At 65.8% G+C, this 57,671-nt stretch carries 54 protein-coding genes and 1 pseudogene (1 of these 55 running past the window's edge); 24 read left to right on the top strand and 31 right to left on the bottom strand.

Annotated features, from left to right (window positions below; all coding sequences use genetic code 11):
• Positions 1–195 carry the 5' portion of a saccharopine dehydrogenase family protein gene (locus tag EV191_RS22575; RefSeq protein ID WP_132879202.1) on the bottom strand. The gene continues 915 nt to the left of window position 1, outside the view, so 195 of the gene's 1,110 nt are visible here — the first part of the coding sequence; its start codon is at positions 193–195; the stop codon falls past the left edge of the window.
• Positions 196–626: 431 nt separating this feature from the next.
• On the opposite strand from EV191_RS22575, the pseudogene EV191_RS30995 reads away from it, so the two are divergent.
• Positions 627–1,073, top strand: a pseudogene (locus EV191_RS30995) (AraC-like ligand-binding domain-containing protein); the annotation flags it as partial.
• Between the two features lie 21 nt (positions 1,074–1,094).
• Entirely contained in the window at positions 1,095–1,487 is a 393-nt protein-coding gene (locus EV191_RS30990; RefSeq protein ID WP_243659151.1) for a helix-turn-helix transcriptional regulator, read from the top strand.
• A gap of 47 nt (positions 1,488–1,534) precedes the next feature.
• Here EV191_RS30990 and EV191_RS22565 read toward each other — a convergent pair whose 3' ends face one another.
• A complete protein-coding gene (locus EV191_RS22565; RefSeq protein WP_243659150.1) occupies positions 1,535–2,350 on the bottom strand; it encodes an SAM-dependent methyltransferase in 816 nt (271 codons plus the stop codon).
• A 214-nt stretch (positions 2,351–2,564) separates the two neighbouring features.
• On the opposite strand from EV191_RS22565, the gene EV191_RS22560 reads away from it, so the two are divergent.
• The 3 genes from EV191_RS22560 to EV191_RS22550 are packed head-to-tail and all read left to right on the top strand — an operon-like array spanning position 2,565 to position 3,974.
• A complete protein-coding gene (locus EV191_RS22560; protein WP_424565495.1) occupies positions 2,565–2,921 on the top strand; it encodes an ArsR/SmtB family transcription factor in 357 nt (118 codons plus the stop codon).
• Positions 2,918–3,397 (top strand): SRPBCC family protein, encoded by a 480-nt coding sequence (locus tag EV191_RS22555; RefSeq protein WP_132879199.1) that lies wholly within the window; start codon positions 2,918–2,920, stop codon positions 3,395–3,397. Before EV191_RS22560 ends, EV191_RS22555 begins: the two co-directional genes overlap by 4 nt.
• A 1-nt stretch (position 3,398) precedes the next feature.
• Positions 3,399–3,974 (top strand): TIGR03086 family metal-binding protein, encoded by a 576-nt coding sequence (locus tag EV191_RS22550; protein ID WP_243659149.1) that lies wholly within the window; start codon positions 3,399–3,401, stop codon positions 3,972–3,974.
• Here the strand turns inward: EV191_RS22550 and EV191_RS22545 are convergent.
• From EV191_RS22545 to EV191_RS22520, 6 genes are read right to left on the bottom strand one after another with little or no spacing between them, the layout of a single operon-like run.
• On the bottom strand, positions 3,971–5,230 hold the full coding sequence (locus EV191_RS22545; protein ID WP_132879198.1) for a lyase family protein: 1,260 nt from the start codon (positions 5,228–5,230) through the stop codon (positions 3,971–3,973). The genes EV191_RS22550 and EV191_RS22545 overlap by 4 nt on opposite strands.
• A 17-nt stretch (positions 5,231–5,247) precedes the next feature.
• Entirely contained in the window at positions 5,248–6,519 is a 1,272-nt protein-coding gene (locus EV191_RS22540) for a cytochrome P450 (RefSeq protein ID WP_132879196.1), read from the bottom strand.
• On the bottom strand, positions 6,516–7,205 hold the full coding sequence (locus tag EV191_RS22535; protein ID WP_132879195.1) for a hypothetical protein: 690 nt from the start codon (positions 7,203–7,205) through the stop codon (positions 6,516–6,518). Before EV191_RS22535 ends, EV191_RS22540 begins: the two co-directional genes overlap by 4 nt.
• Positions 7,206–7,231: 26 nt before the next feature.
• Positions 7,232–7,561: a DMT family transporter gene (locus EV191_RS22530; protein WP_132879193.1), complete on the bottom strand. Its 330-nt coding sequence runs from the start codon at positions 7,559–7,561 to the stop codon at positions 7,232–7,234.
• A 2-nt stretch (positions 7,562–7,563) separates the two neighbouring features.
• Entirely contained in the window at positions 7,564–7,947 is a 384-nt protein-coding gene (locus tag EV191_RS22525) for a DMT family transporter (protein ID WP_132879191.1), read from the bottom strand.
• Positions 7,944–8,504, bottom strand: a complete 561-nt coding sequence (locus EV191_RS22520; RefSeq protein ID WP_132879190.1) for a TetR/AcrR family transcriptional regulator — start codon at positions 8,502–8,504, stop codon at positions 7,944–7,946. The genes EV191_RS22525 and EV191_RS22520 overlap by 4 nt, the downstream gene beginning before the upstream one ends.
• 137 nt (positions 8,505–8,641) lie before the next feature.
• Between EV191_RS22520 and EV191_RS22515 the strand changes: the two genes are divergently transcribed.
• The 4 genes from EV191_RS22515 to argS all read left to right on the top strand — a co-directional run bounded on the left by EV191_RS22515 (position 8,642) and on the right by argS (position 13,028).
• Positions 8,642–9,805 (top strand): pyridoxal phosphate-dependent aminotransferase, encoded by a 1,164-nt coding sequence (locus tag EV191_RS22515; RefSeq protein ID WP_132879188.1) that lies wholly within the window; start codon positions 8,642–8,644, stop codon positions 9,803–9,805.
• A gap of 165 nt (positions 9,806–9,970) precedes the next feature.
• Positions 9,971–10,375 (top strand): hypothetical protein, encoded by a 405-nt coding sequence (locus EV191_RS22510; RefSeq protein WP_207894620.1) that lies wholly within the window; start codon positions 9,971–9,973, stop codon positions 10,373–10,375.
• Between the two features lie 44 nt (positions 10,376–10,419).
• Entirely contained in the window at positions 10,420–11,157 is a 738-nt protein-coding gene (locus EV191_RS22505; RefSeq protein WP_132879187.1) for an enoyl-CoA hydratase/isomerase family protein, read from the top strand.
• A 128-nt stretch (positions 11,158–11,285) separates the two neighbouring features.
• A complete protein-coding gene (argS, locus tag EV191_RS22500) occupies positions 11,286–13,028 on the top strand; it encodes an arginine--tRNA ligase (RefSeq protein ID WP_132879186.1) in 1,743 nt (580 codons plus the stop codon).
• Positions 13,029–13,041: 13 nt separating this feature from the next.
• Here argS and EV191_RS22495 read toward each other — a convergent pair whose 3' ends face one another.
• Both EV191_RS22495 and EV191_RS22490 read right to left on the bottom strand, forming a co-directional pair.
• Positions 13,042–14,790 carry a hydantoinase B/oxoprolinase family protein gene (locus tag EV191_RS22495; RefSeq protein WP_132879184.1) on the bottom strand — a complete coding sequence of 583 codons (1,749 nt, stop codon included), beginning with the start codon at positions 14,788–14,790 and terminating at the stop codon, positions 13,042–13,044.
• Positions 14,787–16,901 (bottom strand): hydantoinase/oxoprolinase family protein, encoded by a 2,115-nt coding sequence (locus EV191_RS22490; protein WP_132879182.1) that lies wholly within the window; start codon positions 16,899–16,901, stop codon positions 14,787–14,789. Before EV191_RS22490 ends, EV191_RS22495 begins: the two co-directional genes overlap by 4 nt.
• Positions 16,902–17,063: 162 nt before the next feature.
• On the opposite strand from EV191_RS22490, the gene EV191_RS22485 reads away from it, so the two are divergent.
• On the top strand, positions 17,064–17,723 hold the full coding sequence (locus tag EV191_RS22485; protein WP_132879181.1) for a GntR family transcriptional regulator: 660 nt from the start codon (positions 17,064–17,066) through the stop codon (positions 17,721–17,723).
• Positions 17,724–17,836: 113 nt separating this feature from the next.
• On the top strand, positions 17,837–19,156 hold the full coding sequence (locus tag EV191_RS22480) for an MFS transporter (protein WP_207894619.1): 1,320 nt from the start codon (positions 17,837–17,839) through the stop codon (positions 19,154–19,156).
• Here the strand turns inward: EV191_RS22480 and EV191_RS22475 are convergent.
• Positions 19,153–20,025 carry a class I SAM-dependent methyltransferase gene (locus tag EV191_RS22475; protein WP_132879178.1) on the bottom strand — a complete coding sequence of 291 codons (873 nt, stop codon included), beginning with the start codon at positions 20,023–20,025 and terminating at the stop codon, positions 19,153–19,155. The two genes, EV191_RS22480 and EV191_RS22475, sit on opposite strands and share 4 nt — an antisense overlap.
• An 88-nt stretch (positions 20,026–20,113) precedes the next feature.
• Here EV191_RS22475 and EV191_RS22470 point away from each other — a divergent pair, with 88 nt between their 5' ends.
• Positions 20,114–21,601, top strand: coding sequence for a PucR family transcriptional regulator (locus EV191_RS22470; protein ID WP_132879177.1), 1,488 nt, complete (start codon positions 20,114–20,116; stop codon positions 21,599–21,601).
• On the opposite strand, the gene EV191_RS22465 is transcribed toward EV191_RS22470, so the two are convergent.
• The 4 genes from EV191_RS22465 to EV191_RS22450 form a co-directional block, all read right to left on the bottom strand.
• Positions 21,590–22,777, bottom strand: a complete 1,188-nt coding sequence (locus EV191_RS22465; RefSeq protein ID WP_207894618.1) for a hypothetical protein — start codon at positions 22,775–22,777, stop codon at positions 21,590–21,592. The two genes, EV191_RS22470 and EV191_RS22465, sit on opposite strands and share 12 nt — an antisense overlap.
• 132 nt (positions 22,778–22,909) lie before the next feature.
• A complete protein-coding gene (locus EV191_RS22460; RefSeq protein ID WP_132879176.1) occupies positions 22,910–24,325 on the bottom strand; it encodes a sodium:solute symporter family protein in 1,416 nt (471 codons plus the stop codon).
• Positions 24,326–24,382: 57 nt separating this feature from the next.
• Positions 24,383–25,270 (bottom strand): arginase family protein, encoded by an 888-nt coding sequence (locus tag EV191_RS22455; RefSeq protein WP_207894617.1) that lies wholly within the window; start codon positions 25,268–25,270, stop codon positions 24,383–24,385.
• 128 nt (positions 25,271–25,398) lie between these two features.
• Positions 25,399–26,337, bottom strand: coding sequence for a LysR family transcriptional regulator (locus EV191_RS22450; protein ID WP_279388449.1), 939 nt, complete (start codon positions 26,335–26,337; stop codon positions 25,399–25,401).
• Between the two features lie 113 nt (positions 26,338–26,450).
• Here EV191_RS22450 and EV191_RS22445 point away from each other — a divergent pair, with 113 nt between their 5' ends.
• Together EV191_RS22445 and EV191_RS22440 are read left to right on the top strand one after the other, a co-directional pair.
• Positions 26,451–27,830 carry an MFS transporter gene (locus tag EV191_RS22445; RefSeq protein ID WP_132879171.1) on the top strand — a complete coding sequence of 460 codons (1,380 nt, stop codon included), beginning with the start codon at positions 26,451–26,453 and terminating at the stop codon, positions 27,828–27,830.
• Complete coding sequence (locus tag EV191_RS22440) at positions 27,827–29,284, top strand: AMP-binding protein (RefSeq protein ID WP_132879170.1); 1,458 nt, start codon at positions 27,827–27,829, stop codon at positions 29,282–29,284. The genes EV191_RS22445 and EV191_RS22440 overlap by 4 nt, the downstream gene beginning before the upstream one ends.
• 38 nt (positions 29,285–29,322) lie before the next feature.
• Here EV191_RS22440 and EV191_RS22435 read toward each other — a convergent pair whose 3' ends face one another.
• From EV191_RS22435 to EV191_RS22400, 8 genes are read right to left on the bottom strand one after another with little or no spacing between them, the layout of a single operon-like run.
• Positions 29,323–30,324, bottom strand: a complete 1,002-nt coding sequence (locus EV191_RS22435; RefSeq protein ID WP_132879168.1) for an ABC transporter ATP-binding protein — start codon at positions 30,322–30,324, stop codon at positions 29,323–29,325.
• The gene (locus EV191_RS22430; protein WP_132879167.1) at positions 30,284–31,309 is read right to left on the bottom strand and encodes an ABC transporter ATP-binding protein; all 1,026 of its coding nucleotides are present in this window, start codon (positions 31,307–31,309) and stop codon (positions 30,284–30,286) included. The genes EV191_RS22435 and EV191_RS22430 overlap by 41 nt, the downstream gene beginning before the upstream one ends.
• Positions 31,306–32,169, bottom strand: coding sequence for an ABC transporter permease (locus tag EV191_RS22425; RefSeq protein WP_243659148.1), 864 nt, complete (start codon positions 32,167–32,169; stop codon positions 31,306–31,308). Before EV191_RS22425 ends, EV191_RS22430 begins: the two co-directional genes overlap by 4 nt.
• Entirely contained in the window at positions 32,169–33,095 is a 927-nt protein-coding gene (locus EV191_RS22420; protein ID WP_132879165.1) for an ABC transporter permease, read from the bottom strand. The genes EV191_RS22425 and EV191_RS22420 overlap by 1 nt, the downstream gene beginning before the upstream one ends.
• A 15-nt stretch (positions 33,096–33,110) precedes the next feature.
• Positions 33,111–34,193: a LacI family DNA-binding transcriptional regulator gene (locus EV191_RS22415; RefSeq protein WP_132879164.1), complete on the bottom strand. Its 1,083-nt coding sequence runs from the start codon at positions 34,191–34,193 to the stop codon at positions 33,111–33,113.
• 21 nt (positions 34,194–34,214) lie between these two features.
• Complete coding sequence (locus EV191_RS22410; protein WP_243659147.1) at positions 34,215–35,729, bottom strand: ABC transporter substrate-binding protein; 1,515 nt, start codon at positions 35,727–35,729, stop codon at positions 34,215–34,217.
• Positions 35,730–35,743: 14 nt separating this feature from the next.
• On the bottom strand, positions 35,744–36,079 hold the full coding sequence (locus tag EV191_RS22405) for a hypothetical protein (protein ID WP_132879161.1): 336 nt from the start codon (positions 36,077–36,079) through the stop codon (positions 35,744–35,746).
• Between the two features lie 7 nt (positions 36,080–36,086).
• Positions 36,087–37,052 carry a DUF6772 family protein gene (locus EV191_RS22400; RefSeq protein ID WP_243659146.1) on the bottom strand — a complete coding sequence of 322 codons (966 nt, stop codon included), beginning with the start codon at positions 37,050–37,052 and terminating at the stop codon, positions 36,087–36,089.
• A gap of 322 nt (positions 37,053–37,374) precedes the next feature.
• On the opposite strand from EV191_RS22400, the gene EV191_RS22395 reads away from it, so the two are divergent.
• Positions 37,375–39,735, top strand: coding sequence for an arylsulfatase (locus tag EV191_RS22395; protein ID WP_132879160.1), 2,361 nt, complete (start codon positions 37,375–37,377; stop codon positions 39,733–39,735).
• On the top strand, positions 39,728–40,657 hold the full coding sequence (locus EV191_RS22390; RefSeq protein WP_481557250.1) for a formylglycine-generating enzyme family protein: 930 nt from the start codon (positions 39,728–39,730) through the stop codon (positions 40,655–40,657). The genes EV191_RS22395 and EV191_RS22390 overlap by 8 nt, the downstream gene beginning before the upstream one ends.
• Here the strand turns inward: EV191_RS22390 and EV191_RS22385 are convergent.
• Positions 40,640–41,791 carry a helix-turn-helix domain-containing protein gene (locus EV191_RS22385; RefSeq protein ID WP_132879158.1) on the bottom strand — a complete coding sequence of 384 codons (1,152 nt, stop codon included), beginning with the start codon at positions 41,789–41,791 and terminating at the stop codon, positions 40,640–40,642. The genes EV191_RS22390 and EV191_RS22385 overlap by 18 nt on opposite strands.
• A 101-nt stretch (positions 41,792–41,892) precedes the next feature.
• Here EV191_RS22385 and EV191_RS22380 point away from each other — a divergent pair, with 101 nt between their 5' ends.
• The 4 genes from EV191_RS22380 to EV191_RS22365 all read left to right on the top strand — a co-directional run bounded on the left by EV191_RS22380 (position 41,893) and on the right by EV191_RS22365 (position 46,961).
• Positions 41,893–42,471, top strand: coding sequence for an urease subunit gamma (locus EV191_RS22380; RefSeq protein ID WP_132879157.1), 579 nt, complete (start codon positions 41,893–41,895; stop codon positions 42,469–42,471).
• The gene (locus tag EV191_RS22375; protein ID WP_132879155.1) at positions 42,468–44,159 is read left to right on the top strand and encodes an urease subunit alpha; all 1,692 of its coding nucleotides are present in this window, start codon (positions 42,468–42,470) and stop codon (positions 44,157–44,159) included. The genes EV191_RS22380 and EV191_RS22375 overlap by 4 nt, the downstream gene beginning before the upstream one ends.
• A gap of 10 nt (positions 44,160–44,169) precedes the next feature.
• Complete coding sequence (locus EV191_RS22370) at positions 44,170–45,501, top strand: MFS transporter (protein ID WP_132879154.1); 1,332 nt, start codon at positions 44,170–44,172, stop codon at positions 45,499–45,501.
• Positions 45,502–45,566: 65 nt separating this feature from the next.
• Positions 45,567–46,961 carry an FAD-binding oxidoreductase gene (locus EV191_RS22365; RefSeq protein ID WP_243659145.1) on the top strand — a complete coding sequence of 465 codons (1,395 nt, stop codon included), beginning with the start codon at positions 45,567–45,569 and terminating at the stop codon, positions 46,959–46,961.
• Here EV191_RS22365 and EV191_RS22360 read toward each other — a convergent pair.
• From EV191_RS22360 to EV191_RS22350, 3 genes are all read right to left on the bottom strand, one after another.
• Positions 46,948–47,397 carry a GNAT family N-acetyltransferase gene (locus EV191_RS22360; RefSeq protein ID WP_243659144.1) on the bottom strand — a complete coding sequence of 150 codons (450 nt, stop codon included), beginning with the start codon at positions 47,395–47,397 and terminating at the stop codon, positions 46,948–46,950. The genes EV191_RS22365 and EV191_RS22360 overlap by 14 nt on opposite strands.
• Positions 47,398–47,407: 10 nt before the next feature.
• A complete protein-coding gene (locus tag EV191_RS22355; protein WP_132879149.1) occupies positions 47,408–48,529 on the bottom strand; it encodes a serine hydrolase domain-containing protein in 1,122 nt (373 codons plus the stop codon).
• A 118-nt stretch (positions 48,530–48,647) separates the two neighbouring features.
• On the bottom strand, positions 48,648–49,769 hold the full coding sequence (locus EV191_RS22350; RefSeq protein WP_132879147.1) for a serine hydrolase domain-containing protein: 1,122 nt from the start codon (positions 49,767–49,769) through the stop codon (positions 48,648–48,650).
• A 146-nt stretch (positions 49,770–49,915) separates the two neighbouring features.
• On the opposite strand from EV191_RS22350, the gene EV191_RS22345 reads away from it, so the two are divergent.
• Positions 49,916–50,560, top strand: a complete 645-nt coding sequence (locus EV191_RS22345) for an alpha-ketoglutarate-dependent dioxygenase AlkB (RefSeq protein WP_132879145.1) — start codon at positions 49,916–49,918, stop codon at positions 50,558–50,560.
• A gap of 16 nt (positions 50,561–50,576) precedes the next feature.
• On the opposite strand, the gene EV191_RS22340 is transcribed toward EV191_RS22345, so the two are convergent.
• From EV191_RS22340 to EV191_RS22330, 3 genes are all read right to left on the bottom strand, one after another.
• On the bottom strand, positions 50,577–52,571 hold the full coding sequence (locus EV191_RS22340; RefSeq protein WP_132879144.1) for an ABC1 kinase family protein: 1,995 nt from the start codon (positions 52,569–52,571) through the stop codon (positions 50,577–50,579).
• A gap of 62 nt (positions 52,572–52,633) precedes the next feature.
• Positions 52,634–54,370: an ABC-ATPase domain-containing protein gene (locus EV191_RS22335; protein ID WP_132879142.1), complete on the bottom strand. Its 1,737-nt coding sequence runs from the start codon at positions 54,368–54,370 to the stop codon at positions 52,634–52,636.
• A gap of 31 nt (positions 54,371–54,401) precedes the next feature.
• Positions 54,402–54,674 carry a PASTA domain-containing protein gene (locus tag EV191_RS22330; protein WP_132879141.1) on the bottom strand — a complete coding sequence of 91 codons (273 nt, stop codon included), beginning with the start codon at positions 54,672–54,674 and terminating at the stop codon, positions 54,402–54,404.
• A 162-nt stretch (positions 54,675–54,836) separates the two neighbouring features.
• Here EV191_RS22330 and EV191_RS22325 point away from each other — a divergent pair, with 162 nt between their 5' ends.
• The 3 genes from EV191_RS22325 (at position 54,837) to EV191_RS22315 (ending at position 57,046) form a co-directional block, all read left to right on the top strand.
• On the top strand, positions 54,837–56,189 hold the full coding sequence (locus EV191_RS22325; protein WP_132879139.1) for a YjiH family protein: 1,353 nt from the start codon (positions 54,837–54,839) through the stop codon (positions 56,187–56,189).
• A 102-nt stretch (positions 56,190–56,291) separates the two neighbouring features.
• On the top strand, positions 56,292–56,594 hold the full coding sequence (locus tag EV191_RS22320; protein ID WP_132879137.1) for a hypothetical protein: 303 nt from the start codon (positions 56,292–56,294) through the stop codon (positions 56,592–56,594).
• A gap of 5 nt (positions 56,595–56,599) precedes the next feature.
• Complete coding sequence (locus tag EV191_RS22315; protein WP_132879136.1) at positions 56,600–57,046, top strand: hypothetical protein; 447 nt, start codon at positions 56,600–56,602, stop codon at positions 57,044–57,046.
• Here EV191_RS22315 and EV191_RS22310 read toward each other — a convergent pair.
• Positions 57,019–57,671 (bottom strand): IS256 family transposase (locus EV191_RS22310; RefSeq protein WP_132879135.1); only part of this gene is annotated, 653 nt, incomplete at its 5' end. The two genes, EV191_RS22315 and EV191_RS22310, sit on opposite strands and share 28 nt — an antisense overlap.

Genomic DNA, 57,671 nt, shown 5'->3' with positions numbered 1-57,671 from the left:
CGCGGTACGCAGCCCCTCTGGGTCGGACAAACTTGCCGGACGCAATTCGGGCTTGGGAATCCGCAGATCATTGGCCGCCGCACGCAATCGCGTTTCGTTACGTCCGAGCATGACGAGATCGAAACCGCGTCGATCCACTTCGGCCGCTACCAGCTTTCCTGTGTATCCGCTGGCCCCATATACGGCGATCTTCATGTAGTCTCTCCTAGATTGGACTCGCCAGATTTGGACTCGCCGCTGTTCTACGCGCACTAGATGGAGCTAGTTGTGACTTCTCCTTATCTTTTGCAGCCAAATCGCGACCAACATTGCAGTACGTCTCGAGTCGACTCACCGACGCCTATGTGTGCTGGACGCGGCGGAAACAGAGGTTACCGGCGCAACGACGAGCCCGATTTCTTCCGCGCGCAAGGAATCTTGTTGTGATACGCAGAGCATCCGTCCTGACGAGGGGCGTTACTAGCGATCACTTTTCGAGCGGGCTAGGATGACGGTTCGCTTGTCAAGGGTGCTGGCGGTCACGCGAAAGGAGTCGAGGTTTGGCGGAGCGCTCCTCAGTCATCGTCGAGTCATTCAGCACCATCGGGCTGGAGCCTCGCGATCGAGCGGAATTCTGGATCGACTTGGTGAGCGCCGTTCACGGTGTGACAGGCTGGACTGGGCCCGGGTACAATAGCTTCGAAGGAACCTTGCGGAAAGCAAGTACTAGCAGGTATCAACTCATTGGATGGCGCTCTAATCGGGTCGGCTACCACCGGACGGCGTCTCACGTCCGTGCCAGCACTGAGGAAGACTACCGCGTCGTGATCCCAACCAGCGGACACGCAATGCTGCGGCAGGGTCACCGTACGAGTACCTTGTCGCGAGGATACGCGGGCCTGATGACAGTATGCGAGCCATACACTCTGACGCAGAGTTCCGCTAGTGGATTCGCTCTCGTCGTCCCTCGCCAAGCTATCGACGACCGGCTGGACGTCTCAGCACCGCTGACGAGAAGACTAAACCTGGGCACGGGTCTGGGACGGATCGTCGGTGACCTGGTCGCCACACTGTTCCAAGAACGGGAGAAGCTAACTTCTGCTCAGTTTGACTCCGTGAACGAACGGATGATCGACCTACTCTGCCTGCTCGCGGTTGGAGACTCGAGTCCGAACGTAAACCGGCACTTGGCAGATGTCGAGCACATGGTACGTGAGCATGTACGTCACCACGTCGCCGATCCGAGCCTTTCTGGCCACACCATTGCTCGCGACCTCGGCTGGTCTCTCCGACAGATCCAACTGGCCCTTCAACATGCAGGAACGACACCGAGTGAATTAATTAAAGACGAACGACTTAAACTCGCCCGTTACCGGCTGGAAAGCCCCACCTATCAACACATGTCCATTACGGAAATCGGATACGGCCTCGGATTCTGTTCGCCAAGTGCTTTCAGCACCGCGTTCAAGCAGCATTTCGGTGTACGCCCCAGCTCTATTCGACAGTGAAGCCGACCGGCAGGGACGATAACGCAGCCAAAAGCGATGGACATAAATCACTCGGGTTTACGGCCCAAGCCGCCGAGGGACAGTTGATCCCACGGCTCCACCAGCTCCTGCGGCCCCGCTGGCCACCAGTCGACCAGCCGCACCACACCCGGCTCCATAACCTCCAGTCCCGCGAACAGCGCCTCGATCTCCGCGCGGCTGCGGAACCACACGTGAAGGCCACCTTCGCGGGCGCGTTCGTGAATGCGATCCACCAGGTTCGCGTGTTCCGCGGAGCCGTCGGGGCGGTGCACATGCGACAGCACCACGAAGGACCCCGGCGGTAGCGCGGCAACCAGCGTCGCCATCACGTCGACCGGATTGTCGATGTGGTGCAAGGTAAAACCGTGCACCAGGCAGATCGGCTTGGACCAGTCCAGTTCGGTGCGCACGGTCGGATTCGCGAGCAGCGCTTCGGGCTCGCGGAAATCGGCCTGGACGAAGTGCGTCCGGTCGTTCTCGCTGAGGATCGCCCTGCCGTGCGCGGCCACGATGGGATCGTGATCGACGTACACGACCTTCGCTTCACCCTGATACCGCGCGGCGACCTGGTGGACGTTCTGCGCGGTCGGTAGCCCGGAGCCGCAGTCGAGGAACTGGGTGACGCCGCCGGTAGTGGCACACCACCGCACCGCGCGCATCATGAACTGCCGGTTCACCCGCGCGAACTGTTCGATGTTCGGCACCATCTGCTCGACGGCCTTCACCAGCTGGCGATCGGCCTCGTAGTGATCTTTCCCGCCAAGCAGGTAGTCGTACATGCGCGCCACCGACGGTTTGGTCTCGTCGATCCACGTGGACGCACGCGGAGTTTCATCCTCCACCGATTCCCCTTTTCCGTGCCGTCCGCCTTACCCGGTGCAAGGGTAGTGATGCTGCTCCATACGGTGACATATCTCGGCGCGGCGCGACACACCCGTCCGCCGACGCCGCCAACCGCACAGCTCCGCCGCGTTATCAACCAACTAGTTGACAAAGACGCGGACGCGTCTTACTTTGTATTCAACCGACTAGTTGAGGAAGCTGGTGAGTGACGGCATGGAGCAGCTCAACCTGGTGTTCGCGGCACTGGCCGATCCAACCCGGCGCGATCTGGTCGCCCGGCTGGCTTGCGCCGACGCGACCGTTGGCGAGCTGGCCGAGCCGTACGACATGAGCTTGCAGGCGGTCTCCAAGCACCTGAAGGTGCTCGAGGACGCCGGACTGGTGACCAGGGGCAAGGACGCGCAGCGCCGGCCGGTCCACCTGGAAGCGGAGGTGTTCGACCTGATGACGAAGTGGATCGAGCGCTATCGACAACGGGCTGAGGAGCGCTACCAGCGCCTCGACGCGGTGCTGGACGAACTGACGAACGAGCAGAACCAACAACGAACCGATCGGAAGGACGCATCATGAGCAAGCACGAGACCGAGATCATCGCGAACGAGAAGGTACCGACTATCGAGATGGTCCGGGAGTTCGACGCGGCGCCCGAGTTGGTGTTCCGCGCGCATACCGACCCGGAGCTCTACGCACGCTGGATCGGGCCGCGCTCGGTGACCACCAGGATCACCAAGTGGGACGCCACCACCGGCGGCGCGTGGGCCTTTGCCAACGACAGGGACGGAGCGGAGATCGCCAGCTTCTACGGCAGCTTCCACGAGGTACGCCCAGCCGAGCGGATCGTCTGGACCTTCACCTACGAAGGCGTACCGGACGGGGTCTCGCTGGAGACCCTGACGTTCACCGAACTGCCTGGCGGTCGCACCCGGCTCCGCACCCTCAGTGTGGTTGAGGACTTCGAGAGCCGCGACGGCATCCTGTCCAGCGGTATGGAAGTCGGCGTCAACGAGGGTTACGAGAAGCTCGACGAGCTACTGGCGGAGGCGTGACGTGGCGAAGCTGACCAACGCCGCCACGCGGCACGCGAGGGACGCGGCCCGGTTCACCGAGCTGGTGGAAAGCGCCACCGCCGGTGACTGGGCGCGGCCCAGCCCGGTCGCCGAATGGACGGCGGAAGACATCGTGCGACATCTCGTGGAATGGTCCCGCGGTTTTCTCGCCGGTGCCGGTATCGAGCTGCCCGCGCTGGATGTCTCTGCGGACCCGGCAGCGGCATGGCGGCAACATGCCGCGGATATTCAGGCTATTTTGGACGATCCAGCCGGGCGGGTACTCAGTAACCCACACACCGGGGACAAGCCGGTGGACGAAGCGATCGACCAGTTCTACACCGACGATATCTGGATGCACTCCTGGGATCTGGCCAAGGCATTTGGCAGGGAACCGGATCTCGACGCGGAGCGCTGTCATGCCGCGCTGGCCGCGGTTACGCCGATCGAGCAGATGCTGCGCGACAGTGGCCAGTTCGGTCCAGCCGTACCCGTAGCCGAGAACGCCTCGGCACAGGACAAGCTGATGGCCTTCATCGGCCGTGATCCGGCATGGCAGGCGGCAAGCAACCGCTAGCCACCTGACCGGTCCTCGCCTGGTTCGCTGGCATTCTTCGCGGTGACCTGCTGGTGTCCTTCGACTGCCGCCAACTCCACCAGGTTGTCCAACGCCCCGGCGAGGTTGCGTTCCCGATGCGCGCCGTCCCAGGCCAGCCCTGCCACGCAACGCCGCGCGAACGCTTCGGCCGCGGCGGTGAGGTCGGCGAAGATCGTTGTCAGCGCGTCGAGAATAACCGGTTCCATCACGTTGAGTTCCAGCTCGCCAGCCGCGACCGCACAGTCCACGGTGTAACTCTGCCCCCGGATCCGGTAGCTGAGTTGCATCACGTACTCGGGGATCACTGGATTGACCTTCCCCGGCATGATGGATGATCCGGCTTGCCGGGCGGGAATGGTGAGATCACCGAAACCACCGTGTGGCCCGGCGGAAAGCAATCGGATATCCGCGGCGATCTTGGCCATCGTGCTCGCCGCTCGGGAGCCGGCCGCGCCGATCTCGGCATAGGGGTCCAGATGAGCCAGACTGTCGTAGCGGTTCTCGGCAGTGGTGAGCGAGAACCCGGTCAGCTCCCGTAGCTCCTGGACACACCGCTGGGCAAACCCTTGCGGCGCACCGACGCCGGTGCCAACCGCCGTGGCGCCCATCGGCACCGCGTGTAGTTGATCGGCCGAGGCGGCCAGCCCGGCCGCGTTCCGGTCGATCGCTGCCGCCTGCGCCAGATGGGTATCCCCGGCGGTGAGCGTGACCGCGTCCTGCAGGCAGGTCCGACCAAGGTGCGGGGTCCCGGCGAACTCGGCGGCTTTGCGTTCGAAGGTGGCGGACAGCTCGCGCAGCGCGGCGACCGGCTGCTGGACGAGTTCCAGGACCGTCAGGGCCATCGCGGTTGGATAGCTGTCGTTCGTCGACTGTGCGGCGTTCACGTGGTCGTTCGGATGCACCGCGACGCCGGCAAGCGCGCTCGCGCGTGCCGCGAGCACCTCGTTCACGTTCATATTCGCGGTGGTCCCGCCACCACCGTGGACCAGCGGGATCGGGAACTGGTCATCGTGGTTGCCCGCGATGACCTCCTCGCCGGCGGCCACAATCGCGGCACATCTGGCCTCGTCCAGCACCCCACACGCTCGATTGGCTCGCGCGGCGGCAAGTTTGACCAGTACGTAGTTCCGGACGAACGGCGCAAGCTCGCCAAGGGTTCGGCCCCGCAATGGGAAGTTACCCAAGCCCAGCTCGGTTTGCGTTCCGTACAGCTGGTTGTCCCTCGGGACCGACATAGTCCAGATATCCTTTCCTAGCCAGCGCGGACCGGTAGCCTGGCGAGGCCCCGTAGTGCCATCATCGGCCGCCGCACCGCGGGACCGTCGCGGACCAACCGGGGAAGGCGCGCGGGCACCGCGGCGAAGAACACTTCACCCTCCAGACGCGCCAATGGCGCGCCAAGACAATAGTGCGGTCCGGCACCGAACGCGAGATGGTCCGCGCGGGCCGGTCTGCGGATGTCGAACCGGTCCGGGTCGGCGAAAACCGTGGCATCGCGGCCCGCAGCGCCAGTCAACACGTACATCGGTTCGGCGGCGCCGATCCGGCGTCCCGCGAGATGCACGGTTTCTCGTGGGTAGCGGATCGTTGCCTGTACCGGCGGGTCGTAGCGCAGCGTCTCCTCGGTGACCGCCGTCGCGAGCTCGGGTCGCGCATTCAGCGCCGCCCACTGCTCCGGATCGTTCAGCAGCGCGAGCATGCCGTTGCCAACGAGGTTGACCGTGGTTTCGAACCCGGCGATGAGCAGGATCCGGCACAGCGCAAGGACCTCGCGCGGCGAGATCCGATCGGCCGCGTGATCGGCGGCGATCTGGCTGAGAATATCGTTACCTGGTTCCCGAGCGCGCCGGGTGAGCAGTTCGGCGAACAACTCCTCGAGCGCCCTTGTCGCCGCGCCGAGTTCGGGCACGTTCATGGCGGAAGGGCTGCCATCGATCGATTTCGCCACGATGGCGCCATAATCCCGAAACGGCCCGGAGTACTCGTCGGGGACTCCGAGCAGTTCGGCGATCACCCTGATCGGCAATGGCGCGGCCAGCTCGGCCATCAGGTCGAAGCTACCGAGATCGGCCGCTCGATCAAGCAGCTCGTACGTTACCCGCTCGATCGCCGGGCGGTAACTCGCCATCGTCTTGGGGCGGAAGGCCGGCGCGGCGAGCTTTCGGACCCGCCCGTGATCTGGCGGGTCCAGCCCGAGAACGGAGAAATCCTCCTCGGCTCCCTGCTGGTACTCCAGCGGCCCCTGCGCATCGCGCTGATACGGCACGGTCCGCACCCCGAAGCGCGAATCCCGCAACACCTGACCGCACAACCGATGTCCGGTAATCGCCCATACCCCGGAGGAACTGAGCGCCAGCGGCCCAGCTTCGCGCAGCCGCCGGTAGTGCGGGCACGGATCACGCATCCCGGTAGTCAGCATGAGCCGGCTGAACTCATCACCACGAACCTTGGCGTGCGCCCAGCTGAGCCCGGTATACATCCTCGCCCGCGCGGCGCGTCGGGCACTCGTGATCGGCCCGCTCATGCCGGCACGTAGAAGATCGGCAGTGAAACCATCTCGTACTCCCGCAATCTGGCCCGTACAAAGGAACCGAAGGATGGTCTGGTGAACTGCCGGAGCAGGAACCGGCGCGGTCCTACCGGCAACCGAGCGAAGTTGACCAGCGCATAGGGGCCGGTGTCGACAGGAACGAGCGCCGTCGAGTTGTCGATCCCGGTTTTCCTGGTGAACCAACCGGTCAGCGTCTCCCAAACGGCCACCGCGGTATCCGAATCCGTCCCGATGAAGTGATTCAGCATGAAGGTGCTGCCCCGCCTACCCGGATCGGTCGATCCGATCTTCTTGATGTTTCGCGCCCGCAGCACCGTGCTCGCGCCCAACCGTTGGCATTCCTCGGTTTCCTGCACCTCGGCTAGATCCGCTGGCGAGCTCGTTTCGATCAGTACCGCGATATCCGTGTTCGGCCTGCCCGGAATCGGTGGCGCGAGCACCGCACGGTACACGCTGCTCGCCTCGACCTTCGGGTGCTCGTCCAGCTTCGCGGCCAGTTCGAAGACGCGACTCAATGCCGCGTCCCGGTCAGGGCTGCGGCCGACGAACGGTCCCTTCCCGAATGGACTCGCTTCGATGCCGAGATAGAGGAACCCGCGTGGCGAAGGCGTGCCGAAGTCGGCCTTCGGGAAGCGCGAGTCCACAGTGATCTGAACCATGCGGATACTCCTTTTCTGACAACGGGTCAGTGCGCAGCCTGCGCGCCGAGTTCAACGACGAGTACGCCACCGATGATCAGTGCGATACCCGCTGCCATGAACCAGGTCAGCGGATCGCGGAAGATGATCCGACCGAAGATCGCGGTCAGTGCGACACCGGAAGCCGCCCAGATGCCGTAGGCGACACCGACCGACATTCCTTGTGCCAGCACGATACCGAGCAGCGTGAACGCGGCGGCGTAGCCGAGAACCACCGGCGCCAACCACGCCTTCCTTGTGAACCCGGCCGAGGCCTTCATGGACAGTGTCGCGACGGTCTCCATCACGATCGCGCCGGTGAGCGTCAACCACAGCAAGGTCAGTCACCTCCCACGAAACTGAGTTTGCCGCCGGATTTCGCCACTCGGTTGGCCTCGGCGCGCTGCGAACCGATCTCCACCACCAGCACCCCAGCGGCGATGAGCGCGATACCCAAGCCAATCAGCCAGGTCAGCGCGTCGCCGAAGATGAAGGATCCGAGTATCGCGGTCAGCGCGACCCCGGAAGCCGCCCAGATGCCGTACGCGACGCCGACTGGCATTCCCTCCGCGAGCACCTTCGCCACCAGATAGAACGCGCCGGCATAGCCAAGGACGACCGAGGCCAGCCACCACGGGTAGGTAAACCCCTCCATCGCGCGCAGCGAAAGCGTGCCGACCACCTCGAGCACGATCGCCATCCCGAGCTTGCCCCACTTACTCATGCATCCCCTTCCACCCCGGCCGCGAGTTCGCCAATCCGCGCGCGAATCGCGGCCCGCATGGTCTCGTCGTAATCCCCCGTACTGCTGGCCGTGGCCAGCCACAGGCCGTCGGCAGCGAGCCGGGACACGGCCAGATCCACCGACCGTGCGTCCGGCATCGGCGCGCGAGTGTCCGATTCGGACAACCAGTTGCGCAGCAGCGCCCGCCACGGTTCGAGTAGTTCGTCCTCCTGCACGGAGTCGATCAGGATCGCCAGGTCTCCCCTGCTGGCGGACTCCCCCGCGATCACCCGGCCGTAAGCGGCGACACGTTCGGCGGCGCTGGCCGCTTCGAACGGTTTACCCAGCTCGACCAGCATCGCCTCCTCACAGTCCGCGGCGAGGTGCGCCACGACGGCGAGCATCAGCTGCTCCTTGCTGGCGAAGTGATAGATCAAGCCGCCCTTGCTCAAACCTGCCTCGCGGGCCGCGGCATCCAAGGTCAGGCTGCGGATCCCGCTGCGCTCGGCCAACTTCCTGGCTGCCGCGAGAATCGTCTGCTTCGAACTCGGCCTCATGCAAGTTACTATACCGACTGGTTGGTATAGTAACAAGCCAAGGATACCCGGTTATCGCGTTGAGCGCCGTGCACTCGAAGGCGATTGCTGATTAAAATAGTCATAATGACCATTCAACAGACCAGCCGGGGGCTGTGATGACCGTCGACCGAGTACGCGCCATTCCGGGTATCGGGGTGAATCTGGTTGGTGACCGCGCGGATGCCACTGACGACGCCGAACTCCTACGACTGGAGAACCTCGATACCGATCTGCGCCCACCAGCTGTCGCGCTGGCCGCAACGCACGCGGCGATCGACGCCGACCACGCGAACAGCTACCTACCGTTCCAGGGACATCGCGGCCTGCGCGCCGCGGCCGCCGCGCACGTCAGCCGGATCAGCGGAACCGAACTCGACCCGGAGACCCAGTGCGTCAGCGTGGCCGGCGGGCTGAACGGGGTACTCAACGCTTTGCTGGCCACGGTGTCCCCCGGCCAGGAGGTGGTACTGGCCGAGCCGATCTACGCTGGGCTGATCAACCGCGTGCATCTTGCCGGCGGTATCCCGCGCTACGTGCGGGTCGAACCATCGACGGCGGGCTGGCAGCTCGACCCTGACCAGCTGGCAGCGGCGGTCGGCCCGCAAACCGCGGCCGTGCTGCTGATGGGCCCGGCCATGCCAACCGGCGCGGTGCTGACGCGGGAACATCTCGACGCCCTCGCCAAGGCGGTGCGCGGGACCGACTGCTGGATCATCTACGACGCGGCGATGGAACGGCTGCGCTTCGACGGGCAGCCACCGCTGCATCCCGCCACGCACCCTGGGCTCGCGGGACGCACCATCACCGTTGGCTCGGCGTCGAAGGAACTCCGCATGATCGGCTGGCGGGTCGGCTGGATTACCGGTCCACAAGGGATCATGGCCGATATCGCCACCGTCGGAATGGCCAATGTGGTCTGTCAGGTGGGCATAGCCCAGGACGCGGTCGCCGCCGCGCTGGACGCACCGGACGCGGACGCCGATGTGCGTGCCGCGACGGAGATCTGGCGACAGCGCTGTGAAACGATCCTGCGGCAGCTGGCCAGCTATCCGGTGGTGCCGCCGGCCGGTGGCTGGTCGCTGCTGGTGGACACCACGGAGCTGGCACCTAGCGCGGCCGAAGCCGCCGAGCGACTGTTCGAGCTCGGCCGCGTGGCGGCTACCCCGATGGCGCACTGGGGCCCTTCGGCCGAGAAATACGTTCGACTGGTGTTCGCGAACGAACCCGAAGGCCGACTCACCGACCTTGGCGCCCGCTTCGACGCCGCCTTCGGCGGTTGACATTCCGTTGCGCTCCGCGCCTCCTCCGTAGCGGGGAGGGGCGGCTTCGGCCACGCTGATTCGGGCATGGCGTTGCCCGGAAAACCCGGTAGCGTTCGGTCCGATGTGCACGAACCGGTCGGCGCATCGCCGGCAGAGTGCACGAAACGGACAGGAGGCAACGGGATGCAGGCAAAGGCACTGGTCGCACTGGCCATTGGCCGCATCGTCTGGGGAGTGCTGGCGCTTGTCTCGCCCCGGCTGAACACGCGGCTTGCCGGGGTGGCCGAGCGAGCAACCCCGGAGGTTCACTACCTGATCCGGGTCTTCGGTTCCCGCGCGACCGTGCTCGGTATCGGCTACCTGACCAGCACTGGCGCTACCCGGCGGAAATGGCAGCGACTCGCGCTCGGCGTGGACATCTGCGATACCGTCGCCGGCCTCGGCCACCTGCGGCGCGGCGATGTGCCACGGCGCAGTGCGGGACTGCTCACCGCGATCACCGGAACCTACGCGCTGATTGGCGCCAAGGCGGTGCTCGCCGATCGCGCCGCCAGCAGCGCGGAGCCCGTGACGGAAGCCACCGACTGAACTACCGGCTTGGCAGCGCGCGAAATACCAGCAAAGATCACGGGATGATCGAGAAAGCCGAGCACGATGGGATCGCCGTCCTTACCCTGCGCCACGGACCGGTGAACGCGCTTGATCTGGAACTACTCCAGGCCATCCCGCAGGCTTTCGCCGAGGTCGCGGATTCCCGCGCGGTGGTGCTGACCGGCGGTGGTCGATCGTTTTCCGCCGGAGTCGACCTGAAACGAATCGCCGACGGGGGCGCGGCCTATGTCGAGGAGTTCCTGCCGGCGCTCAGCGAGGCCTTCCTCAGCGTGTTCGACCAGCCGAAACCGGTAATCGCGGCAATAAACGGGCATGCGCTCGCCGGTGGCTGCGTACTCGCGGCCGCGGCTGATGTTCGGCTGATGGCCGCCGGCACGATCGGCCTCACCGAGCTCGCCGTTGGGGTCCCGTTCCCCACCGTCGCCGTAGAGATAATGCGGCACGCCGTTGGCCCGGCCGCCGAGGCACTGGTACTCGGCGCAGGGCGACACACCGCCGAACAAGCCGGCGCGATCGGCCTGGTACACGAGATCGTGCCGGGCGATCAGCTGGTCGAGACCGCATTGCGCCGGGCGGAAACCCACTGCGCGGCGCCGACCGAGGTGTACGCGTTCAGCAAACAACAGTTGCGCCGCCCCGCACGCGAACGCATCAGCGCCGACCGGCCAATCGACGATCCCGAGGTTGCCCGCGTCTGGGGTTCGGCCGAGACCAAGCAGGCGCTGAACGCCTATCTTGCCGCGCTACGCAAAGACTGAGCGACGCTCTGTCCACTGTGCACGGATCGGGGCAACCACGACGCGCCTGGCACCGGCTGCGATACTGGTCGGGGCGGGTGTCGCGGTCGACACGCCGCTGAGGCGAGGCGAACGCGGAGGTTAGTGCGGTGCACAACGGGGATGTCAGTGTCGAATTGGCGCGCAGGGTCGTGGCGGCGCTGGACACGGCGCTGGACGTGCGCATCACCCCGGCCGAGGCACTGATCCGACCGTCCACCAGGGAAGGCGCGGACTACCAGTGCAACGTCGCGATGAGCCTCGGCAAGCGGCTGGGCCGGCCGCCACGGGAGGTGGCCACCGAGATCGTCGCCGCGCTGGATTCCGCCGACCTCGTCGCGCAGACCGAGATCGCCGGGCCCGGCTTCATCAACCTGACGCTGGACCGCGACTGGTTGCAGCACAGGGCAACCGCGCTGCTCGACGACGCGCGGGTAGGGGTGGCCGCTGTCGAGCAGCCGCGCCGGTTCGCCATCGACTACGGTTCGCCGAACGTCGCCAAGGAGATGCACGTTGGGCATCTGCGCTCGTCGATTATCGGCGACGCGATCGCCAGGCTGCTGCGCTTCGAGGGCCACGAGGTTATCGCGCACAACCATCTCGGCGACTGGGGTACGCCGTTCGGCATGCTGATCGAGCACCTGATTGACGAGGGCTGGACCAGCGACTCCGAGCACACCATCAGCGATCTGAACGGCTTCTACCAGGAAGCCCGCAAGAAGTTCGACGCCGACCCGGAGTTCGCCGACCGCTCCCGCACCAGGGTCGTGCAGCTGCAGGGCGGCGACGCGCGCACGCTCGAGCTGTGGCAGCAGCTGGTGGACGAGTCCACTCGACACTTCGAGAAGGTCTACCAGTTGCTCGGTGTGCAGCTCAGGCCGGAGGACATCTACGGGGAGAGCTTCTACAACCCGTATCTGAACGAAGTGGTCGAGGAGCTGGAGGCAAAGGGGCTCACCGAGCTCAGCGATGGCGCGGTCTGCATGTTCCCGCCCGGCTTTACCAATCGGGACGGTGACCGGCTGCCGCTGATCGTGCGCAAACGCGACGGTGGGTACGGCTACGCCACCACCGATCTGGCCACCGCGCGGTACTGGGCAGGCGAACGCGGCGCCACCGATCTGCTTTATGTGGTCGGTACGCCACAGGCACAGCATTTCGCGATGGTGTTCGCGGCAAGTAGGCAAGCTGGCTGGTTGACCGAGGAGCACAACGCCCAGCACGTCGGGTTCGGTTCGATTCTCGGCTCGGACGGCAAGACCATTCGCACCAGGGCCGGTGGGTCGATCAAGCTCGTCGAACTGCTGAACGAGGCGGTCGACCGGGCGGCCAGCGTGGTCGCCGAGCGCAGCGAGCTGGACGAGCAGGAACGCGCGGCGGTTGCCCGCGCGGTCGGCATCGGCGCGATCAAGTACGCGGATCTATCCGGCGATCGGGAGAAGGACTACACCTTCGACTGGAACCGCATGCTCGCGATGGACGGCAACACCGCCGTGTACCTGCAGTACGCGAACACCCGCATCCTGTCGATCCTGCGCAAAGCCGGCGAGGAGCCGGCGCAGGGGACACCGGTGCTGCTCGCCGAGCCCGCGGAACGCGCGCTGCTGCTGAAGCTGCTGCAACTGCCCTCGGCGATCAGTGCGACCACCGAGAGCTACGCCCCGCACAAGCTGTGCAACTACCTGTACGAGACGGCGACGGCGTTCTCCAGCTTCTACGAGAAGTGCCCGGTGCTCGCCGAAAGCACTCCGCCGGAGCTGCGCCGGTCCCGGTTGGTGCTGGCGAAGCTCACCTCGAACGTGCTCACCCTCGGGCTGTCGCTACTCGGCATCGACGCCCCCACCCGCCTCTAAAACCGCAAGATTCCTAAGGATTGCGGTCACTGCGAGTGCGGCTCCAGTCGACCTGGTAGGTATGCGGGGGCCGGACCAGCGCGTCCGGGGCACCGGTGTAGTCGATCGCCACCCCATAGGTGTCCCACGCCTCGGTGATCGACACGTACCCGTTCACCACGTCAGCCAGCACCGCATCCACCGGACGCGCGAGTGGATCTCCGTAACCACCGCCACCGGGGAAACTCAGCCGCACCGCGGACTCCCCGGCAAGTCGAACCAACTGCTTGCGCGGCAACGCCTCGCCGGTCGACACATCGACGAACTCACCCCGCGCGCCCGGTGCTCCGCCGAGCGCCCCTGGCGCGGGATGCACCACCCGGTCGATATTCGCGTTCACCGTCCACGGGGTATCGCCGCGCCGCCACACCTCGACCACCTGACCCAGCCCGCCACGCTGTTGGCCGGCGCCCGCCGAGTCTGGCCGGATCTCCCGCCGTCCCTGCACCAGCGGGGTCAGCGTCTCCAACACCTCGGTCGGCGCCGCCCGCACCCCGGTCGGGAAGCCCGTCGTGGTCAACCCATCCTTACCCGGACGCCCACCCGAGCCACCCGCGCCGAACACGGTCAGCGTGAACGGCGTGGCCTCAGCGGCCGAACCGCCGCGCCATACCGTCATCCACAACGCGTCCGCGCTCGCCGCCGGTAGCCCACCGGGCACCGCAGGGCGCAGGGCGTCAAACAACAGGCTGGGCAGGAAATGCCCGACCAGATGCCGCGAAGCGACCGGAGCTGGCTCAACGCAGTTGAGCACCGAACCTTCCGGCGCACTCACCAACACCGGTCGAAACGATCCCGCGTTATGTGGCACATCGGGCGCCAGCGCCGCCTTGATCGCGAACGAGGTGTACGCCCTGGTGTAGTTGAGCACCACATTGACGCCGTACGGGGACTGCGGCGAACTTCCCGCGTAGTTCACCTCCACCTGCTCGCCAGTGATCGTCACCGCGACCTCGAGCACCAGTTCCTGCTCGCCGAAGCCATCGGAGTGGGCGCGGGCCCGGTACGTACCGTCCGGAAGTTCCCGTAGCGCCGCCCGCAGTGCGTCCTCGGAACGCCGCATGATCTCCGCGGCGATCGCATCGATATCGCTGAGCTCGAACTCGTCCAGCAACCGGCACAGGCTGCGCGCCCCCACCTGGTTGGCCGCCACCTGGGCGTAGATATCACCCATCGTCTCGTCCGGGGTGCGCACATTGGCCCGGATAATCGCCTCGAGTACCTCGTTCGGTCCTTCGGCGGTGCGCAGTTTGAGGATCGGCAGGCGCAGCCCCTCCTCGTACACTTCGCTGGCCGCAGCGGACAGGATCCGCCCGCCGATATCCGGCGAATGGCAGCAGCTGGCGAACCAGGCGATCAGCCGCCCGTGCAGGAACACCGGGGTGGCCACGGTCAGATCGTTGATCTGGCCAGCTGTCATCCACGGGTCGTTGGTGATCAGCACATCGCCCTCGGCCAGCTCGACGGCCGGATACCGGGCGGCGATATGCGCCATCCCGGTGGCCATCGCGTTGATATGCCCCGGCGTGCCGTGCACCGACTGGCCGATCATCTCGCCACGAGAATCGAATACCGCGCAGGCGAGGTCCAGTGATTCCCGCACCACCGGGCTGAACGCGGTGTTCACCAGCGCGGTCTGCTGCTCGTCGAGTAGCGAGTGCAGGCGGTTGGCGACCAGCCCGACGACGATCGGGTCCGGCGCACTCGATGCCGTGTTGTTCACTGGTGCTCCTCTCCGCTCGCGCCCTGGCGAGTCGCGAACTCGACATGGATGCTGCCGTCCTCGGCCACTCTGCACTCCGCGCCGGGCGGCAACACCAGCGTCGATTCGCGTTCCTCGATCAGTGCCGGCCCGCGCAGCGTGCTGCCAGGGGCAAGCAGGTACCGATCGTGCACCGGCGTGGACAGATAGCCGCCGGACTGCGGGAAGTACGCCTGCCGGCTGCCGCGCACCGAATCGCTGCCGGCCTGCTGCGCCCGCTGGCGCAACCGCGACTTCGGATCGGGGCCGCGCGCGGTGAGCCGCCAGCTGAGGATCTCCACGGCGACCCCTGCCGGCGCGACGGTGCCGAACCGGTGCGCGTACTGCTCGGCGAAGACTTCGGTGACCCTCGCCCGCCAGTTCGTGTCCACTTCCGGAACTGGCACCTCGATTTCGTTGCCCTGGCCGACAAAGCGCATCTCCAGGCTGCGTTCGAACTGGATATCCGCCTCGGGAACCCCGGAATCGGCAAGCAGTTTGGCCCCTTCGCCGGCCATCGCGGCGAACAGTTCGCTGGCCACGTCCAAGCGGACCTCGTGCAGCTCGGCGTGTTTCGACCGCACCAGATCGATCGACATTGGCGCGGAAAGGAAACCGAGCGAGCTGAGCACGCCGGCTGCCGGTGGCGCGATCAGTCCGGGGCAGCCGAGTGCTTGCGCGACACCGGGACCGTGCAGTGGACCATTGCCACCGGAGACGAACATCGGCAGCTTCGCCGGGTCCTGGCCGCGCTCGATCGCGTGCACCCGCGCGGCATTGGCCATGTTCTCGTTCACCGTGGCATGCACGCCCCAGGCAGCCTCGGCCACCTCGATCCCCATCGGTTCGGCAAGCTGCTGGCGAATCGCCGCCGTGGCCGCGTCGATGTCCAGCCGCATCGCGCCGCCGAGAAACCGCTCCGGATCCAGGTAGCCGAGCACCAGGTCCGCGTCGGTCACCGTGCACTGGGTGCCGCCGCGCTGGTAGCTGACCGGGCCCGGCTCCGAACCAGCCGATTCCGGACCGACGGTGACCAGGCCGAGCGAGTTCAGCCGGGCGATCGAACCGCCGCCGGCGCCGATCTCGATCATGTCAATCACCGGGGCGCGCACCGGCAGCCCGGAGCCGGCGCGCAGCCGGTACACCCGGTCGACCTCGAAGGTATGCGTGATCAGCGGCCGGTCCCGCTCGACAATGCACAGCTTGGCCGTGGTGCCGCCCATATCGAAGGCAAGCTGGTCGGGTACGACGTTGGCCTTGCCGAACGCGACCGCGCCGAGTGCCCCGCCGGCAGGGCCGGACTCCAGCATCCGGATCGGGAATCGCCTGGCGACCTCGATCGCGGCTACCCCACCGTTCGACAGCATGATCAGCGGGTCGTGCCGCAGGCCGAGCTCCCTCAGCCGGACCCGCAGATCAGCGAGGTAGTCCTCGGCGAGCCCCTGCACGTAGACGTTGGCAAGGGTGGTCGACGCCCGCTCGTACTCCCTGATCTCCGGGTTCACATGGCTGGACAGCGCCACCCGCAACCCCGGCGCGACTTGCTGCAAGACCCGTTTGGCCGCTTGCTCGTGCGCGTCGTTCACGTGGCTGTGCAGGAAGCACACCGCGACGGCCTCGACGCCCTCCGCGGCCAGCTCACCGGCAAGCATCCGCAGGCGTTCCTCGTCCAGCGGCTGGGCCACGCTGCCATCGGCGAGGATGCGCTCGGGCACACCGAACCGGCGCCAGCGCGGCACCAGTGGGCGGGGAAGCTCGAGGTCGAGGTCGTAGAGCTCGTAGCGATGTTCGCGGGCCATCTCCACCACATCGCGAAAGCCCTCGGTGGTGATGAGTGCCGTGTGGGCGCCCCTGCGCTCGATCAGCGCGTTGGTCACCAGGGTCGTGCCGTGCACCACGGTGGCCACATCCGCGGCGTCCAGTCCGTGCTCGGCGAGGGTGTCCCGCAGCACCGCTTGTACCCCGGCTGCCGGTTCGGCGTGCGTGGTGAGCGCCTTGCCGACCGCGACGATGCCGTCGTGCTCCAGAATGCAGATATCCGTGAACGTGCCACCAATATCGATCCCGATACGCAACTCGCGAGAAGCGGACAAGATGACCTCCGTCAGCGGACCGTAAGAACTGGACCCGATGCCGAGCAGCGCGGCCACGGCTATCGTCGACTCCGTCGTATCTCTGTCAGACTATGCTAAATCGTCGGACGATCCACAACCCTGCTGGACAACGGATCGCCGGCTGACCGAAGGGGGCCGTGGATGAACGCCCGGAAAGACGGGTCGGCAAGCAGGGCCGCCGCGGCGCTGCGCGCCCAGATCATGGATGGCGAGCTGGTATCCGGCACCCGACTCTCCGAGGAGCAGGTCCGCGAAGCGCTCGGCGTTTCCCGCAGCACGCTGCGCGAGGCCTTCCAGCTGCTGATCAGGGAGCGGCTGCTGGTGCACGAACTGAGCAGAGGCGTCTTTGTCCGCGAACTGTCCAAATCGGATATCTCCGACCTGTACCGGGTGCGGCGGCTGATCGAATGCACGGCGCTGCGCAATGTGCACAGCATCCGGCCGGAACAGCTGCAACGGCTGCATGAGGCGGTCCGCGACGGCAAGATCGCGGCGGCCGAGCAACGCTGGGGACTGGTGGCAGCGGCCAGCGTGCGCTTTCACGAAGCGCTGGTCGGCCTACTCGGCAGCGAGCGGCTGGATAGCCTGATCAGCGAGATCCTGGCGGAGTTCCGGCTGGCCTACGCATTGATGGACGATACGGAGACGTTCCATTCGGCGTTCCTGAAACGAAACGCCGAGCTCGCGGACCGGATCGGCGCCGGCGACCTGGATGGCGCCGCCGAACTGCTGGAGAGCTACCTCGCCGACTCCGAGGCGGCCCTGCTGCCCCGCTATGAGCCCCGCGGGCGCCGTAGCTGAAATCCGATCTTGCGGATCGTCGGACGATTTCATAGGGTCAGCGAATCTCCAAGCCCGCACCCTCGCGGCTCTCTATGCTGTGGAGAGCCAACGACGGCTCCATGGGAGGTCCCATGACGACCACCGATCCAACCGCAGATTCGGCCGCGCGAAAGCCATCGCCGGGAATGCTTCGCAAGGCCACCATCGGCGCCACCATCGGCAGTGTCGTGGAATGGTTCGATGTCGCGGTATACGGCTATCTCGCGGCCGTGCTCGGTGTGGTGTTCTTCCCGACGGGCAATTCGACAACACAGTTGCTCAGCTCGTTCGCGGTGTTCGGGGTTGCCTTCGTGGTGCGCCCGCTCGGCGGGGTCTTCTTCGGCACGCTCGGCGACCGGATCGGCCGGCAACGCACGCTGGCCTGGGTGATCATTCTCGTCTCGGTGGCCACGCTGGGCATCGGGCTGCTGCCGACCTACGCGGCCATCGGGCTGGCCGCGCCGATCATGCTGGTCTTCCTGCGCCTGTTGCAGGGCTTCTCGGCTGGCGGCGAGATGGGCGGCGCATCGGTGTTCGTCACCGAGTTCGCCCCCGCCAAACGCCGTGGCTACCTGGTGAGCTGGGTCGAGATGGGCTGCATTCTCGGCTTCCTGCTCGGCTCCTCGGTGGTGCTGCTGCTCAACGTGACCTTGACCGAGGAACAGATGCATGGCTGGGGATGGCGGATTCCCTTCCTGATCGCCGGGCCGCTCGGCGTCGTGGGGCTGTATATCCGGTCCAAACTGGAGGAAACCCCGGAGTTCGTCGCGCTGCGCGAGCGGGGTGGGGTATCCAAACGGCCGCTGCGCGAATCGATCACCCAGCACTGGCCGGCCATCCTGCGCACCGCCGGGTTCGCCTTGTTCCAGAACGTGGCACTCTACGTGATCCTGACCTTCATGCCGACCTTCCAGTCGGAGACCCTTGGCTACTCTTCAGTGCTCGCCTCGGTGTCCTCGGTGCTATCCATGATCGTGATCTGCGCACTGATTCCGCTGACCGGAGCACTTTCCGACCGCTGGGGACGCCGACCGGTGCTTGGCGCGTCCTGCGTGCTGACCATCGTCGCCGCGTACCCACTGTTCCTACTGATGGACCAGGGCAGTCCGACCATGGCAGTGCTCGCGCATATCGGGCTCGGCATCGTGCTGGCGATCTTCCTTGGACCGACCCTGATCGCGATGAACGAACTGTTCACCACCAAGGTGCGGTACGGCGGGTTCTCCCTCGGCTACAACATCTCGGTGTCCGCCTTCGGTGGTACCGCGCCGTTCGTCGTCGTGTTGCTTGTGGACCAAACAGGAAACAACGCCGCACCCGGCCTCTACATCATCGCCGCCGCGATCATCACCCTGCTTGTGGTGTTCCGTACCGAAGAAACCGCGCCGCGTAAGCAGAAGAACGAGGTCTAACTCGCTTCGACGAGGTACGCGGGCCGCCACCAGTAGTCGTCCAGTTTGGTGGCCCGCACCTCGGCGAAACCGGCCGAGCGCAACTGTTCGCACCATGCCTCGATCGGCTGCTCCCAGTTCGTTCGGGCGCCACTCGCGGTGAACTTGCCGAGCAGCACCGGAAGGATGAAACCCTGCGCGACCAGCTCGCGGTCCGCGTCGTACTCCAGTAGCCCGCGCTCGACCCGGCGCAGGAAATCCGCGAACCAGGCCGACTCGAACGGCTGCTCCTCGGTCTCACAGTCGAACTCGGTGAGCACCAGCGCGTCGCTGTGTGCGCGAATCCAGCTCAGCGTTTCGAGCCATTCGGCTGGCGGCAGCGACTGCAGGGCAAAGGTTGCTTCGGTCAGTGCCCAACGCTCGTTGCCGTGCTGCCGGATGAACTCACCGATACCGGAGTAGAACGCGCGATGCTCGATCCCGCGTTCGGTCAGCGCGGTCACGGTTTTCCCGAGTAGTTCGGTGGAGGGCTCGACCAGATCCACTCCGGTCACCCGGTCGGTGAGCGCGGGCAGTAACGCCAGCCCGTCCCCCACCCCGATATCCAGTAGCCGCCCTGGCCAGCGCTGCTGTGCGGCACGCAGTGCTGCCGAGGTTGCCTGGTAGAGCTGGATATTGCCGCCGCCACGGATGTAGGAGCGAAACGCCTCCGGCGCGGCGTAGACATCCGCCCGGTCCGCCGTGGTGTCCAGGTAACGCACCAGTTGGCGGGGGAACTCGCGCTCCGGAGCGAGCGTTGCCGCCTGCCGAGCCGCATCGATCGCGGGCTCCGGCGAACCGTCCACATGCGCACGGATAGCGGCATACAGCGCCGCGTCAGCATCCTCCATGGCGTGGACGTTAGCCGCACGCACCGAACCGGCACAATCCGAATCGGCATAGTCTCACGTGGAGAACAGGCGCAAGCTGGGAGGCGCGATGGCGGTCACGATGCGACACCTCGTTTCGGTGCCGGAGCTCGGTCTGCGGCCGGTCGCCGGGCATGCCGGCCTGGATGGCGAGGTCACCTGGGTACATGGCAGTGAGGTGCCGGACCCCACGCCCTGGCTCACCGGCGGTGAACTGCTGCTGACCACCGGGGTGCGCCTGACCGAGCCTGGCGAGCTCGCACAACTGTGTACTCGGCTGGCCGGCACCGGGGCCGCGGGGATCGGTTTCGCCACCGGAGTCGCTTTCGCCGAGATACCGATGGAGCTGCGTGAGCGGGCGGATCAGCACGGCCTGCCGGTCGTCGAGGTGCCGTATGAGACGCCCTTCGTCGCGATCGCCAAGGAGCTGGCGAACGAGCTGGCAACCCAGCGAAACGAGGCCCTGCGGCGCGCCCTGCATTCGCATCGCCGGCTCATCGACGCCGCGCTGACCAGTGGTGGCACGACCGGTGCGAACGCGGGCGTGGTTGGCGAGCTGGCCAGCCTGCTCGCCGGCTGGTGCGTGGTGTTCGACACCGCGGGCGAGGTACTCGCCTCGGCACCGGAAACCGCGAGCCACACCACGATTCCGGATTCCGCCGAGCTCACCAGGCTGCGCGCTGGCGAGATCGACTCGATGGGCATCGCTGGGCCACACGGCTATCTGGTCGGCCACCGGCTCGGCGCTGGGGACCGTGGCCGGGGTCTGCTGATCTCCGGCCGGCCCACCCCGTTCGGACCGCCGGAGCACGCGATCGTGGCTGCCGCGGTTTCGCTGCTCGGCCTCGGCCTCGAGCAGGCAGGGGCGGCCGCGGCGCAGGCCCACCGGGCACGCAACGAGCTGGTGGTGCAACTGCTGCACGATGGCGTGGAAACCGAACTGGCCAACCGGCAGCTTGCCGACTGGGGACTGCGGCCCGATCAGCTGCGGGTGGCCGCCATCGCCGAACCATCCACTGTAGACGACGAGGAGCTTCGGGAGATCGTGGCACGCAGTGGCGTGACCGCCGTGGTCGCCGCCGAACATGGGGGGCAGTTGCACCTGCTCGGCAACGAGCTGGACCCGGCGCTCGCGGAACTGCCCGCGGAGAATCTCGGTCTCAGCGAGCCAGCCGCGGTCGGTGAGCTGGACTTCGCACGCAGGCAGGCCATCCAGGCAGCACGGATCGGCAAGGGCGAAGGCAAAGCGATCACCAGGGCGCAGGAGCTGCGCGCGATGCAGCTGCTGCGTAACCTGCGAGCGGACGAATCGCTCGATGTGTTCATCGCCCGCATCCTTGAACCACTCGGTACGGACACCACGCTGATCGAGTCGCTCCGTGCCTTCCTTGACGCGCACGGATCCTGGCATCAGGCGGCCCGCCAGCTTGGCATTCACCGGCATACGCTGCGTGCCAGGCTGACCCGCGCGCAGCAGCTACTCGACCGCAATCTGGACTCGCCCTATGTTCGCCTCGAGCTTTCCCTCGCGCTGCACGCGCACGAGCTACTTGGCTGACTCGCGCACCTTCGTGAACGGCGCGGGCGCCTCGCCGGTCCACTCGTGCAGGTACACCTCACCGTCTTCCTTGGCTTGGCCATTTTCCTCTACTGGGCCGTCTTCCTCGACGGGGCCGTCTTCCTCGACCGGGCCGCCTTCGGCGAAGTAGTAGTAGCCGTTGTCCAGCGACACGATCCCGTAGTCGCCGTGGAACTCCCAGCCGTAGGTGCCGCTTTCCGGATCGTGCAGGCCGTCTTCCACCAGGCTCAGCAGCTCGCCCTCTTCCGGCTCCGGCTGGCCGACGATCTCGCCGCGCTGTGGTTCGGCTGATCCGTCCACCATGAAGAACGAGTAGTTCGGGAACTGCTCCTTCTCGCCCTCGTACACGGCCATGAACCAGTTTCCGGTGTATGCGTCGTATTCCAGGTTCTGCACGCCGTAGGTGGTGTTCCCGGTGTAGGCAAAGTACTTGCCACCCGGTTCCTTCGGGCCGCTGCGGTGCGGCTCGTCCTGCCGGAGTGGCCGCTCGTACTTGCGCCAGTTCGCTACGTCATATTCCAGGATCACCTGGTGATCGTTGTCCGCGCGTTCGGTGTTCGAGTACACCCCGTAGGCGACCATCAGTTTCTGTTTCCCGCCGCTCTTGCCGAACTCGGGGCCGAAGGCGACGCCGTCGATACCGCTGCAACCGTAGCGGTGATCTGCGGTATCGGCGGTGTCCCCATCGAACTGGCCATCACCGTCCATATCGGCGGTGTAGTCGGCAACGACCTCGTCCAGATGTACGGTGCTGAGCACGCCGTCGGTTTCCGCGTCCATACCTACCCGATCGATCTTGCGACCGTCGAAGATGGCGATGTAGAAGGCTTCTTCGGCTTTGTATTCGAGCGATCCGTAGATCCGGCCGTCCTTGGCGTTGAAGTCGAGGTCACCGAGGTGCCCAGTCAACCCCTCCACGGTGCCGATCAGGTTGCCCTCGAGGTCGGTCTTGACCAGCATCTGGGTGAACGACCAGTACATATGGCCGTTCGCTTCGTCGAGCGCCACGCCCTGTAGGTGACTGGTTGGCCAGGTGCCGCCATGAATATGTTCCGGCAGCTCTGGTTTGCTTTCCACCGCGGCACTTGCCGGTGCGGCGATGGTCAGCATGGTCGCGGCGATCCCAGCGGTAAGTACGGCCCCGAACTTGCGCAAGGCAGGTCCTCTCCTCGAAGGCGAATTCCCGACATCGCAGGACATTACGGAATACCCGCTACTTGTGCAGCCAACAAAAAGATGAACATTCCTCAGCCGAACCCGAAACCGCGAGATCCCTGGAGAACGCGGTCAGGCGGACCCCGCTGCGGTCTTCTCCGCCGGAGCCATCCGCAGCGGCGGCGCCGGCTCCCGCTTCACCAGCAGCGCGACGGCCACGAACGACACCAGGCTGGCCAGCAGGCCATACATCACCGGCTCGTTCGCGTACAGCCCGAACACCACCATCGACCCGATACACACCGCAGCACTGACCACCATCGACACCATCGCGGCAAGGGTGGACGCCCGCCGCCAGAACAGCGCGCCGAGCACCGGCACGAACACCGTCGCGGCAAGCAGATCCGCGGCAACCGTGACCGCACCGACAACACTGCCGACCGCGAACGAGATCACCAGCGCGATCAGCCCGATCAGCACCAGCGCGATCCGGTTCGCGCCAACCCCGAGCTTACGGCCGGCGCCGAACTTGCTCGTCGCGAACAGGTCGTTCACCAGCACGGTGGACGAGCCAAGCAACAGCCCGCTCGCGGTGGACATGGTCGAAGCCAGCGCCGCCGCGATCACCAGACCGAACAAGCCAACCGGCAACACCAGGTCGGCCACCCTGGCGTACGCGTCGTCCGGATTGGACAGATTGGGCAGCAGCACCTTCGCCGCGGCGCCGACCAGTGCGCCAACCAGGCCGTAGAACGCGCAGTAGGCCCCGGACGCGATGCAGCCCCAGAACGCGACCCGCTCGGTGCGCGCGGTGAACACCCGCTGCCAGTTCCCCTGGTCGATCATGAAGCCGAAGAAGAACAGCAGGAAGTACGCGAAGATCGTGCCGATCCCGATCCCGGTCGGCGAGAAGTAGAAGTCCGGCAGTGTTTCGGCCATCCCGGAGAGCCCGCCGGCCTTACTGATCGCCAGCGGCGCGAGCACCAGCAGCACACCGACCGTCTTCACGCAGAACTGCACCACATCGGTCAGCGTCACCGACCACATCCCGCCCGCGATGCTGTACACCATGATGATCGCCCAGCCGAGCAGTACCGCGGTCGACGCTGATACGTCGAGCAGCACGGTCACCACCGTGCCGATCGCGACGACCTGGCCAACGCCGACCATCAGCGTGTAGAACACCACAACCAGCCCACTCAGCCGTCGCGCGGACAGCCCAAACCGCAGGCCAACGAGCTCGGACACGGTGTAAAGGCCCAGCCGGGATAGCCGCGAGGAGAACAGCAGGCCGATCGCGGTGATACCAAGCGCGAGCATGAACACCAGCGCCATCCCGGAAACGCCGTACTGGTAACCAAGACTCGCACCGCCCACGGTGGATGCTCCACCCAGTACCACTGCGCTCATCGCGCTGGTGTACATGAACGGGCCCAACCGCCGACCAGCGACAAGGAAGTCATCCGAGCCACGCGTCTTACGCAGCCCGATATAGCCCGCGATCAGCATGCCCGCGAAGTACGCGGCGATCACCAGATAGTCGAGCATACCTACTTCCTCCGCTCGAATATGTCCACTTGGGAATGTCCACTCGCGCCGGTTGGACTACGGCTTGGCGCCGTGTACCGCGAAATGCACCAGCAGATAGGCGGCCAGATTGCTGGTCTGGTCGTTCAGGTCGGTCAGCGGGTTCACCTCGGTCAACGCCATGCCGTGGCACAGCGGCGCGAGCAGCCGGACCGCGTCCAGCGCCTGCCGGGAGGTGAGCCCACCCGGCTCGTGCGCGCCAGCGCCCGGTGCGTGCGCGGGGTCGATCACGTCGATGTCGAAGGCGAGCACCACCCGATCCGCCCCGGAGACCTGCGCGCGCACCTCGTCCACCATCGCCGGCACGCCGCCCTCGTGCACCCGCACGGCGGGAATGTTCGCCAGCCCAATGGCTTCCCGCGCGGCCAGCGAGCTGGGGAAGTTGAAATGCCGGGAACCGATCTGGATGCTGCGCTCCGGACGCACGTTCGGCAGTTCAAGCGCACGGCGCATGCCAGAGGAATGACTCCACCTGCCCTGCTGCCGGTTCTCGTCCATCATGTCCAGATGCGCGTCGAAGTGGATCACGGCGACCTCGCCGGCGCAGTGCTCGGCGACCCCACGCACCGTGGGATAGAGCAGCGAATCGTCCCCGCCGAGCAGCACCGGAACCCGGCCCTGTGCCGCGCTGCTGGCCACCGCCTCTCCCGCGGCGACCAGGGTGGCGTCCAGATCGTGCGCGACCGTATCCGCGTCACCGCGGTCGGTGATCAGGTCGGCGGGAAACGGGTGCAGCGCGGCGTCATCCAGGCAGTAGATCTGATCGTTTTCCCTGCGCTGCAGCATCCAGGCAAGCGACTGCCGGATCTTCGCCGGCGCGTACCTGCTGCCCGGCCAGCCAAGTGTGGCCGCACCGTCGTAGGGCGCTCCCCATACGTCGAAGCGCCGAATCGGCTCCGCTGCCAAGGTTCCTCCCATGGGTGTAGTCGTGTGCGAAACACCCTGGCAGCGGGGTTGGTGATGCACAGCCTGACATCATGGCGTGCGATCGGCGGCACACACGCCACTCTGTATATCCCCATGGGGTCCAGTCGCTAGCGTCCATCGGCGGGTCGGCTCAGCTCGGTGACCACGATGCGTACCAGGTCACCGACGATATCGCCGGCCAGCTCGCGATCCGCGCACCATGCCGCATCGGTACTCAGCCGAACCTCCACCCCGTCCACCGGCAGGATCACTACCGGTTCGCCGATGAACGCCTTATGCGTGGCGCCGAACTCCAACCCGACGAAGGTGAACCCATGCCCACCGGCGACCATATGCGCCAGGTCGTTGAGGTTGTGCCCGTCCACGGTGTTCCGCTTGTCCACACCATGCCGGCTAAGCAGCTCATCGGTAGGCCGGTAAACGCCCGGCGCCGCGTCGTACCTGATCGACACGTAGGGCAACTCGGTCAGCTCGCCGAGCCGCACCGACTCGCGCCCGTCGAACCCGATCCCAGCGGGCAACGCCACGCCCGACGGCTGCGAGTCGAGACGCAGCGTGCGCACCCCCGGCTCGGTAGTCCTACCGTGCACGAACGCGATATCCACCTCGCCCGCCCGTAACGCCTTGAGCAGCGGTCCACTGCTCGCCGGCTTCAGCCGGACCACGATATCCGGCGCTGCCCTGCCGACCGCGTCCAGAAACGCCCGCCGTAGAGCGGGCGAAACGTCGGGTGCTACGCCCACTCGCGCTACCCTGCTGGCTGGCGATTCGGCCGCGGTGACAGCGGCGGGGACCGCGTCGAAGCGCTCGACCACATCCCTCGCCACCGGCAGCAGCGCCTCCCCGGACTCGGTCAGGGTGACCCGGTGATGCGCCCGGATGAACAGCGCTGCGCCCAACTCCCGCTCCAGATCACGGATCCGCCTGCTCAGCGGCGAGGTGGCCATATGCAGCCGCGCAGCCGCCCGGGTGAAGTTCAGTTCCTCGGCCACGGCCACGAAGTAGCGAAGGTGCAGTATCTCCACGCTGACCAGGGTAATGACCACAGCGGTCATAGTGGGTGCGCGAATTGGTCGTAGTCGGCACGGGCAACTGCGCCTAGGGTTTGGCACAGCTCATCCATCCAGGCGACAACGAGGTCGACAGCGAGGTCAGGGCTATGAGCAGTACGAATCCATCGAACCTGTCCACCGCCGATCGCAAACGGGTCCGCAGAGCGGCATTGGCCGCGTTCGTCGGCACGACCATCGAATGGTACGACTACTTCATCTTCGGCACCGCGGCCGCGCTGGTGTTCGGCGGGCTGTTCTTCCCTGACCTTTCACCACTTGCCGGTACGCTCGCCGCGTTCTCCAGCTTCGCGGTCGGGTTCATCGCGCGACCGATCGGCAGCGTGGTCTTCGCGCATTTCGGGGACCGGATCGGTCGCAAACCGATGATGGTGTGGAGTCTCGCGCTGATGGGCGCGGCGACGGTACTGATCGGGCTGCTGCCGACCTACAGCGCGATCGGCATCCTTGCTCCGATTTTCCTTGTGCTGCTGCGTTTCCTGCAGGGCCTCGGGGTTGGTGGGGAGTGGGGCGCGGCCGCGCTGATGGCCGTCGAGCACGCACCGGAGGGCAAGCGCGGGCTGTACGGCAGCGCGCCCGCGGTGGGGGTTCCTGCCGGCGTGCTGCTCTCCAGCGGGGTTTTCGCGATCATGTCCGCCACCACCACGGACGCGCAGTTCGAGGCTTGGGGCTGGCGAATCCCGTTCCTGCTCAGCGCGGTACTCATCGTGGTCGCCACGATCATCCGGCTGGCCGTGGAGGAATCCCCGATCTTCACCGCGGAGGTCAAGGAGCGCGCGCAACCAACCAGGGTGCCGATCCTGGTGCTGCTACGCGAGTACCCGAAGACCGTGGCGATCGCGACCGGGCTGTTCATCTCCGCCAACGCCACCTTCTACATCGCGAGCACCTGGATCGTCTCCTATGCCACCGGTGATATCGGGCTGGACCAGACCACGGTGCTGAACGTGATCTCGCTGATGGCCGCGATCGGCATCGGACAGAAGATCCTGTTCGGCGGCATGTCCGACAAGGTCGGCCGCAAACCGCTGTATGTCTGGGGCGCGATCGCCTTCATCGTGTTCGCCTTCCCGTACTTCTGGCTGATCAACACCGGCGCACTGGTGTGGTTCGCGCTCGCGGTACTGATCGCGGAGACGATCCGCAGCGTGGTCGGTGGGCCGATCGCGGCGATCTACTCCGAACTGTTCGACACCAGGGTCCGCTACAGCGGCGCATCGCTGAGCTACCAGCTCGCCGCCATCCTGGGCGGCGGCATCGCACCGACGATCTGTACCGCGCTGCTCGCCTGGGCCGGTTCGTACTGGGCGGTTTCGGTGTACATCATCGTGCTCAACGTGATCTCCCTGGTCTGTGTCCGGCTGCTGCCCGAGACCTACCGTGGTTCGTTGACCAGTACGCCGAGCAAGACCGGCCAGCCGCAGGAAGGGCAGCCGCAGGAAGGGCAGCCGCAGGAAGGGCAGCAATGAGCACGGCCCAGCCAATCGGTCGGATCCTGCGTCAGCTCGCCGAGGAAGATCCCGATCGGCCCTCGGTGACCTGCGGGCAGGACACCATCACCAGGGCCGAGCTCGAATCCGAGTCGAACCGGCTGGCCAGGGTGTTCGCCGAACGCGGCGTCGGTATCGGCGATCTGGTCACGGTCAGCATGCCGAACTCGATCGAGTCCTATCTCGCTTTCGCCGCGGCGTGGAAGTTGGGCGCGATCCCGCAGCCGGTCTCGCACCGGCTGCCCGAGTTCGAACGCGCGGCGGTACTCGAACTGGCCAACCCCGCGCTGGTGGTGGGCGCCGAGGTCGCCGGCCGGCCGTGGCTGCCGGCCGATTTCCGCGCACCGGCCGAACTGAGTGCCGCACCGCTGCCGGACCGGGTTTCGCCGGCGTGGAAGGCGCCTACCTCCGGCGGCAGCACCGGGCAACCGAAGATCATCCTGTCCGGGCAGTCCGGCCTGCTCGACCCGGAGGAAGGCGCGCAGCGCCGCCGGATGCGCCGCGATGACGTGCAGCTGGTGCCCGGCCCGCTGTACCACAACACACCGATGACCTACTCAGGTCTCGGCCTGTTTCTTGGCATGCACCTGGTCGTAATGTCCAAATTCGACACTCTGGACACGTTGCGGGAGATCGAACGACACCGGGTCAGCTATGTGTGTCTGGTGCCGACCATGATGAGCCGGATCTGGCGTACGGTCCAGGACAATCCCGGCCGCTTCGACCTGTCCAGCGTGCGTACCGTCTGGCATATGGCCGCGCCCTGCCCCGCCTGGCTGAAAGACGCGTGGATCGAGCTGGTTGGCCAGGACGCGGTGTGGGAGCTGTACGGATCCACCGAGGCGCAGGCGGTGAGCACGATCGGCGGGCGGGAATGGCTGACCAGGCGCGGTTCCGTGGGCCGCGCGGTGACCGGCGAGTTCACCGTGCTGGATGCGGACCGCCGGCCGGTTGCGCCCGGCGAGATCGGCGAGATCTTCGCCCGCCGCCCCGCGGGTGCGCCGCCAACCTATCGCTATATCGGCGCGACCGCGAGCTGCGCGGGCAATGGCTGGGAGACCGTGGGGGATCTCGGCTGGATGGATGCGGACGGGTATCTCTACCTCAGCGATCGTCGCACCGACCTGATCCTTTCCGGCGGTGCGAACATCTACCCCGCGGAGGTGGAGGGCGTACTCGACGCGCATCCTGCGGTGCATTCCTCCGCGGTCGTCGGACTGCCCGATGCGGATCTCGGCCAGCGGGTGCACGCCGTGGTACATGCCGAGGGCGCGGTGACCGTCGCGGAACTGCTGGCACTGCTGCGGGAGCGCCTGGTGCGATACAAGGTGCCGCGCTCGATCGAACTGGTCACTGAACCGCTCCGAGACGACGCGGGCAAGGTCCGGCGCAGCGCGATCCGCGACGCGGCCGCCCGCCGCCAGCCCCGCTAACCTTAAGGAACGCGGTTACGAAGCGTGCGCGCTGGCGGTCAGGTGGGCACGGTGGGGCGCGCGAAATGGCAGGCCACCAGATGCGGCCCGCCGCGCTCGGCCAGCTCCGGGGTCTCGGTGGCACAGCGCGGTTCGGCGAGCCAGCACCGGGTGCGGAACCGGCAGCCGCTCGGCGGGTCCGCAGGTGATGGCGTATCCCCTTGCAGCACAATCCCTTCGGTGTAGTCATCGGTCCAGTCATCCACGCTTGGCGCCGCGGAAAGCAGTGCCTGGGTGTACGGATGCCGAGGCTGCTGATAGATCTCCTCGGCGGTACCGGTTTCCACGATCTGGCCAAGGTGCATCACCGCAACCCGGTCAGCGATCTGCCGCACCACACCAAGATCGTGCGTAATGAACAGGTAGGCAATGCCCAGTTCTTCCTGTAGCTGCGCGAGCAACGCGAGGATCTGCGCCTGAATCGACACGTCCAATGCGGACACGGCCTCATCGCAGATGATCAGCCGCGGCCGCACCGCGAGTGCCCGCGCGATACTGATCCGCTGCCGCTGCCCACCGGAGAACTGATGCGGATACCGCCCGGCATGCTTCGGATTCAAGCCAACCTGCGCCAGCAGCCTGGCCACCTCCGCTTGCCGGTCCGATTCGGCGACCAGCCCGGGGTGTACCCGCCAACCCTCGGCGATCAGCTCGCCAGCCGTCATCCGCGGATTCAGCGAGGCGAACGGGTCCTGAAAGACCATCTGCACGTTCTTGCGCAGTTCGAGGCGACCAGCGCGATCCAGCTTCGCGGTGTCCTTACCCGCCACCAGGACCGTACCGGATCTCGGTCGCAGCAAGCCGACCACGCTACGCGCCAAAGTGGACTTGCCACATCCCGATTCGCCGACAAGACACACGGTTTCGCCTTCCCGGACCGTCAGGTTCACCCCTGCGACGGCGGCGACCTCGGCACGCCTGCCAAGCAGACCGCGCCGGACCTGATAGCCGGCAACAAGGTCAGCCGTGCGCAGCACCGGTTCCTCGCTTCGTTGGTTCACCGGTCAACACCTCCTCGGCGAAATGGCATGCGCTTTCCCTTCCTGGCGCGACAACCCGCAGCTTCGGCCGCTCCACCGTGCACCGCTCCCGCGCGATCGGGCAGCGCGGGTGGAACGCGCAACCCGCTGGCAGCGCGGAGATATCCGGCGGCTGGCCATCGATCGGCCGCACGGATCCCGCTGTACCACGCGCTCGTGGGCTCGCCGCAAGCAGACCTGCCGTATACGGATGCGCCGGCGCGGGATAGACCTCGGCGACCAGTCCACTTTCCACCAACGTACCCGCGTACATCACCACGACCCGGCGCGCGCTGCGCGCAACCACACCGAGATCGTGGCTGATCACCACCAGTGCGAGTCCATCGCGCTGCCGCTGCCGGAGCAACCGCAGGATCTGCGCCTGCACGGTCACATCCAGCGCGGTGGTCGGTTCATCGGCGATCAACAGTCGTGGCTCGAGTGCAAGCGCCATCGCGATCATCACCCGCTGCCGCATTCCGCCAGAGAACTGGTGTGGATAATCCCGAAGGCGGGCCGCTGGATCCGGAATACCCACCTGCGCCATCAGCTCGACGGCTGCCTGCCTGGCACGGCTCCGGCCCCAGCCACGGTGCCGGCGAAACATCTCGGCTATCTGATACCCGACCGTCAGCGCAGGGTTCAACGCGCTGAGTGGGTCCTGGAAGATCATCGCCAGTTGTTCCCCGCGTAGCTGCTGCCAATCCGGATCCGCCAGTCCGGTCAGCTCGGCGCCGTCGAACCGGAGATCTTCGGCCCTGACAGTCGCCTGCTCGGGAAGCAGACCAAGCACGGCAAGCGAGGTCATGCTCTTGCCGCTACCGGACTCGCCGACAATGGCAAGGGAATCCCCTTGCGCGAGCGTAAAGGACACATCGCGTACCGGTTGGACGGTTCCGGCCGCACCCTCGATCGCGACGTTCAGCCCGCTCACCGTAAGCAACGGTGCTTCTTCGGTCGCCGTCATGCCCGCTCCCGTTCGCTCGGGTCAGTAACCTTGCGCAGTTCGTCGCCAAGGATCCCGACACAGACAACCACGATGGTCAGGGCAAGGCCGGGTACCGCGGCGATCCACCAAGCCGAGGACAGATAGTCCCGGCCGTTGGCGATCGTCGCGCCCCAGGAGGCCTGATCAACGGGTACGCCAAGGCCAAGGAAGCTCAGCGCCGCCTCGGCCACCATCGTCAGTCCTATCTGCACCGTTGCGGCGACGAGCAACGGCTGCACGCACGCCGGGAAGATGTACCGCCACATGATCCGCAGATGACCGACCCCGAGCACCCGTGCGGAATCCACGAACTCCCGATCCCGCGTTTCCAGCGCGGAGCCACGGACGACCCTGGCGAAGATTACCCACCGAGTGACGGCGAGCGCGATGATCACGTTGAGCACACTCGGCCCGAGCACCCCGGCAAGCAGGATGGCGAGCAGGATGCTCGGGAAAGCCAGCTGGATATCGCCGATCCGGGAGATCACCGTATCGGTCAGCCCGCGAAAGTAGCCGGCGAGCATACCGAGCACGAGCCCGGCAAACCCGCCAATCAGCACCGTAGCCAGCGCGACAAGCAGTGAGACCCGAGCACCATCCAGCACCTGCGCCAACACGTCCCTGCCGAGCTGATCGGTGCCCAGCGGCGCGAGACCGCCTTCACTGAGCGCACTGCCCGGCGGCAGCAGCCGATCCGCAACACTGGTTGCCACACTGTCGTAGGGGTACAACAACGGCCCGATTGCCGCGCATACCAAGAAAAGCCCGAGGATGCCGGCCGCCACCTTGGCTCTGGGACGCATCCGGGTTACGCGTCGAGCCTGTACCGCCGCGGTCATCACACCGCCTCCAGACTTATCCGCGGATCCAGGTAACTGCAGAGCACATCGACGAGCAGATTGAGCAGGATGTAACAGGCCGCGATCAGCACGATCGCGGCTTCTGCCACCGCGTAATCCCGGTTGGTGATGGAGTCGATCAGCAAGGAGCCGATCCCCGGCCAGGCGAAAACCACCTCGATGATCACCGCATCCGCGATGAAGTTCCCCAGAATCAGCCCGAGCACGGTGACCGCGGGAGTCAGCGTGTTGCGTAGCACGTGGACGTAGAACACCACGCGTTCGCTCATGCCCTTGCTCCGCGCGGTGCGCACGTATTCCTTGCCCAGCTCCTCGAGCGCGCCGTTGCGTACCAGGCGGGCCAGCCAGCCGAGGAACGGCAGGGACAGCGTGACGGCTGGCAGCAACAAACCCCAGATCGTGCCATCCGCCGTACTCGGCAACAGGTTCAGCGCGCTGGCGAAAACCAGCACCAGCATGATGCCAACCCAGAACGACGGTAGCGCCTGGCCGACCAGCGAAGAGTAGGAAACCAGTCGATCGCCCCAGCCACCCGCGTTACGCGCGGCATACAGCCCCAACGGGAAACCGAGACCGATCGTGATCAGCAGCGCGGTTCCGGCAAGGGTGAAGGTCGCGGGCACCCGTTCGAGGGTGCTACTCAGCGCATCCGCGCCCAGTCTCCAGGATTCGCCGAAATCCAGCCGCAACAGGTCGGCCAGATGGTGCAGATACTGCAGGAAAAGCGGTTCATTGAGGCCGAGTTCGGTACGCAGCGCGGCCAGTTCGGCCTCGCTTGCCTGGCTGCCAAGGATCAGGCTCGCCGGGTCACCCGGAATCACCCGCAGGGCAAGAAAAACTATGGTGATGGCACCGAAGATGAGGAGTACCGCGAGGCCGAGACGGCGGCCGATGAAAGCGATCATAGCCACCGCCCCTGATCAGTTCCGCGCGGTGGACTCCCTGGTGCGCAGTTCCGGGAGTAACCGCAGTTTTCGAGGATCACCGGTGTTCTGGGCACTGTCATAGTCGTGTTGACCTTTCATCCGCTGCAACAGCAGATCGATCGCGGCCGAGCCGATATCCGAAGCCGGCAGGCCGACAGTGGTCAGCGGTGGGTTGAGGTAGGCGGCGAATGGATGGTCACCGAAACCACCGACCAGCACATCCTCCGGCACCCGCAGGCCCGTTTCCTGAGCGGCGCGATACACCCCGAGCGCGAAGTAGTCGTTGCCAACGAGCACCGCATCCGGGGTTTCTGGTGCGGCGAAGATCTCCTGTGCGACCCGATAGGAATCCGCCGGATCCCAGGGAAGCGCGCTCGCCTCGTGCCGCCTGGTCGGTACGGAAACTATCGAACCAACCGATTCCGCGAGGCCGTGCTCGGCGAGCGCGGCCTGGAACCCGTCGATCCGGTCGCGCACCGCGGTGATCGGCAGATCCTCCTCAAGCAGGCAAACCTTGCGAGCACCGGCAGCGAGCAGATGGCTGGTCGCCTGCCTGGCGCCCTCCCGGTAGTCCACGCCGACGAAGTCCAGGCCAAGTTCGGGTAGATCCCGGTTCAGCAACACCAGTGGCAGACCGGAATTGTGCAACCGCCCCCAAGCGGCGTGCTCGCGGGAGGCCGGATCGCCCTGTACCGGAACAACGAGTGCGCCGTCCACGCCCCACTGCAGCAAGGTTTCCGCAGCCGTCCGGTCATCTTCGGCGTTCTCTTCGGTAACCAGCAGCATGAACGAGTATCCGTGTACCTTCCCCCGCTGCTCGATAACGCTGATCAGCTTGGCGTAGAACGGGTTCGACGGGTTGGTGATCACCAGGCCGAGCGTCATCGCGGAACCACGGACCAGCGAGCGGGCCAGGGTGTTCGGCACATAGCCAAGCCGGTCCGCTTCGGCGCGAATCCGCGCGCGCGTCTCCTCGCCGACACTGTCCTTTCCGGTCAGCGCCCTGGACACCGTGTTGACCGATACCCCGAGGGACACCGCGATGTCCTTCAAGGTCGCTCGCCGCACCTCGTTCACGTCAAACCTCTCCTGTCGCGCTCACCCCGACAGCGTGACCGGACGCAGATCCGGCTGGTTGCTCGGCGCCGGCACGAAGCCGTGCACGCCGGACCGCACGCCATACGAACTGTTCAGTGCCGCCGGGAAGATACCCGCCGCATCATCCCAGACGAGCCCGCAGGCCTGCGCGTAGAGGCGTTCCCGCTGGTCCTGATCGGACACCCGGGAGGCGGTTCGCAGCAGCTGGTCCAGCCGCTCGTTCCGGTACCCAAGCCGCTCGGCCTCGCTGTGGTACAGCCGGCCGAGCGTGAAATCCGCGTCTCCGGTGGTAACCGTGTTCGTCTGCAGTTCCATATCCCAGTCCAAGGCGTTCAGCCGATCCAGCCAGTCCGCCTTCTCCAAGCTCTGCGGCTCTACGGTGATCCCGACCTTCGCCCATTCCGAGATCAGTGCCTCGGCCAGCTGCCGGGCAAGCGGCCCGGTCGTGTCGAACCACATCAGCGAGGTGCGGAAGCCGTTCGGGTAACCGGCCGAAGCCAGCTCACGCTTGGCCAGCTCCGGATCATGCTGGTATGCCGGTTGTTCGGCATACCCGAAGACGGTCTTCGGGATCGGTGCGGTCATCACCTCGGCGCCCTTGCCGAACAGGTTGCGCACGATGCCAGCGACGTCCGCCGCGTGCCACATCGCGCGCCGAACCCGGGGGTCCGTGAACGGCTTGCGAGCGCAGTTGAACCAGGTGAAGTAATAGACGTAGCTCGGCACGGTGTGCACTTCGACATTGTCCGCGCCGTCAAAGGCAGCTAGCTGATCCGGCGGGATCGGCCAGAGCAGATCCAGCTCGCCGGTGCGCAATGAGGTGATCTGACTGGACGTTTCCGGGATATACGGCAGATTTACCTGGTTAACCTTGGCCAGCTCACCCCAGTAGGTCTTGGCCGGCTCGAGGTTCAGCCCGAGCGCGGGGGTGAACGAGGTGACCCGGAACGGTCCGCTGCCCACCGGCTGCCGGAAGAAGTCCGGACTGTCCAACTGGTCAGCTGGTAGCACGAAGAGCAGGCTCAGGTTCACCGGCATCGTGCCAAGTGGCTCAGTCGTGCTTATCCGGACGGTGTGCTCACCGTCCACAGTGACGTCTTCCACCGTGGTCCACAGCGCCGACTGCGCGGTGTCCGCATCCCGTACACGCAGCAGGGAGGCGCGCAAATCACGCGCGGCGAGTTTGCTGCCGTCATGGAACTCGACGTCCTCGCGCAGGCTGAGTTCCCAGGTCAGCTCGTCCAGCTGGCGCCAGGACTTCGCCAGGCTTGGCTCGATTCCGGCATCGGTGCGCCGTGTCGGCGTATCGTAGATCAGCCGGCAGGCGAGCAGCGTGCTCTCATCGACACTGCTCGGTCCGTGCGGATCGAGGTCGTTGATCGGTTGGGCGAAGGCAGCACCCAGTGCCTCGGCAGCGGCCGAAGAGCTGCCGCCGAGGTCGCACCCACTGAGATAGGCCATCGCCAGCCCAGCCCCGCTGATCCGCAGAAAGCCCCGCCTGCTGACGGTGCCCACCTGAGACATCGTGCTCAGCTCTTCAGTGTCAGGTAGATCAGCACTTTGACCCAGTCGTCAGGAGACTCGGTGCTGCCGCGCACGCGCAGCCACTGACCGAACTCACGTACCGGCCAGGACACCACCGAATCGGCGCCCGTAACGGCTTGCGCTTCCCCGATATCGCACCAGTTCAGCCCGTCCGGGGAGATCTGGCCATGCAGGTTGAGCCGAGCGGTAGGGCTGGAGGCGTCCAGCACATGCACGAACCAGCGGGCTTCACCAGCCCAACCGGCTTCGTGCGGTTCGGTGGCGAAATCGCCGCGCAGCACGGTATAGCGCTCCACAACGGCGGCGTGAGACTGTCGCATCGTTGGCCTACCAATCCACGGAGATCAGTACGGAGTCCAGGTAGAGGAAGTTCCGTACATTCGAATGCGTGCGGGTGCTGACGTAGAAGTTCAGCAGATTGTCCAGCGAGTCATAGGTCTCCGCGTACGGCGGCACCGGAATATCCCGCATATCAAAGATCTGGTCGTTGACTTGCAGCTCCACATTGCGGCGCAGGCTGGTGTCGATCTGCCAGCGCAGGTAGTGCCAGTTCACCTTGGTGGGAACTTCGTTGTAGCAGAACGCTTGTGGTTCACCGAAAGTCCGCCAGTCCGCCGGATCGGGTGCGGTGAAATCGTCGGTGTAGCTGAGTTTTGCCTTGCCCTCCAGGTGTTCCCGCGGGGTCGGTTCGGGAACGACCGGATAGATCCACCGCCTGGTGAACTCGTTGTTCAGATCGGTGTTCTGGTAACGAGCCACGCAGTGATAGCGCAATCCACCGGGATCGCAGATATCGGTGGCCACGGTGAACGCACCGAACTGCTGTTCCGAGGGGTGGATATTGCCGTCCCACTCGCCGGCACCGGCCTGCTCCCACACCTGGTTCTCCGCCGAGCCGGCCTCGGCCTTGTAGGTGAAGTAGGTTTCGAACTGTACGAGCCCTCGACCGCTCATAGTAAGGCGGCGAATGGCGACCCCGGTGTGCCCGGCGATCGGCCTGGTGGCGACCTTCAACGCGTAGTTGCCGGACATCGCGCCATGCGTACCAACGTCGAAGAAGGTGCACGAGCTCAGTTGCGGTGGCCGGAAATCGCGCATGTGGTCATCGACGGTGTCCAGATTGCTGTAGCCGTCGTGGTTTCCGATCAGTTCCGTCCAGCCATGCGTGCCGGTTTCGAACTGGTCGTAGGCGAGGATGCGGGGCAGCGGGTTGAACCGGGACAGCTCCGGGTTCGCCAGCAGCGCGGCACGCCGGAACTCGTCGGCTGCCACCCGGTCATTGTTCGTAGCCAAGTCATCTCCTGGCAGTGATCTAAGGATCTCGGTGCTGAATGAGCCGAGTTAAATGAACGATCACGTTAACGTTAACTCAAGCGGGATGAACGTTAACTTCGCCGCCCCGATGCCGTCAACCCCACCCCGCCAACGCGGTGATCGGGCGCCGGGCTGGCCACAGCGGGCGCAGAGTGCTCGGGGTATAGAAGATTTCGATCAGCGGTTGCGGAAACCCGTCTAGGTCGCTCGCGTCGTTCTGTTGCCCACCACCGCGCCGGCTGCGAATCTTGATGAGCGCGTTATCGCAGGTCAGCGCGCCCAATCAGCAAAGGAGGACGGAGTGACGAACCCGGGGGCGAGCCGCCGCCAGTTGCCGCTTTCCGACGCCCGGTATCCATCGGCCACCTCGATCGACGTCCGCGATCAACAGCCGCCCTACACCCCGGCCGAACCACGCCGCGCGCCACACGGTGCGCCCAACGTACTGCTCGTGCTGATCGACGATATGGGCTTCGGCGCGCCAAGCGCCTTCGGCGGCCCCTGCCAGATGCCCACCGCGGAACGGCTTGCCGAAGGCGGCCTGCGCTACACCCGGTTCCACGTCACCGCGATCTGCTCGCCGACCAGGCAGGCCCTGCTGACCGGGCGCAACCACCACTCGGTCGGCATGGGCGTGACCACCGAGATGGCCAGCGCGGCGCCCGGATACACCGGGATTCGACCACTGTCCGCCGCCACCCTCGGCCAGATACTCAGCCATAATGGCTACCACACCGGGGCGTTCGGCAAATGGCACCAGACCCCGGCACGCGACGTCAGTCCGGCTGGCCCCTTCGACCGCTGGCCGACCGGCGAAGGGTTCGACAAGTTCTACGGCTTCCTGTGCGCGGAGATGAACCACTGGTACCCGGTACTTTTCGACGGCACCAAGCCGATCGAACCAACCAAGCGACCGGAGGACGGCTACCACCTGTCCGCCGATCTGGTGGACAACGCGATCAACTGGATACGCGACCAGAAAACGCTGACCCCGGACGATCCGTTCTTCGTCTACCTACCATTCGGTGCCACCCACGCGCCGTACCATGTGCCCGCCGAGTACCGGGAACGTTATCGCGGCAAGTTCGACCACGGCTGGGATGAGCAACGCGAACGCACGCTGGCGAAACAGAAGGAGCTGGGCGTCGTACCGCAGGATGCCGAACTGGCCCCATGGGCAGCAGGAGTTCCGCATTGGACAGATCTGTCTGATTCGGAACAGCGAGCAGCCGCTTCGCTGATGGAACTCTACGCCGGTTTCGCCGAGCACACCGACGCGCAGGTCGGCAGGCTGGTAGACGCCATCGAAGACGCTGGCGAGCTGGACAACACGCTGATCATCTACATCCTCGGGGACAACGGTGCATCCGCGGAAGGCGGCCTAGGCGGCACGTTGAACGAACACCGGTTTGCCAGTGGAATCCCGGACTCCGCGGACTACATCAACGCGCACGACGCGGCGCTCGGCGATGCCACCACCCATGCGCACTACCCGGTGGGCTGGGCACTCGCGATGAACACCCCTTACCAGTGGACGAAACAGGTGGCCTCGCATTTCGGCGGCACCAGGGACGGGATGGTCGCGCACTGGCCGGCGGGAATCACCGAGCGCGGCGGTATCCGCGATCAGTTCCATCACGTGATCGACGTACTGCCAACGATCCTGGAAGCCGCGAACATCCCCCAGCCGGACAGCGTGCAGGGCATCGCGCAACAGCCGGTCGAGGGCACCAGCATGTACTACACGTTCAACGAACCGGATGCGGCCGATCGGCATCGGCTGCAGTACTTCGAGATGGTCGGCAACCGGGGGATCTACCACGACGGCTGGATGGCGGTGACCAGGCACGGCACGCCGTGGGAGATGGTCCAGGACGGCCGGAAGTACTTCGATGACGACATCTGGGAGCTCTACGACACCAATGTGGACTGGACGCAGGCGCATGACCTTGCCGGGGAGCATCCGGGCAAGTTGCGCGAGCTACAGCAGCTGTTCCTGATCGAAGCGGCCAAGTACAACGTCTTCCCACTGGACGATCGGATGACCGAGCGGGAGAACCCGAAGGAGGCCGGCCGATTGGATCTGTTCGGCGAGCGGTCAACGGTCACCTTCCACGGCCCAGGCCTTCGCCTGACCGAGGAAACCGCACCGAACGTGAAGAACCGCTCGCATCGGCTCACGGCTAGCGTGCATATCCCGGAAGGCGGGGCCACCGGAGTACTCGTCGCCCAGGGTGGCAGGTTCGGTGGCTGGTCGCTCTACTTGCACAACGGAATCCCCTGCTACGCGTACAACTACTTCGGGCTCGAAGTGCACAAGGTCGCCGCACCAACCGCGCTCGAAGCCGGCGAGCAGGAGGTCGTGCTTGACTTCAGCTACGCAGGCGGTGGGGTCGGCAAGGGCGGGACCGCGACGCTTTCGGTGAATGGCGAGAAGCTGGCCGAAGGGCAGGTACCAGCGACCATCCCCTACTACTTCGCGTTCGACGAGACCTTCGATATCGGCTGTGACCGCGCCTCGCCGGTCACCGATGACTACCCGGTGGTGGATAACGCGTTCACCGGCACGCTGCACCGCCTTCGGGTCGATCTGGCGGATGACCTGGCGAGTGATATCGGCGCGGCCGCCGAACGCAACCGGGTACTGTCCAGCTATGACTGATACCGAGCAGGGCAAGGGTTGTTGCGCGCCGTCCCGCACGGAAGCCGCGCAACAACCGGCCTCGCCGGTAACGGCTGGACATGGCGCTACGGACGGCATGGTCCGGTTGGACGCGGCCAGTTTCCTGATGGGCAGCACCGACTCGCGTGCCTACCCCGCGGACGGCGAGGGACCGGTCCGGGAAGTAGCCGTGGCGGCATTCTGGATCAGCCCAACAGCCGTCACCACCGGCGAGTTCGCCGAGTTCGTCAGCGCTACGGGCCATCGCACCGACGCCGAACTGTTCGGCTGGTCCTTTGTCTTCGGCGGGTTGCTCCCGGATGACTTCCCGCCGACCCGTGGTGTGGTGAACGCTCCGTGGTGGCGTCAGGTCGAGGGCGCCGACTGGCAGCATCCTTATGGTCCACAGTCGACGGTCGATGGGCTGCTCGACCACCCGGTGGTACATGTTTCCTGGCGGGACGCGAATGCCTACTGTGCTTGGCGTGGGCTGCGGCTACCGACCGAGCCGGAATGGGAGTATGCCGCACGTGGTGGTCTTTCCGGGTTCGCCTTCCCGTGGGGAGATGAGCTGGAACCGGCCGGTGAGCACCGGATGAACGTCTGGCAGGGCGATTTTCCGAGCAACAACACGCTCGGGGACGGCTGGTACGGCAGCTGCCCGGTAACCGAGTTCCCGCCGAACGGGTTCGGGCTGTACAACATGACCGGCAATGTGTGGGAATGGTGCCAGAACCGCTTCGACGGCGCGGCTTCGGCGCAGCAGCGGTACAGCGCTCGGGGCGGCTCCTACTTGTGCCACGAGTCGTACTGCCGGCGCTACCGGGTAAGCGCACGGCAGGGCCTCACTCCGGACTCCTCCATGGCCAACACCGGATTCCGCTGCGCTCGGTCGGTGGACCCGTCAATCGACGCAAGCTAGCGCCACCAGCACGAGCGCGGCATCCTTCGGCCGGTTCACATCCTGCCCGGTCAACTCGTGGAACCGGTTCAGCCGGTTGAGCACGGTGTTGCGGTGGCAGAACAGTTGCGCGGCGACTTCCCGGACCGAACCGCTAGCCAGGTAGGCGCGCACCGTCTCAACCAACCGCGCCCGCTCATAACTGGTCACACTGTCCAACCCGGACAGTACAGTGTCGCCGAGCACCTCGCCGGTCTCCGCGAGGTGAGTAGCGGCCAGCGCCGGCCAGACGTCCACCAGTTGACGCGGCTCGGTTGTCGAGGTCGGCAACACATCGGCGATTCGCACCGCGACCCGCACGGCCCGTGGCACCTCGCCGAGCCCATCGGCGATCGGACCCAATCCGCACGGCACCTCCCGCAGCTCGGCGGCAAGGTCGTCACCGGCCGCACCGCAGGCCGCGATCAACACGGTGCGCTGCGCCAACTCGTGCGGATACACCACAACCCCCGCAGCTGCCAACCGATCCATCGCCGCGCGCATCGCCCGCTGCGCGGCCGAGGGCACCGCGGCAACCAGGAACCGATCGGCTGCCGCCACCCGCAGCGCCCTGGCCACCTGGCCGACCACCTGCGGGTCCCGACCATCGCCCGCGATCAACTGGGCGACCAGCCGTTCCCGTTCGCGCTCCCGTTCCGCCGCAAGCAACGCGGCTTCATCCAGATAGCTGAGATGGATGCGCATCATATGCTGCTCGACCGCGTCGGAGACACGCATCGCGCCGTGCCGGACCAGAGCTTCGGAGTCCGCGTCGCTGCCAATCCGGGCGACCATCGCCGTCCAGAGCACCCGAAAATCCAGCCGTACCGCACGCAACAGACTGTCGATCGGCACCCCGAGCTGCGCGCGCCGGCGGCCAACGGTCTCCGGCACCCCGGTGAGCCGGTCCGGGATCGGCAGCTCCCCGATCATCCGCAACAGCATTTCCAGGCTGGCCTCGGCATGCTCGTGCATCTCCTCGACGGGCACCAGCTGTTCCCGGTACGGCTCGATCCGGTGAACCTCGGCGAGGAATACGGTAACCAGCTGATCCAGATCGTCCAGGCAGCCACGTACCAGGCCGCGCATGACCTCGAGATGACGATCGTTGTGCATAGGCACAATCTAGTTGCCAGAACTCATTACGCCACGCCATTGTGCTAGGCCGTCGCTCAGCGACAGGGTGGTACCTCTCACCCGAGCACGCGGAGGCGTCGATGCACATCACCCCGCGCGAGCAGGAGCGGTTGAACCTGTTCACCGCGGCCGAACTGGCCAGAAGACGCAGGGCGCGGGGCGCGCCGCTCGGTGCGGCCGAGGCAACCGCGCTGGTCTGCGACGAGGTACTGGAACTCGCCTGGGACGGCTACTCGCTCGACGAGGTGGTGGCGCGGGCGAAACGCGTCCTCGACCCGAACGAGCTGCTGCCCGAGGTGCCCGCGCTGGTGCCGAGGGTTCAGGTCGAGGCGCTGTTCCCGCACGGCAGCACGCTGGTACACGTGGAGGCGCCGTTCGGTCCCGCGCCACGCGAGGGAGCCGGTTCCGTGCAACCCGGCGCTGGCGATATCGAACTCGCCCCTGGGCATGCCCGTGCACAGGTACTGATGCACAACACCGGCCCGCGCCCGATCTGGCTGTCCTCACATTTCCCGCTGGATCAGGTCAACGCCGCATTGACGATCGAACCCGCTCCTGCTGCCGGCTACCGGCTCGATCTGCCAGCCGGCACGGCCATGCGCTTCGCGCCGGACGAGCAGCGCACCGTCACCATCGTCGCGATGGGGGGCCAGTCATGACAAACCGGTTGAGCCGGGACCGCTATACCGCCATGTACGGACCGACGACCGGCGACCGGGTCCGCCTCGCGGATACCGATCTGTGGGTTGAGGTGACCGGCGACGACACCGAGCCAGGTCAGGAAGTGCTTGGCGGCTGCGGGAAAACCGCGCGCGACGGGTTGCTCGTGGCACCACGCGCCGGCCGGGAGAGCGCGCTGGACATGGTGATCCTCGGAGTGCTGCTGATCGATCCCGAGCAGGGCATCCGCAAGACCAACATCGGTATCGCGGACGGGCGCATCGTCGGTGTCGGCAGGGCGGGCAATCCGGCGAACGCGGACGGCGTGGAGCTCGTGGTGGATTCACATACCGCGATGATCACCGGTGACGGGCTGATCGCCACCGCGGGGATCGTGGACTCACATGTGCACCTTTCCAGCCCGGAGGTTGTCCCCGCGGCGCTTTCCGCCGGAGTCACCTCGCTGGTCGGGATGGGGCTCGGCGGGGTATGGGACGTGGGCGCGAACCCGGCGAACAACCTGCACGCGCTGATCGAGGGCTGGCGGGATGTGCCGATGAACGTCGCCTTTCTTGCCCGCGGTTCCACTTCGTCGAGTGAGTTGCTTGATCGCGCGGTGCTCGCGGGCGCGGGCGGTTTCAAGGTGCACGAGGACTGGGGTGCCACGCCGCGCATCGTGGACACCTGCCTTGCCACCGCCGAGCAGGTGGATCTACCCGTCGCGCTGCACACCGATACGTTGAACGAGTCCGGCTATCTCGCGGACATCCTGGCGGCAACCGATGGCCGCACCGTGCACGCCTATCACGTGGAAGGCGGCGGCGGTCCGCCCGACCTGCTCGAAGTGGTTTCGCATCCATCGATCCTCACCTCATCGACGACGCCGACACTGCCGCTCACCCCTGCGACCACGGCCGAGCTGCTGCCCATGACCATGACTGTCCATAAAGGTCATTCCATGGTGGACAGTGACGTGGAGATCGCGCAGAGCAGGGTGCGCGAGCACGGTATCGCGGCGGAGAACGCGCTGCATGACACCGGCGCGATCAGCATCGTGAACTCCGATTCGATGGGCATGGGTCGAATCGCGGAGACCGCGCGGCGCACCTGGCAGCTGGCGCATATCCGCGCGGTACTTGCCGGCGAAGCGGGCGTCGATCGGCCGAACAACGAGCGGGTGCTGCGCTATCTGAGCAAGATCACTATCAATCCGGCGATCGCGCACGGTATGGCGCACGAGGTCGGTTCGATCAGCCAGGGAAAGCTCGCGGATATCGTGCTCTGGCACCCGGCATGGTTCGGTGCGCAACCAGAGCTGGTGATCAAATCGGGATTCGTCGCGTGGGGAGTAAGCGGCTCCGGCTCGGGTTCAACCCGGCTGACCCAACCCCGGGTGATGCGGCCGTTCTTCGGCGGGCTCGGCGCCGCGCCACGCAGGCTGTCCAGTGTGTTCGTCTCGGAACACTGCCTTGCCGATTCCCGTGCCAGGGCGGCGTTACCCGAAGGGCCGCGGTACGTCGGAATCCGGAACAGTCGCGGGCTACACCGCACGGATATGCGGTTCAACACCGCGACACCACGGGTGGAGGTACCACTCGAAGCAGGGCCGATCGTGGTGGATGGCGCCGAGATACCCATCCAGCACGCGGCGGAACTTCCCCTTACCCGACTTCACCACCTCGCATAGCGGAGGCCGCATGTCTGATTCAGACACCGCAGGGAAAATCGACAAGCCGGTCGTCACCGATCACGAAGCCAAACGCATCGCCTTCGCCTCGTTCGTCGGTACGGCAATGGAATGGTACGACTACTTCCTATTCGGCACCGCGGCGTCGATCGTGTTCAACCGGCTGTTCTTCGTCACCGGCAACGCGACCGCGGCAACACTGTCCGCCTTCGCCTCTTTCGCGCTCGGCTTCGTGGCGAGGCCGGTTGGCGCGCTGATCTTCGGGCACCTGGGCGACCGGATCGGTAGACGGCGCACCCTGCTGATCACCGTGATGCTGATCGGCATCGCTACCGGGCTCATCGGCGCACTGCCCGACTTTCTCACCATCGGTATCGCCGCGCCGCTGCTGTTGACGGTGTTGCGGGTACTGCAAGGTATCGCGGTCGGTGGCGAATGGAGCGGCGCGATCACCATGGCGGTGGAGCACGCACCGCCGGAACGCCGGGGCCGCTACGCGGTGATGCCCCAGCTTGGTTCCCCGATCGGCACGCTCGCCTCGGCCGGCGCCTTCGCGCTGGTTTCCATGCTGCCAGCGGATTCGTTTGACGCCTGGGGTTGGCGACTGCCGTTCCTCGCGGCCTTCCCGTTGCTCGTGGTGGCGGTGTACCTGCGCCGCAAGATGGAGGAATCCCCGCTGTTCGTGGAACTGCTGGCCCAGGAAGAACGCGCCGCGGTACCCGCGCTCGAGGTTTTCCGGCAGGGTTTCGGGCGGATCGCCACCGGGATGGCGATTTCCATGGTTGGTGTCGGCGGATTCTTCCTGCTCACCACGTTCGTGATCAGCTATGGCACGGAAACCCTTGGGCTGTCCAACACGTTGATGCTCAGTGCCACGCTGGTTGGCGCGGCCGCGGAGATCCTGATCCTGCTGTTCTTCGGGCGGGTCGCCGAACGTATCGGTTCCGGCAAGGTGTGTACCTACGGCGGGCTTGCCTCGGCGGCACTGGCTTTCCCGGTGTTCTGGATCATCGACACCAGGGAGCCCGCGCTGGTCATTCTCGGTGTCACCATTGGCATTTCGGTGCTTTCCATTCCGTACGCGGTGTATGGGCCACTGATCTCGGAGCTGTTCCCGCCTCGGTTGCGCTACAGCGGGGTGGGCATCTCCTACAACCTGGGTGGCGCGGTCAGTGGCTTCGTGCCGATGGTGGCAACCGCGCTGCTGGCAGCGAGTGGCGGGAAATCCTGGTCGGTGGCACTGATCCTGGTGACACTTTCGCTGGCCACCGCGATCGGTGGCACACTCGGTGCCCGGCTGCGCATCCACGACGACGTGCACACGGCCACACAACCGCGCTAACCTTAAAGAACGCGGTCACAAGCAGTCACCGCATCCGGCGGCCCGCGGACCGTAGGATGCGTATCGTGACCGGAAACGACAAGCTAGTCGCCGAGCTGCACCGCGCGCTGCCGGATGGCGCGGTCACGCACGACGAAGCCGTGCTCGAGGCCTATCGGTATGACCGGGCCGCATTCTGCCCAGCCGGCCAGCCAGCCGCACTGGTGCGCGTGCGCAGTACCGAGGACGTCGCGGCAGCCCTGCGTATCGCCAGCGCGCACCGGGTGCCCGTGGTGCCGCAGGGCGCGCGCACCGGGCTGTCCGGTGGGGCCAACGCGCTGGACGGCTGCCTGCTGCTGAACACCGAGCAGATGAACCAGATCCTGCACATCGACGTCGACGAACAGCTCGCGCGGGTGGAACCGGGAGTGATCAACGCCGAGCTCGCGGCGGCCGTCCGGAAACACGGGTTGTACTACCCACCCGACCCCGGATCCATGGACATTTCCACGATCGGCGGCAACGTGGCAACCGGAGCGGGCGGGATGTGCTGCGTCAAATACGGCACCACGGCCGATTTCGTGCGCGGGCTGACCGTGGTACTCGCCGATGGCAGGATCATGCGGTGTGGTCGGCGTACCGCCAAGGGCGTTGCTGGCTACGACCTCGCCCGACTGTTCGTTGGTTCCGAGGGAACACTGGGGATCGCTACCGAGATCACCCTGGCACTACGCCCCGCGCCGCCAGCGCCGCTTACCGCGGTTGCCTTCTTTCGCACGCCGGTCATGGCATGCCATGCGGTCGCGGGCTTCCTCGGCGCCGGGTATCGGCCGTCAGTACTCGAGTTCATGGACGGCCCGACCATCGCTTCGGTTTCCGCGTTGACCGATCTCGGTTTTCCGGATGACACCGGCGCGATGCTGATCGCGCAGTCGGATTCCACCGCACCCGCCGACGAGCTCGCCGCGTTCGAGCGCGCGGCCCGCGAGTGTGGGGCGATCGAGGTGATCGTCGCCGAGGATCCAGCCGAGGGCGAACTGCTGATGCAGGCGCGGCGGCTGGTCGGTGTTGCGGCGGAACGGCTGGGCACCAATCTGGTCGACGATGTGTGTGTGCCTCGCGGGAAACTGGCCGAGCTGATCGAAGGCATCGAACAGATCGCCGCCGAACACGATGTGCTGATCACCTGCGCCGGGCACGCGGGTGACGGGAATATGCATCCCAGTGTGGTCTTCGATCAGCACGATCCGCGGCAGGTGACAGCGGCACAGCGGGCATTCGAGGCGATCATGGTGCTCGGGCTGGAGCTTGGCGGCACGATCACCGGCGAGCACGGGGTCGGGGAACTCAAACGCGACTGGCTGGCGCGCGAACTCGACGAACCAGCGCGCTGGGCACACCAGCAACTCAAGCGGGCCTTCGACCCACACGGCATCCTCAACCCTGGCCGAGTTCTCGTACCGGAAGTCAGAGCTCCTTGACGAAATGAACCCGGTCGAACCCGTCCTCGGTGTTGCGATGCGTCTCGCGATAGCCGTGCCGAGGGTAGTAGGTCAGGTTCTCCGTCATCGCTTCGTTGGTGTACAAGCGAATCCGTGCGTAGCCACGTTCCCGCGCGCGCCGCTCGGCTAGCGCGAGCAACGCGGTCCCAACGCCTTTCCCTTGGGCCGCAGGGGAAGCCGCCACGTTTTCCAGCAGCAGATGATCGGGTTTCTCAACCAGTACGAGAAACCCGAGCACCGTACCGTTCGCCGATTCGGCAACCCAGAGCTGACCTTGCGCGATCGCCTCGGCGTAATCCGCCGTCATCGGCGCCGGCTGCCGGCCGATCCGCTCGATATAGGGCGCATAGGCGTCGTACGCGATCGCGACGACCGCTTCGGTATCCAGCGCGACCGCACCGCGACAGGTCACCATGGCCGGCCGGCTATTGCTGCGCACAGAGCGCCGAATCAGCTGCCTCCAGCGAGGGCACCCTCGTACCATCGGCCCGCCGACCGTTCGCGACCAGGAACGCCGTACGGCCGTCATCGGTCACCGTGGTAAACGTGAAATAGCCCGGGATCCCGCCACTGTGCCCCCAAGCCGAGCCGCCGCAGGACAGCGCGAACTCCTGTAGCCCAAGGCCATACCGGAAGTCCGTAGCGGGGACGGTATCGCGCATCTGCGCGAGCAGTTCCGGCGACACCACCTCACCATCAAGCAGGGCCTCGACAAACCGGATGAGATCCGGACCAGTGGAAATCAATGCGCCCGCCGCGCCGGCCACGCTCGGCTCCAGCTGCTCGGTCATGTCCTCGACCCCTCGCCCGGGAAACGCGTCGTAGCCCCGGGCATGGGGCCCGCGTATCTTCTTGTCGCCGGACTCCGGATAGTTGCTCTGGGTGAGGCCGTACGGGCGCAGCAGCCGATCGGTGATCTGCGCGCCGATCTCCTTGCCACTCACCGCTTCGACCGCCATGCCGAGCAGAATGTAGCCGGTATTCGAGTACTCCCACTTGGTGCCCGGATCAAACGAAGGCGGATAGCTCAATCCGATGCGAACCAACTCCTCGGGCTGCCACTCGCGTTGCTGTGCCTCCGGGTCGTACAGCGTGTCATCGGTGTAATTGCCCATCCCGCTGGTGTGCTGGAGCAGTTGCCGCAGGGTGATCTTGTTGCCATCGTAACCATTGCCCTGCACCAACCCCGGCAGATATTCCTCGATCGGTGCGTCCAACCGCAACTTGCCCTCATCGACCAACTGCAACACCACCGCGGCGACGAACATCTTGGTATTGCTGCCCACCCGAACCCGATCCGACGGGCGAATCGGGCGCTCAGTGCCCAGCTTCGCGGTACCGCTCCGCACGGTCCAAGTCCCCGACTCGTTCCCGGCGTACACCATCGCGCCCGGCACACCATCCGCGACAAACCCGTCGATGATCCGCTGCGTTTCGCCGCGATCGGTGCCTTGCTCGGCGACCGCCGTGCTGGCAATACCCGCACTGGCAAAACCGAAACCAACAGTCACCGCAACCGCGCAGGCCACCAACCGACGCACTGCCATATCCGTCCTCCATTCGCCAGCTCACCCGGCGCACGGTCGCAGCCATGCGCCGGAAGAGCCAGCTAACCACCGAAGGACCTTCGACGTAACCCCTCGCCCGTCGGTGCGCGGCGAGGGGTTACCGGGTCGCGCAGAGCGCCGAATCAACCGCGGTGCGAACGGGCGCACTCGACCCATCGGACAGTCGACCGTTCACCACGCCAAATGCGGCACGGCCGTCCTCAGTTACCGCGGTAAACGAGTCATAGCCGGGGATGTTCCCACCATGGCCCCATGCCGTACCGCCACAGGACAGTGCGTACTCCTGAATGCCAAGGCCGTACTGGTCGTCGTCCCAGGCGGGAACGGTATCCCGCATCTGCGCGAGCGACTCCGGTGACACCACCTCGCCGTCGAGCAATGCCTCGACGAACCGGGTGAGATCCGGACCGGTGGAGACCAGGGACCCCGCCGCGCCGGGCAGGCTGGGTTCCAGTTCGGTGACATCCTCGACCGGCTTGCCGGGGAACGCGTAGTAGCCACGCGCATGTGGCCCGCGCAGTTTCTTGTCACCCGGTTCTGGATAGCTGGTCTGCAGTAGACCGTACGGGCGCAGCAGCCGATCGGTGATCTCGGTGCCGATATCGTTGCCGCTCACCGCTTCGACCGCCATGCCGAGCAAGATGTAGCCAGTATTCGAGTACTCCCAGTCGGTACCCGGCTCGAACGAGGGCGGATGGCTCAACCCGAGGCGAACCAGTTCCTCCGGCTGCCATACCCGTTCCTGTGCATCCGGATCGGACAGTACATCCTGGACATACTCAGCGACCCCGCTGGTGTGCTGGAGCAGCTGCCGCAGCGTGATCTTGTTGCCGTCATAACCATTGCCCTGCACCAGTCCCGGCAGGTACTCCTCGATCGGCGCATCCAACCGCAACTTGCCCTCATCGACCAACTGCAACACCACGGTCGCCACGAACATCTTGGTATTGCTCGCCGCCCGGATCTGATCCCGTGGGCGAATCGGTCGTTCGGTGCCCAGCTTCGCGGTACCGCTCCGCACGGTCCAGGCCGCCGGCCCGTTTCTGGTGTACACCATTGCGCCCGGCGCACCATCGGCAACGAATCCGTCGATGATCCGCTGCGTTTCGTCCCGATCGGCCCCTTGCTCGGCGACCGCTGTCGTGGCGATACCCGCGCTGGCGAGACCCATACCCACGGTCATCGCGACGGCGCAGGCCACCAACCGACGCACTGCCATTTCCGTCCTCCCTTCGGTAACTCCCCCGAAAGCGCACGCTACGCAGCACTCGACCGCCGAAACAGCCAGCTAACTACCCGGTTGCCACTCCAGCTATCCCCACCAGAGGGGAACATATGTTCGATTTATCTGCTACACTGACAACCATGCCGACAGCGTTGCAAGGTTCCCTCTTCGACACGGCGAGCACGGCGGACGAGTTCAGTGCGGTCGTGCTCCGGCCGCTGCACACCATCCAGCGCACCGAGCTGGGCTGCGGCGCCTGGTTGGACGTGTTGCCGAACTGGCTGAGCGGTGCGGACCAGCTGTTCGAACGGCTCGCGGCAGGCGTGCCGTGGCAGGCCGAACGCCGCCGGATGTATGACCAGGTGGTCGCCGTCCCCCGGCTGTTGAGTTTCTACGGTGAAGGCGAGCAGCTGCCCGATCCCGTGCTGAACACCGCGCGAACCGCACTGTCCGAGCATTATGCGGACGAGCTCGGCGAGCCCTTCCACACGGCGGGGCTGTGCTACTACCGGGATGGCCGGGACAGCGTGGCCTGGCACGGCGACACCATCGGCAGGGGGCGCACCGAGGACACCATGGTGGCGATCTTGTCCGTGGGCGCCGCGCGGCCGTTGCTGTTGCGCCCGAGGGGCGGTGGGCAGACCCTGCGCTACCCGCTGGGGCACGGCGATCTGATCGTCATGGGTGGGTCCTGTCAACGCAGCTGGGAGCACGCCATCCCGAAAACCAACAAGCCAGTCGGCCCCCGAATCAGCATCCAGTTCCGGCCAAGCGGCGTGCGCTAGACCTCGACTCGCGTTATCACTCGCGGGAACTCCGGAAGAACATCCGGACCAGAACACGCAGGCCAAGGACGAACCCAACGAACAGCAAGGCATAGCCTAGGAAGGCATACAGCGGCAGTGTGGGGGTGAGCATCGGGCCGGTATCACTGGTCATCAGCATGATCGCGCCGATGGTCGTCGCGGCGGCGAGGATGGTGGTCATCACCTGCCGCGCGATACCGGTGAGGAATGCGCGGTCCCGCTCATCGGCGAGTGCCCGCACGCGGATACCGAACTGGCCTTTCTCCAGGTCCTCGGTGATCTTGTTGAGCCGTTGCGGCAGCCGCTGCAGCATCGGCATCCACCCAGCCAACTGCCCCTCGAGCTGCTGCCGGACGTCCTCCGGCCGCATCGCCGACCGGAGGACGTCTGCGCCACGCTCCTTGGCCGCGCCGAGCAGATCAAAACCGGGATTGATCAGGCCCAGCGTTCCCTCCAGCGCACCGATCGCGCGGAACGCTGCGGCAACCTGCGCGGGCACGGTGAACTGGTGCTCTAGTACCACCTTGAAGAGGCTGGCGAACATCCCCGCGCTGCCCCTGCTGCCGGCGCCACCCCGGTAGCGGACCAGCAGTTCGCCGATCGCGCGCTCCACACCGCGCTGGTCAAGACCTTCCGGCCGGCCGAGCAGTTCGATCAACGCGTCAGTGGCCGCAATCGGGTCATTCCGATCGATCGCGGCCAGCAACAAGCCGAGCGCGGTGCGGGCTGGGCTGTCCAGGCGACCAACCGAACCGAAGTCAAGCAAGCCCACCGTCCGGTCTGGACGGATCAGGATGTTTCCGGGGTGCAGGTCGGCATGGAAGACACCGTGCACCATGATTTGCCGCAACACTTCACCGAAGATCTCGGTGGCGAGTTCGGCACGCTGCTCCTCGGTGAAACCGGCCAGCAGGTCTGCGGCGGCGGTGACGGATGCTCCGTCGAGTTTGGCCATCACCAACAATGTTGGACCGCACAGCTCTGGATAGGTTTCCGGAACCTTGATCAGGTCATCGTCCGCGAGTGTGGCGGCGACCGCCCTAGTGTTGTCGAGTTCTACCGTGTAATCCAGCTCCTCGCGCAGCGAGGCGGCGAAACCTTCGGCCAGCCCGAGGATGCCAATGGACCGCCCCCAGGCGGTTACCCGGTCCAGCCTGCGCGCCAGCTGCAGGATGATGTCCAGATCGGACGTCGTCTGCTTGAGCACACTCGGCCGCTGCACTTTGACCACGACCTCGCGGCCGTCCAGCAGACGCGCCTGGTGCACCTGACCCACCGAGGCGGAGGCGAGTGGAACTTCCTCGATTGAGCGGAAAACCTCATCGATCGGCCGTCCTAACGCGGTTGTGATAGCCGGCTCGATCTCCGACCATGGCGCCGGTTGCACCTGCTCCTGCAGCTTGGTCAGCTCGTTCACCAGTGCTGGTGGCAGCAGGTCACGACGAGTGGACAGCATCTGGCCCAACTTCACGAACGCCACGCCGGCGTCCTCAAAGGCCCGGCGCAGCGCAACCGCCGTATCGGCCATGGCCGGCTCCGATGACCGGCCAAGCCGTGCCCCCGCGCGTACGAACCGGCCCAAACCGTGCCGGGCCGCGATGGCCACGATCTTGGTGTATCGGCGAGCTCGTCGACGCTGGCGGCGCCACCGGTTGAGCAGTGCTACCGGCCCCGGCACGCTGCCGGTGGGCAGGACAACCTCCAAGATCACCAAACCGGCCAGCCCGAGCACGAACATCCAGGCGATCGCAAGGATCCCGATCAGCGAGACAACCCCAGGATCGACCAGCAGGCGCGTACCGGAAACCAAGCCCGCTCGCTCCAGGATGATGACCAGCAGCGAGGACGTCGCACCTGCGACGACGAAACCCAACACCACGGCGCGCGGCCAGCCAACCGGAACGCCGAGCACCCGCCTTGCCAGGCCGGCGAGCAGGAAGACGAACAATACCGCGATCACACTGCCAGACACCCCGACCGCGAACTCCATCCCGCCCCCGTTCCTCGACGCCCTCGACCGCAATACTCGCAAAGAACGCGGTTACGGGAAGCCTAGCTCGAAGCGCTGGGGAGCACCCGCAACCCGCGAATCCGGGACAGCGCGGCGGCGATCTCGAACCGCCGGGGCAACGCGAAATCACCGAGGTAACCTCGCTGGACCGCAGCCACTCCGGAAGACGCGAACTGCTCATCCAACTGGTCAAGCACCTCGCCGAGCGTCCGCTGCCCGTCGAACAATCCCGACTCGACGGCATGGCTCAGGGCAAGGCCAATCCCGATCACCTGGCCCCGATCGACCAACTGCTCGACCGCCCGAAGGTCCACATCGGAATCGCCAAGCACCAGCGTGTCGATACCCCGCTGTTTGATCTTGCGCCGACCATTGTGCTCGGTGACCACCGAAGCCGGATCGCAAACGCGGTGCCGCACCGAGGGAAAATCATTCGCCTCGATCCGCCGGTCCGCCCCGCCCGCGACCAGCGCACGCGCCCGATCGGTCGCGTCCTCCGGCATATAGCTGGCCATCATCAGCACCCGGTCGGCGACCTCGAGATAGTCGCCCGAACCGCCCATAACCAGCACAGTGGACACCCCGTGCTCGCGGTACAACGGGCGGACCAGATCCACGAACGGAGTCAATGGCTCCTTGTCCTTGGCGACCAGGGCCTGCATCCGGGCATCCCGGATCATCAGGTTCGTCGCCGCGGTGTCCTCGTCGATCAGCAGTACTTCAGCGCCGGCCTCCAGGGCCTCCATCGTGGTCGCCGCCTGCGAGGTAGATCCCGAAGCGTTGCTGGTGGAGAAATCGCGGGTATCCGCCCCCGTCGGCAGTTCACCGACGAACGGGCTCACATCCACCCGCTGCACACTGCGCCCGTCCTCGGCCCTGATCTTCACCGTGCTCGGCCGGCTGACCACCAGCTCCCGGCCGTCCCCGGCGATATGGTCGTAAACCCCGCGTTCCAGCGCTCGCAACAACGTCGACTTACCGTGAAATCCACCGCCGACGATCAGCGTGATGCCAGCGCCGATGCCCATCCCGACGACCCGGCCACGATTCGGCAGCTCGAACTCGGCACGCATCGATTCCGGCGACTGAAACGCGATAGCGCCCGCGCTTTCGGTAAGCGGCCGGTCGTCGGTTCCGCTACGCCTGGCCAGCATCGCACCATCAGCAACAAAGGCCACCAACCCCGCATCGGCCAGCATGCCGCGCAGCGCGGCACTGTCCTGTACCGCGTCCACGTGGGTATCCAACCGGGCGGCATCGAGGGCCGCGTACCGAATCGCCTCGATCGCCGACGGGAGCTCGGTACACAGTGCCGTGCGTGCCCCTCGCCCATCGATTCGCCGACGCGGGCCAGGCAGGTCAATACCCAGGCTGACCGTCACCGCGCCCGCCTGCACCCGCAGCGCGCTACGGTCAAGCACTTCCTGGCCGCAGGCGTCCACCGAGAGCAAACTGCCGCGCAAACGTTTGCCTAGCTCGCGGAGCAGGTAATCCGCCAACGCGCGAGCCCGGATCGGCTGCGCCCACAGCCGTTCCGGGAAGCCGGCATAATCCGCTGGTATCCGCACCTCGATCCGACTGGCCGGTGCGAACGGATCGGTCTGCGCCTTGCGCACCACGACCGTGTAACCGTCGCCGGCCCAGCTGCCCTCGATCGTGCGGTACTTGCCGTATCCGTCGCCATGCAACCGGTCCAGCTGCCCGGCAAGGTCGCGCAGTGAGCCGCCCTGCCTGCTTGTGCCCCGTCCATGCTCGCGTCGTGTTCCCCTGGCAGTCATTCGACCAGTGCACCACCCGGAGCAGCGCGCCCTACACCGGGTCGAGGCTGCCCGCTTTGCTCGGCTGAGTAAGCACGACGTCCGCACCGTCCGGATGACCCCTGGTCCATAGGAAGACCGGCGAGCCCTGTTCCGCGCCGGCGGTGCCGATCGGCCGCTGCTCGGTGACCGTGCCAGACATCGGCTCGTCCGCGTAGTCCGGTCCGTACGGGACGAGCCCCGCCGCGCGCACGATGTCGCAGGCGTCGGCCGCGTTCAGGCCGACCACGTCGGGCACCTCGGTGACCGGACGACGGCGTCTCATACACCGACTATAAAGCCAAAATCACAACTATGCGCGTCCCACGACTCAGGACAACTGGTCAGCGTCCTTACCGATCCGTATGGGTGCGGCCCTTGACAGCTCTTTCGCGCCGGATCAGCGTATCCGGGGTTAACCGCATGACTCGGTGTTTCAGGAGGGCACGTGACCGGCGCCAACCCGGAAAACACGGCGATACCGCACCGGCGCGCCGTATGGCGATTCCTCGGCACGACCGTGTTCGGTGCCCTGTTCTTCCTGCTTCCGGTCAAGGTGGACGGCAGCTGGACCATCCCGTTCGACGTAGCGATCAGTGCGATCACGGACAACGTCCCGGACGCGGTGGCCCTCTACAGCATGCTCGCCATCGTCGTCTCGGCGGTGCTCACCGGGTTCGCCGCGATCCGTAGGCCAACTGAGCCGAGTAACCCCTGGCTGGATCTTCGACCGTTTCGCACCAACCCGATATTCCTGCTGCTGCGGATTCTCGGCGCGGTAGCGGCGATCATGATCTTCTTCGACTTCGGCCCATCGGCGATCCTCGCCGAGGACACTGGTGGGCTGATGTTCGGCACGCTGGTCGCCTCGGTCGCGGTGATCGTGCCGATCGGCGCGGTTTTCGTGACGATGTTCGTCGCCTTCGGCGGTATCGAGTTCATCGGCACGCTCGCCAAGCCGGCTATGCGCCCGCTGTTCCGGGTGCCAGGCAGGGCAGCGTTGGACGGTATCGCGTCCTACGTGGGCAGTTACTCGGTTGGGCTGTACGTGACCAACCGGATGTATCTGGAGGGTCGGTACAGCGCCCGCGAGGCGGTCGTGATCGCCACCTGCTTCTCCACCGTCAGCCTCGGTTTCTTCGCGGTGGTCGCGGGCACCCTTGACCTACTTGGCTACTTTCCGCTGATCCTCGCTTCGGTGACAGTAGTGTCGCTGGTACTCGCGGTGGTGCTGTGCCGGATTCCGCCGCTGTCCCGGAAGCCGGACAGCTACGTTGGCGAGCCACGGCCGGAGCAACCGGTCGAGGGCAGCCTGTGGCGTGCCGCCGTGCAGCGGGCCGTCGCACGGGCGAAACAGTCTGATGGGGTGGCGCGGGAATCGCTGACCGCGCTTCGCGACGGAGTCCGCTTGGCGCTGGTCATCCTGCCGACGATCCTGTCGGTCGGGCTGATCGCGATCCTGATCGCCAACCATACGCCGTTGTTCACCTGGCTCGGCGCGCCGCTGGAACCGGTGATATCCCTGCTCGGTATCCCCGATGCGGATACGGTCGCGCCGGCCAGCCTGATCGGTATCAGCGAGATGTTCCTGCCCGCGCTGATCAGCACCGGGGTGGCCATCGAGGCGAAGTTCTTCATCGCCGTGCTTTCGCTGAGCCAGATCCTGTTCTTCTCCGCGACGATCCCACTGCTGCTGGAACTGGACGTGCCGGTACGGCTGCGTGACTGTCTCACGCTGTTCGTACTGCGCACCCTGCTGGCGATCCCACTAGTCGCGCTGATCACCCATCTGGCCTTCTGACCAGCTGCGGGTCCAGTGGTCGAGTTTCGGGCAAGTGCCATGAAAGCGACACGAAACCGGCGGCGTGCACGATCCTCCCAGCGAATCGTTGGGAGTTGACATATGAGCGACACAGGCGTCGACACCGAAGTCTTGCACGAGTACGCACGCTACGTAGACCAGGCAATCGTTGCCGACGTGGTCACCTCGTACGCCCAGGCCGAAGAGCACGGCTGCGCGCCGGATGGCTTCACTGGCCTGCTCGAGCCACTGAAACCGGTCATGGAACTACTCGCCGGGTGGGTCCGGGACGGGATGGATTTCACCAAAGGCCGAATGGAGGCCACTGCGGCCGGCTTGGTGGCGGTAAAGGAGGACTACGAGAAGACCGACGGCGACAACGCGGAATCATTTGAGGGGGACTAGGAATCATGGACAACGACCCGCATGGTGGCAGCGCAACATACGGAGTCTTCGAAGACGAGCAAGACGTAAGCAAGATAGCGCCGGAGGCCGGTGGCGACACCCTCGGCGACCGGATGGAAGGTGATAGCCGCTGGGCCAGTGACTCGGTCAACTGGTTCACCGAGACTTTTCTGGATTTCGACCTCTATGACAAGCTCGTCAAACCGATCTCCGGTGACTTCAACCGAATCGAGGCAAACGGCGAGGCTTGGAAGACGGCGGGTGAACTGTTCTGGAGAACCTCAGCCAACCTGAGCCAGAACATGGAAACTCTTGTCGAGGACCATTGGTCGGGTCCGGGAGCTGACTCATTCAAGAATCATGTGGACTTGATCTGGAGGGAGTGTCAGGAACTTCGTGGGCGGGCTGGTGATTGCCTACCTGGTTACTGTGCGTTGATCCGGTCTCCGTAGTGGAGGGATAGGGTGTTCAACGCTTGTTTCCATCCTACTGTTTTTCCGGTGATGTTGGTACGGTTTTTGAGTGGGTTTTTGATCACGAGGTAGAGAACTTTGAGTGCGGCTTGTTGGGTGGGGAAATGGCCGCGACGACGGGTGGCTTGCCGGAATCGCGCGTTGAGGCTTTCGATCTGGTTCGTGGTGTACACGAGTTTGCGGATATCGGGCGGGAATTCCAGGAATGGGGTGAAGTTCTCCCAGTTGGTGCGCCACATTCGGATCATCGCCGGATACCGTTCTTCCCATTCGTGGGCGAACTCGCCAAACAATGCCTGTGCGGCGTCCAGGGTGGGGGCGGTGTAGATACCTTTCAGTGATTTCGCGATCTGACCCCAATACTTTTTCGAGGCGTAGCGGAGGCTAGCCCGCACGAGGTGCACGACGCACAATTGCACATCCGCGGCCGGCCACAATGTATTCAGCGCTTCAGGCAGGCCCTTGAGCCCGTCGCACGCGATCAGGCAGATATCCTCCACGCCTCGAGGCTTGAGATCGGAGAGGTGGTTGATCCACTCCTTCGCGCCCTCTCCGCCGGTGCCGACCCACATCCCCAGAACGTCTCGTTCACCAGCGGTGTCCA

Source organism: Tamaricihabitans halophyticus (assembly GCF_004340875.1).
Classification (GTDB): Bacteria; Actinomycetota; Actinomycetes; order Mycobacteriales; family Pseudonocardiaceae; genus Tamaricihabitans; species Tamaricihabitans halophyticus.
The sequence above is the reverse complement of the archived record's forward strand: the minus strand, read 5'-3'. Positions and strand labels throughout refer to the sequence as shown.

Coding starts and splice junctions, on each gene's coding strand:
- EV191_RS22560 (WP_424565495.1), top strand. CDS start 2,565: ATGGAGCAGCTCAACCTGGTGTTCGCGGCACTGGCCGATCCAACCCGG.
- EV191_RS22555 (WP_132879199.1), top strand. CDS start 2,918: ATGAGCAAGCACGAGACCGAGATCATCGCGAACGAGAAGGTACCGACT.
- EV191_RS22545 (WP_132879198.1), bottom strand. CDS start 5,230: ATGTCGGTCCCGAGGGACAACCAGCTGTACGGAACGCAAACCGAGCTG.
- EV191_RS22540 (WP_132879196.1), bottom strand. CDS start 6,519: ATGAGCGGGCCGATCACGAGTGCCCGACGCGCCGCGCGGGCGAGGATG.
- EV191_RS22535 (WP_132879195.1), bottom strand. CDS start 7,205: ATGGTTCAGATCACTGTGGACTCGCGCTTCCCGAAGGCCGACTTCGGC.
- EV191_RS22525 (WP_132879191.1), bottom strand. CDS start 7,947: ATGAGTAAGTGGGGCAAGCTCGGGATGGCGATCGTGCTCGAGGTGGTC.
- EV191_RS22520 (WP_132879190.1), bottom strand. CDS start 8,504: ATGAGGCCGAGTTCGAAGCAGACGATTCTCGCGGCAGCCAGGAAGTTG.
- EV191_RS22515 (WP_132879188.1), top strand. CDS start 8,642: ATGACCGTCGACCGAGTACGCGCCATTCCGGGTATCGGGGTGAATCTG.
- EV191_RS22510 (WP_207894620.1), top strand. CDS start 9,971: ATGCAGGCAAAGGCACTGGTCGCACTGGCCATTGGCCGCATCGTCTGG.
- EV191_RS22505 (WP_132879187.1), top strand. CDS start 10,420: ATGATCGAGAAAGCCGAGCACGATGGGATCGCCGTCCTTACCCTGCGC.
- EV191_RS22485 (WP_132879181.1), top strand. CDS start 17,064: ATGAACGCCCGGAAAGACGGGTCGGCAAGCAGGGCCGCCGCGGCGCTG.
- EV191_RS22480 (WP_207894619.1), top strand. CDS start 17,837: ATGACGACCACCGATCCAACCGCAGATTCGGCCGCGCGAAAGCCATCG.
- EV191_RS22475 (WP_132879178.1), bottom strand. CDS start 20,025: ATGGAGGATGCTGACGCGGCGCTGTATGCCGCTATCCGTGCGCATGTG.
- EV191_RS22470 (WP_132879177.1), top strand. CDS start 20,114: ATGGCGGTCACGATGCGACACCTCGTTTCGGTGCCGGAGCTCGGTCTG.
- EV191_RS22460 (WP_132879176.1), bottom strand. CDS start 24,325: ATGCTCGACTATCTGGTGATCGCCGCGTACTTCGCGGGCATGCTGATC.
- EV191_RS22445 (WP_132879171.1), top strand. CDS start 26,451: ATGAGCAGTACGAATCCATCGAACCTGTCCACCGCCGATCGCAAACGG.
- EV191_RS22440 (WP_132879170.1), top strand. CDS start 27,827: ATGAGCACGGCCCAGCCAATCGGTCGGATCCTGCGTCAGCTCGCCGAG.
- EV191_RS22430 (WP_132879167.1), bottom strand. CDS start 31,309: ATGACGGCGACCGAAGAAGCACCGTTGCTTACGGTGAGCGGGCTGAAC.
- EV191_RS22425 (WP_243659148.1), bottom strand. CDS start 32,169: ATGACCGCGGCGGTACAGGCTCGACGCGTAACCCGGATGCGTCCCAGA.
- EV191_RS22420 (WP_132879165.1), bottom strand. CDS start 33,095: ATGATCGCTTTCATCGGCCGCCGTCTCGGCCTCGCGGTACTCCTCATC.
- EV191_RS22405 (WP_132879161.1), bottom strand. CDS start 36,079: ATGCGACAGTCTCACGCCGCCGTTGTGGAGCGCTATACCGTGCTGCGC.
- EV191_RS22390 (WP_481557250.1), top strand. CDS start 39,728: ATGACTGATACCGAGCAGGGCAAGGGTTGTTGCGCGCCGTCCCGCACG.
- EV191_RS22385 (WP_132879158.1), bottom strand. CDS start 41,791: ATGCACAACGATCGTCATCTCGAGGTCATGCGCGGCCTGGTACGTGGC.
- EV191_RS22380 (WP_132879157.1), top strand. CDS start 41,893: ATGCACATCACCCCGCGCGAGCAGGAGCGGTTGAACCTGTTCACCGCG.
- EV191_RS22375 (WP_132879155.1), top strand. CDS start 42,468: ATGACAAACCGGTTGAGCCGGGACCGCTATACCGCCATGTACGGACCG.
- EV191_RS22370 (WP_132879154.1), top strand. CDS start 44,170: ATGTCTGATTCAGACACCGCAGGGAAAATCGACAAGCCGGTCGTCACC.
- EV191_RS22360 (WP_243659144.1), bottom strand. CDS start 47,397: ATGGTGACCTGTCGCGGTGCGGTCGCGCTGGATACCGAAGCGGTCGTC.
- EV191_RS22355 (WP_132879149.1), bottom strand. CDS start 48,529: ATGGCAGTGCGTCGGTTGGTGGCCTGCGCGGTTGCGGTGACTGTTGGT.
- EV191_RS22350 (WP_132879147.1), bottom strand. CDS start 49,769: ATGGCAGTGCGTCGGTTGGTGGCCTGCGCCGTCGCGATGACCGTGGGT.
- EV191_RS22345 (WP_132879145.1), top strand. CDS start 49,916: ATGCCGACAGCGTTGCAAGGTTCCCTCTTCGACACGGCGAGCACGGCG.
- EV191_RS22340 (WP_132879144.1), bottom strand. CDS start 52,571: ATGGAGTTCGCGGTCGGGGTGTCTGGCAGTGTGATCGCGGTATTGTTC.
- EV191_RS22335 (WP_132879142.1), bottom strand. CDS start 54,370: ATGACTGCCAGGGGAACACGACGCGAGCATGGACGGGGCACAAGCAGG.
- EV191_RS22330 (WP_132879141.1), bottom strand. CDS start 54,674: ATGAGACGCCGTCGTCCGGTCACCGAGGTGCCCGACGTGGTCGGCCTG.
- EV191_RS22320 (WP_132879137.1), top strand. CDS start 56,292: ATGAGCGACACAGGCGTCGACACCGAAGTCTTGCACGAGTACGCACGC.
- EV191_RS22315 (WP_132879136.1), top strand. CDS start 56,600: ATGGACAACGACCCGCATGGTGGCAGCGCAACATACGGAGTCTTCGAA.